Here is a 55701-nt window from a genome sequence, read left to right as displayed (position 1 = left end):
CCAGGCAGCATCAGGTCCAGGACCAGCGCATCCCAGGTCCCGCCCTCCAGCATGCGCATGCCCTGCTCGCCGTCGGCCGCATGCTCGACGGCATAGCCCTCGTCGCGCAGGTGCATGCGCAACAGTTCGGCGATATGGGCATCATCCTCGACGATCAGGACGCGCTTGACCCGTTCCATGAGCCTGCCTGTAGAAAACCGTAGACCGCATTCTCGCCAATCCCGGCGCGGGAAATCATCACATTTATTTTAAGTTTGCGTGAGGACTCCGGGATGGCGGGGGGCCAACAATGCGGCAAACCTCGAACGGAGAGCCCGCATGTCCCCGACGGCCACCCCGGCGATTCACCCCCCCGCTTCCCGCCTGCCCCCGGTCCATCCCGCGTGGGTGCGCATGTCGCATGCCCTGAATGCGCTGGCCGTGCTGGTCATGGTGGCGAGCGGATGGCGCATCTACAACGCCTCGCCGCTGTTCGGCTTCACGTTCCCGGAGGCGGTCACCCTGGGCGGATGGCTGGCCGGCGCATTGCAATGGCATTTTGCGGCCATGTGGCTGCTGGCCGGCAACGGCGCGGCCTATCTCGCGCTGAACCTGGCGACCGGGCGCCTGTTCCGTCGCTTCCTGCCGCTTTCGCCCCGCGGCGTGCTGCGCGACCTGGCGGCGGCGCTGCGCGGCCGCCTGGGCCACGACGATCCGCGCCGGTACAACCAGGTACAGCGCCTGGCCTACCTGTTCGTCATGGTCGATGTCGCGCTGCTGGTCGTGTCGGGCCTGGTGCTGTGGAAATCGGTGCAGTTCGGCATGCTGCGCGAGTTGATGGGCGGCTACGAGATGGCGCGCCGCGTGCATTTCGCCGCGATGGCCGCGTTGGTGGGATTCGTGGTCGTGCACCTGGCCATGGTGGCGCTGGTGCCGCGCACCCTGCGCGCCATGGTACTGGGCAGGTAGGGGACGGCCATGGAAAAACGTTCCCGCCTGTCCGCCTCCGATGCCGACCTGGCGTTGCGCGAAGCCCGGCGGCTGCTGGCCCCTCGGATCGAACGGCCCGAGCGGCGGGCCTTCCTGACCCGCACGCTGTCCCTGGGCGGGCTGGCCCTGCTGTCGGGCTGCGAGATCACCGGCCAGGCCGGTGTCGAGCAGGCGCTGTCGGCCGTTTCCCGTTTCAACGACAAGGTGCAGGGCTGGCTTTTCGATCCGGACGCCCTGGCGCCGACCTATCCCGCGTCCATGATCACGCGCCCCTTTCCCTTCAACGCCTATTACGGCGTGGAAGACGCCCCCGAGGTGAACGAGGCGGACTACCGGCTCGAGATTGCCGGCCGCGTGGCCGACCGCCGGCCATGGCGCCTGGCCGACTTGCGGGCCCTGCCCCAGGCCGAGCAGATCACCCGGCACATCTGCGTGGAGGGCTGGAGCGCCATCGGCCGCTGGGGCGGCGTGCGCTTCTCGGACTTCCTGGCCCGCATCGGCGCCGACACCGGCGCCCGATACGTGGGCTTCAAGTGCGCGGACGACTACTACACCAGCATCGACATGGCGACGGCCCTGCATCCGCAGACGCTGCTCACGTTGAGCTACGACGGGCGCACGCTGCCACGCGAATACGGTTTTCCCATGAAGCTGCGCATGCCGACCAAGCTTGGCTACAAGAATCCCAAGCACGTCCAGGCGATTTTCGTCACCAACGCCTATCCGGGCGGGTACTGGGAAGACCAGGGATACAACTGGTTCGGCGGCAGCTGAGCCGAGGTTCCATACGGCGCGGATTCCCCGCGCCCTCTTTCGACCCACGCTTCAAGGAGCGACGCATGAAGAAACTGACCCCTCTCGTTCTTTCCCTGGGCATGGCCCTGGCCGCCGTCACGGCCCACGCCGCCGATAGCATGGGCAAGGACAACATGGCCAAGGACGGCATGGGCAAGGACGCCATGTCCCAAACCGCGCCCGCCAAGGACGCGATGAAGAAGGACGACATGAAGAAAGATGCCATGGCCGGCGACAAGATGAAGCACGACGGCATGAAGAAGGACGACATGAAGAAGGACACCATGTCGAAGGACGGCATGAAGAAATAGGGTTCGGCGTCTATCTCCGCAGCTGTCCATAGTCCACGATCCGGCCCGCCAGCGCGCTGGCGGCCACCGAATACGGACTGGCCAGCCACACGCTCCCGGGCCCCGAGCGGCCCGGGAAATTGCGGTTGATCGCGCTGATCGTGACCTGCGAGGCCGAAGTCGACTGGCCCGGCCCGCAATTGGCGCACGAGCCGCAGCCCGGCATCACCAGTTCCACGCCGGCACGCTCGAAAACGTCCAGGTAGCCGCGCTGCTCGCAATAGCGCTTGACCTCCATCGTGCCGAACTGCAGGTAGAAGCGGGTGTGCGGCGCGATGCGCAGCCCCTGGTCCAGGCCCCATTTCAGGACCTCGTGGTAGGCGTCGAAATCGGCGCGCTTGCCGCCGGTACAGGAACCGCCGTAGGCAATGTCGACCGCCACGTCGCCGTCCAGCTCGGCGATGGCCACGCCGTTGCCAGGATCGCCCGGGCGGGCCGCCATGGGCCGCACGTCCGCGCCGTCGATGTGGATCACGCGGCGGTAGGCGGCGTCCGCATCGCTGGCCATCCAGTCCTCCAGCGCGAAGTCGATGCCGCGCCGTTCCTTCAGGAAGGCCACGGTACGTTCGTCGGGCTCGACGATGCCGGTGAACCCGCCCAGCTCGGCCACCATGTTGGTCAGCGTGGCGCGCTCGTCCACCGACATGGCGCGCACCGCCTCGCCTCCGTATTCGAACACCGCGCCGATGGCCTCGCCGTTGCGCACGGCCTCGGACCGCAGCAGCACCAGCACGATATCCTTGGCCGTGACGCCGGGCGCCAGCGTGCCCGAGACCTCCACGCGCAGGGTCTCCGGCACCTTGCAGCGAACGTAGCCGGTGGCCCAGCTGTTGGCCATGTCGGTCGAGCCCACGCCGAACGCCAGGCAGCCCAGCGCGCCGGCATGCGGCGTATGCGAATCGGTGCCGGCCACGACCTCGCCCGGCAGCGCGTGGCGCTCGGCCATCAACGCATGGCAGATGCCCTCCGACCCGCTGCCGTCGGGCAACTGGCCGTAGTGGCGCACCGGATAATCGTCGATGAAATCATGGTGTCCCTGCACCAGGGTCGCCACGCGCGGCAGGAGGCCACCCTTGACGTGCGGCACGCTTTGCGGCGCCAGGACCAGATGGTCGTGGAAGGCCACGATGCGGTCCGGATCGCGCAGCGGCGCCGGCTTGCCGTAGGCCAGGTGCATCAGGTGCGCGCTCATGCCGGTGAAATAGTCGTGGCTGAAGCGCCAGTCGGCGCGGATGAACACGCCGCTGCCGCGTCCGGCGTCCACGGTGTCCGGGTGCAGGTGCCGGTGGATGATCTTCTCGACCAGCGTCAGCCCCTTGCCCGGGGCGCGCGGCGTGGAAGCCGTGTCGGCCCGCAGCGCCTGCCGGCTGTAGGCCATCAGCCCGCCGCTGCGGATGATGGCCTGGGTCAGCGCGTCGCGGCCCTTCAGGAACAGTTCGATGGGAATGGACTCGCCGGCCTCGATCCGGCGCAGCACGTCGAAGTCCGTCGTGGTCAGGATGCCGATGTTGTCGCAGTTCTGCTGATAGATGCGCTCGAAACTCTCGGCCACGATCAGCCGTATGCCGGCCGACAGCTCGGCCAGCGGGCTGTGCTCGCGCGACGAACCCTTGCCGTAGCGCTTGCCCGCCACCGTGATGCCGAAGCCGCCCCGGCGCACGGCGTCCTCGCCTATGGGCAGCTCGTCGCCGGCCTTCAACCCCACGTAGGGATAGCGGCCCAGGCGCTCGTCGTACACCAGCATGGTCGTGACCGGCGTGATCTCGTCGGTCGACACGTCGTCGCGCAGCGGTCCGGCCTGGGCGAGCGAAACGGATTCGCCGGCCAGCTGGCGGCGGATACAGGACGGATCGCGCGACAGGTAAAGCACGCGGCCCTCGAAACGGATGCTGTCTTGCATGAACGACTCCTTTTCCGCACTGTAGAGAGGTTCGGAACGCTCATGAAGCATCAAATGGGCATGGCTGGCATCTCCATCGGCGAAATCGTTGCAAACCGGTTTCCGCCGCGACGGCAGCCATCTCGATTCATCATCTCTCGAACAACGCGCCACTCCTAGAATGAAGCGGTTCATGATGAAAAGGCTACACCGCATGCCGCGCACGCTCTACGATAAACTCTGGGACACGCACGCCTTCGCCGCCGAACCCGACGGCACCTGCCTCTTGTACATCGACCGGCACCTGATCAACGAGGTGTCGAGCCCGCAGGCCTTCGAGGGCCTGCGGCTGGCCGGCCGCGCGCCGTGGCGCGCCGATTCCTGTCTGGCGATCGCCGACCACAACGTTCCCACCACCGACCGCAGCCAGGGTATCGACGATCCGTTCTCGCGCGCGCAGGTGGGCGCGCTGGAGGACAACGCCCGCACCTTCGGCCTGACCTTCTTCGGCATGCAGGACCGCCGCCAGGGCATCGAGCACGTGGTCGGTCCCGAGCAGGGCGCGACGCTGCCCGGCATGACGGTGGTGTGCGGGGATTCCCACACGAGCACGCACGGGGCCTTCGCCTGCCTGGCGCACGGCATCGGCACCTCGGAAGTCGAGCACGTGCTGGCCACGCAGACGCTGATTGCGCGCAAGATGAAATCCATGCTGGTGCGCGTGGAAGGCATGCTGCAGTCCGGCGTGGTGGCCAAGGACATCGTGCTGGCGCTGATCGGCAGGATAGGCGCCGCGGGCGCCACCGGCCACGCCATCGAATACGCGGGCTCGACCATACGCGCGCTGTCCATGGAAGGCCGCATGACCATCTGCAACATGTCCATCGAGGCCGGCGCGCGGGCCGGCATGATCGCGGTGGACGACACCACCATCGACTACCTGCGCGGCCGGCCGTTCGCGCCGTCGGGCGCGCAGTGGGACCAGGCCGTGGCCTGGTGGCGCACGCTGCGTTCGGACGAGGACGCGGTGTTCGACACGGTGGTGGAGATCGATGCGGCGTCCATCGTGCCGCAGGTGACCTGGGGCACTTCTCCCGAGATGGTCGTGGCCGTGGATGGCAGGGTACCGGACCCCGACGCCGAAGCCGATCCGGTCCGGCGCGAAGGGATGCGCAAGGCGCTGGCCTACATGGGACTGGCGGCCAATACGCCCATCGCCGACATTCCCCTGGACAAGGTGTTCATCGGTTCGTGCACCAACTCGCGCATCGAGGACCTGCGCGCCGCCGCCGCCGTGGTCAAGGGCCGCAGCAAGGCGCCGAACATCCGGCTCGCGATGGTGGTGCCGGGTTCCGGACTGGTGAAGGCGCAGGCGGAACAGGAAGGCCTGGACCGCGTCTTCATCGACGCCGGCTTCGAATGGCGCGAGTCCGGCTGTTCCATGTGCATGGCGATGAACGCCGACCGGCTTTCGCCGGGGGAGCGCTGCGCCTCGACCTCCAACCGCAATTTCGAAGGCCGGCAGGGCGCCGGCGGACGCACGCACCTCGTCAGCCCCGCGATGGCGGCCGCCGCGGCCATCGCCGGCCGCTTCGTCGACGTGCGCGCCCTGTAAGGAGCCCATCATGGAAAAATTCGATCGTCTGCAAGGGCTCGTCGCACCGCTCGACCGCGCCAACGTCGACACCGACGCCATCATTCCCAAGCAGTTCCTGAAGTCCATCCGGCGCACCGGCTTCGGCCCCAATCTGTTCGACGAATGGCGCTACCTGGACCAGGGCGAGCCCGGCCAGGATTGCAGCGGCCGTCCGCTGAATCCGGACTTCGTGCTGAACGAGGCGCGCTACCAGGGCGCGACCATCCTGCTGGCCCGCGCCAACTTCGGCTGCGGTTCGTCGCGCGAACACGCGCCGTGGGCCTTGCAGCAATATGGCTTTCGCGCCGTGATCGCGCCCAGCTTCGGCGACATCTTCTACAACAACGCGATGCAGAACGGTCTCCTGCCCGTCGTGCTGCGCGAGGACGAAGTGGACGCGCTGTTCGCGCTGGCGACGCGGGAAAGGCCGGTTCAACTGCTGGTGGACCTCGAGGCGCAAACCGTGTCCGATCCGAACGGCACGCCGTCGTTCGCCTTCGACATCGCGCCCTTTCGCAAGTACTGCCTGCTGAACGGCCTGGACGACATCGGCCTGACGCTGCGCAAGGCCGACCAGATCCGCGCCTTCGAGGACGCACACCTGCGCGCGTACCCCTGGCTGTCGCCCGCGCGCCGGAGCGCCTGAGCGCGTTGCCCCCTGTCGCCCGCCGTGCCACAATCGGCGCAGCGACAGGAAGGCAAGACCATGAGCAATCTCGTCCGTAAACTCGACCTGACCTCGCTGCGCCTGTTCGTCGCCGTCTGCCAGGAACGCAACATCGCGCGCGCGGCCGAACGCGAGGCCATCGCGCCTTCGGCCGTCAGCCGCCGCATCGCCGAGATCGAAGGCGTGATCGGGCAGCCGGTCATCCACCGCGAATCGCGCGGCATCTCGGTCACGCCCATAGGCGAGGCCGTGTATCGCCACGCGCGGGAAGTCCTGGCCGACATCGAACGCATGGAAGCCGAGCTGTCCCAGTACGCCAGCGGCGCCAAGGGCACGATACGCATCGTCGGCAACATGTCGTCCATCGTGCAGTTCCTGCCCGAGGACATCGCCGCCTTCAAGCGCGTGTTCCCCGACGTGGACATCCAGATCGACGAGCAGACCAGCAGCCAGGTGCTGCGCAGCCTGACCGAAAGCGATTTCGACCTGGGCTTCTCGAACAAGGTCCCGGGCATAGAGCGGCTCGAGCACCTGCCCTACCGCAGCGACCGCCTGGTGCTGGCCGTGCCGCGCCGCCATCGCCTGGCCAAGGCGCCCGTGGTGCGCCTGCGCGACTTCATGGACGAGAACATCGTCGGCATGGGGCAGGGGACGTCGCTGACGCAATTGCTGGTCAAGGAAGCCGGACGTCTGGGCGCCACGCTGCACGTCAAGATCAGCGTCAGCAGCCTGGATGCCCTGTGCCGCATGGTCCACGTCGGCCTGGGCGTGGCGGTGGTGCCGCAGCACAGCGGCGAACTGTACGTGGGCACGCTGGACCTCGCGCTGATCCCCATCGACGAACCCTGGGCCGCGCGCGAACTCTTCGTGGTCTTCCGGCAGCGCGAGGGCCTCTCAGCCCCGGCCGCAGCATTAGTCAACTTCCTGATGAATAGGTAACCCCCCTACGCAGACCCAGGATGCGGTGGATCCGGCTTTGCCGGTCCACCCGCATCGCCCCCTGGGGGGCGCGCGAAGCGCGTAGGGGGGATCCTCTACTTGGCAATGGGCATGGCGAACTCCGCGCCCTTCTCGATGCTGCTCGGCCACCGCTGCATGATGCTCTTCTGCTTGGTGTAGAAGCGCACGCCTTCCTCGCCGTACGCATGCATGTCGCCGAACAGCGAACGCTTCCAGCCGCCGAAGCCGTGCCAGGCCATGGGCACCGGAATGGGCACGTTGATGCCCACCATGCCGACCTGGATGCGGCGGCCGAATTCGCGCGCCACGTTGCCGTCGCTGGTGAAGCAGCTCACGCCGTTGCCGAATTCGTGCGCGTTGATCAGCTCGACCGCCGAGGCGAAGTCGGGCACGCGCACGCAGGACAGCACGGGGCCGAAGATTTCCTCGCGATAGATGCGCATCTCGGGCGTGACATGGTCGAACAGCGTGCCGCCCATCCAGAAGCCGCGCTCGCAACCCGCGCCTGCCGACGCCGGATCGAAGCGGCGGCCGTCCACCAGCAGCTTCGCGCCTTCTTCCACGCCCAGGCCGATGTAGTCGCTGATGCGGCGGTGCGCGCCGGCATGCACGATGGGGCCCATCTCGGCGTCGAGCTCCATGCCGTTCTTGACCTTCAGCGCATGCGCGCGCTCGACCAGGCGCGGCACGATGCGGTCGGCCACCTCGCCCGCCAGCACCGCCACCGAGATGGCCATGCAGCGCTCGCCCGCCGAGCCGTAGCCCGCGCCGACCAGCGCGTCCACGGCCTGGTCCAGGTCGGCGTCGGGCATGACCACCATGTGGTTCTTCGCGCCGCCCAGCGCCTGCACGCGCTTGCCGTTGCGCGCGCCGGTCTCGTAGATGCTCTGCGCGATGGGTGTGGAGCCGACGAAGGACACCGCGGCCACGTCGGGGTGGGCCAGCAGGGCATCCACCGCTTCCTTGTCGCCCTGCACGACGTTGAACACGCCGTCCGGCAGGCCGGCTTCCTTGAGCAGCTCGGCCATCATCAGCGAAGGGGTGGGGTCGATGGGACTGGGCTTGAGCACGAAGCAGTTGCCCGCCGCGATGGCCACGGGGAACATCCACATCGGCACCATTACCGGGAAGTTGAACGGCGTGATGCCCGCCACCACGCCCAGCGGCTGGCGCAGGGTCCAGTTGTCCATGCCGGTGGAAACCTGGTCGGTGAACTGCGTCTTGAGCAGTTGCGGAATGCCGCAGGCGAACTCGACGATGTCGATGCCGCGCGCGACTTCGCCCTGCGCGTCGGTGAACACCTTGCCGTGCTCGGCGGTGATCGCGCGGGCCAGTTCGTCCTTGTGGCGGTTCAAGAGTTCGAGGAAGCGGAACATCACGCGCGCCCGGCGGATGGGCGGCACGTCGGCCCAGGCGGGAAAGGCGCGGCGGGCGCTGGCGACGGCGGCATCGACGTCGGTGGCGCCGGCCAGCGCCACCTGGCCGGAGACGGCGCCGGTGGCGGGATTGAAGACGTCGGCGACGCGCGATCCCTGCGAAGGCATCTTGCGGCCGTCCACCCAATGGACGATGGAAGCGGACATGGCGGTCATCCTGAGAAGAAGAGCAAGGCCTCCAGTCTAGGTCGGCCCGGTCGATTGGATAAGCCGGCCGAAGACGATTAAAGTGTTCAATAAATTGAACAATCTGAACGGAAAAACATGGCTGCCGATATCATCGGGCCCTGGGTGGCCGACATCCACCTGCTGACCGTGCTGGCCGAGACCCGCAGCTTCACCCAGGCGGCCCGGCGCCTGGGCCTGTCCAAGGCTTCGGTCAGCATGCGCATAGTCGCGCTGGAGCGCGCGGCCGGCGTGCCGCTGGTCCAGCGCACGACGCGCTCGGTCGTGCTGACCGACGCCGGCCGGGAACTGGTGGCCGACGCCGCGCCGGCGTTCGAGCGCATCGACGCCGGTTTCACGGCGGTAAAGGACCTGTCCGGCACGCCGCGCGGCACGGTGCGCGTCACCGCGCCGGTGGCGCTGGGCAGGCAACACGTCGCGCCGCGGCTGGCGGCGTTCTTCCGCGACTATCCCCAGGTGCGCATCCACCTCGACCTGACCGACCGCTTCGTCAACCTGGCGCAGGAAGGCTACGACCTGGCCATCCGCCACACGGCCGCCGCACCCGAAAGCTATGTTGCCTGGCCGCTGTGCGAAACCCGCTCGCTGCTGGTCGCCAGCCCCGCCTATCTGCGACGGCGCGGGGCGCCCCGGCACCCGCGCGACCTGGCGGACCACGATTGCGTGCTGTACCTCGGGCCGGGCGCCGATACCTGGACCTTCGTCGCGGCCGACGATGCGCGGGGCGAGACGATGTCGGTGCCCGTGCAGGGCCCCTTGAAGGCCAACAACAGCGAGGTGCTGCGCGACGCGGTGCTGGACGGACTGGGCATCGGCCTCTTGCCCGATTTCAGCGCGGCACCCGCCATGCGCCGGCTCAGGCCGGTACTGCCGGGCTGGCGCGTGCAAGGCTTCTTCGGCAACCAGCTGTATGCGCTGCGCCCCTGGGCGCCGCGCGTGCCGCGCGCGGTGCAATGCTTCGTCGAATACCTGCGCGAGTCGCTGGCGCAGGGCTTTCCCTTGCCGGACCGGTAGAACCAGAATACCTAGCGGTCCATGGGCAGGGCCAGGCTTTCCTTGACCTCTTCCATCACCACGTAGCTGTGCGACTCGGCCGCCACCGGCAGCTTCTTCAGGATGTCCCCCAGCAGCCGGCGGTACTCGCGCATGCCGCCCAGGCGCGCCTTGACCAGATAGTCGAAATTGCCCGACACCAGATGGCACTCCAGCACGTCGGGCACGTGCAGCAATTCCATGCGGACCTTGTCGAAGATCTCGCCCGATTTCGAGGCCAGCTTGATTTCGACGAAGACCAGCAGCGACTTGCCCAGCGCGGTGGGCGACAGGTGCGCGTGATAGCCGGTGATGACCTTCTCGCGCTCCATGCGCCGTACCCGTTCCGAGCAGGGCGAGGCCGACAGGCCGACGCGATCGGCCAGCTCGGTCATGGAAATGCGGCCCTCGCGCTGGAGGATGTCGAGGATTTTCCTGTCGGTGCGATCGAGCTCGTGCATGTCACTTCGTCCCCCCGGTTTGGACGGGGACCTTCCGGTTGAATTCATTGTCCAAGAAGTGAATTTCAGTGAAATTCACTGGATTATCGTTCCTATACTAGCTGAATACATATACGACGCGAGGATTTTTCCATGAAGGTGCTCGTTCTCGGTGGCGGCGTGATCGGGGTCGCCAGTGCCTATTACCTGGCCCGCGCGGGACTGGAAGTCACCGTGCTGGATCGACAGGGCGGTCCCGCGCAGGAAACCAGCTACGCCAACGCCGGCCAGGTCTCGCCGGGCTACTCCACGCCCTGGGCCGCGCCGGGCATCCCGCTGAAGGCGATCAAGTGGATGTTCCAGCGGCATGCCCCGCTTGCCATCCGCCTGGACGGCAGCCTGTTCCAGCTACGCTGGATGGCGCAAATGCTGCGCAACTGCTCGGCCGAACGCTACGCGGTCAACAAGGAGCGCATGATGCGGGTGGCCGAGTACAGCCGCAGCTGCCTGCAACAGCTGCGCGCGGAAACCGGCATCCAGTACGAACAGCGCACCGGCGGCACGCTGCAGCTCTTTCGCACCCAGGCCCAGCTCGACGCCGCCGGCCGCGACATCGCGGTGCTGGAACAATGCGGCGTGCCGTTCGAGCTGCTGGGCCGGGACGAACTGGCCCGCGTCGAACCCGGCCTGGCCGTATCCGCCGGCAAGCTGGCGGGCGGCCTGCGCCTGCCCAAGGACGAGACCGGCGACTGCCATCTGTTCACGCGGGCGCTGGCCGACATCGCCCGCACGCTGGGCGTGGATTTCCGCTACGGGCAGGCGGTGGACGGGCTCGTGGTCGAGGGCGGCCGCATCGCCGGCGTGCGCGCGGGTGGCCGGATCCTGACGGCCGACCGCTACGTGCTGGCCCTGGGCAGCTACTCGCGCGGCATGCTCGAACCGCTGGGCCTGGACCTGCCGGTCTATCCGGTCAAGGGCTATTCGCTGACGGTGCCGCTGGTCGATCCTTCCCGTGCGCCGCAATCCACGGTGCTGGACGAGACCTACAAGATCGCCATCACCCGCTTCGACCATCGCATCCGTGTCGGGGGCATGGCCGAGCTGGGCGGCTACGACCTGCGCCTGGACCCGCGGCGGCGGGCCACGCTCGAGCACGTGGTGAACGACCTGTTCCCCGGCGGCGACCTGGCGCGGGCGACCTTCTGGACCGGGCTGCGTCCCATGACGCCCGACAGCACGCCCATCGTGGGCGCCACGCGCTACCCCAACCTGTACCTCAATACGGGACACGGCACGCTGGGCTGGACCATGGCCTGCGGATCGGGCCGCCTCATCGCCGACCAGCTGAGCGGCCGGCGGCCGGAGATTAGCCTGGACGGGCTGGCCATCGACCGCTACGCCGGCCGCGTCCGCGGCGCGCGCATCGCCCGGCAGCAACCGCTGGCGGCCCGGCCATGACTCGTCCCGCGCGCGCACGCATCGACCTGGATGCGCTGCGACACAACTACGCGCTGGCACGGCGCCTGCACGGGGGCCGGGCACTGGCGGTGCTCAAGGCCAATGCCTACGGCCACGGCGCCATCCCCTGCGCGCGGGCGCTGGCCGATATGGCCGACGGGTTCGCGGTGGCCTTCACCGATGAAGCCCTGGCGCTGCGGGCGGCGGGCATCATCCGGCCCATCCTGGTGCTGGAAGGCGCCTTCGATGCCGACGAACTCCGGCTGGCGAACCGGCATGGTCTCTGGATGGTGGTGCATCACGAGCATCAGGTACGCATGATCGAATATCAACCGGACCTGCGCGGCCTGCACGCATGGCTCAAGGCCGACACCGGCATGCGCCGGGCCGGTTTTTCGACGCAGGCCGAACTGGCCGATGCCCATGCGCGCCTGTCGGCCAGCGGCAAGGTCGCGGACATCACCCTCATGACGCATCTGGCGCGCGCGGATGAACCGGACCAGACCGCCACCACCCGGCAGATTGCAGCCTTCAAGGCGCTGACGGGCGGGCTGCCCGGCGACCGCAGCCTGAGCAATTCCGCCGGCGTGCTGGGCTGGCCCGCGGCGCGCGGCGACTGGTCGCGGCCGGGCATCCTGCTGTACGGCGCCGATCCCATGCCCGGCGCCGGCCACGGACTGATCCCGGTCATGACGCTCGAGAGCCGCATTTTCGCGGTTCGCGGCGTGCAGCCGGGCGATGCCATCGGCTACGGCGGCCGCTACGTCGCGGACCGCCCCATGCGTGTGGGCCTGGTGGCCGTGGGCTATGCCGACGGCTACCCGCGATCGGCGCCATCCGGCACGCCGGTATCGGTCGATGGCCGGCCCAGCCGCCTGGTCGGCCGGATCTCCATGGACATGCTGACGGTGGACATCACCGACCTGGCCGGCGCCGGCGTGGGCAGCCGGGTCGAACTGTGGGGCAGGCAGGTGGACGTGAATGTCGTGGCCCGGGCGGCCGGCACCGTGGCCTACGAGCTGCTGTGCAACGTGAAACGGGTACCGCTGGACTACTCGGGCTGAGCCTGGCGCGGCCTCATGCCGCCGCCCGGTCCTCCAGCAGGAAGGCCAGCGCCTGGGCACAGGACTGCTCCACTTTCAGGGTCAGCAGGTCGTCGGCGCGCGTGCGCCCCAGGTTGACCGCGGCGACCGGCAGGCCGGCCTGCGCGCCGGCCCGCACGTAGCGGTAGCCGGAATGCACCATCAGCGACGAGCCCACCACCAGGATGGCGTCGGCCTCGTCCAGCGCGCGCAGCACCGTCGCCACGCGCGGCGCGGGCACCTGTTCGCCGAAGAAGACGACGTCCGGCTTCAGGATGCCGCCGCAGGCCGGGCAGGAGGGCACGGCGAAACGGGAGAAATCCACCGCCTCCAGGTCCGCGTCGCCATCGGGCGCATCGGCCGCGTCCAGCGCGACCCAGGCGGGATTCACGGCTTCCAGGCGCTGCTGGAACACGGCGCGCGGTTCGCGGTGCGCGCAATGCATGCACCGGACCTCGTCCAGCCTGCCATGCAGATCCACCACCTCGCGGCTGCCCGCCGCCTGATGCAGGCCATCCACATTCTGGGTGACCAGCAGCCGCACGCTTCCACCGGCCTCCAGCCGGGCCAGCGCGCGATGGGTGTCGTTGGGCCCGGCTTTCCCGAAGCGCCGCCACCCGATCATGCTGCGCGCCCAGTAGCGCGCCCGGGCCAGTCCGTCGCGCATGAATACCTGGAAGTCGATGGGCGGCGTGCGTTTCCATTGGCCATCGGCGTCGCGATAGTCCGGGATGCCCGAATCCGTGCTGCATCCGGCGCCGGTCAGGACGAACAGGCGTTCGTAGCGGCCCACGAACGCGGCCAGGGCGGAAGAAGAGGCGGATACATCCATAACGGCTCCAGGCAGGCGACCAGGATACCCGATGCGGCCATTCCAGGGCCTGTGGATAAGCTCTGGGAAGCGGGGTGTGCACACGATGTTGACCCTTTGTGGATAACTTCGCTTTCGCCGCCCGCCGAAAAACTTGTCCAATTTTCGGGTACACCCTGTGGACAAGCTTATCCACATGCCTAAAAATTAGGCATGCCGTTGAATCGAAAAGGTTTTTTCGTACACGCGAAGTTATCCACAGGCTCCTATTACTTACTACGAATTGGATAGATAGTTTTGGGATAAAAGCTCAAACATCTTTTTTCCTACCGCGACGAGGGGCCGCAAGCGGCCCGGGGCGCCGCTGCGCGGACGCGGTTGACCCCAACAGGGCGAACACCTAGCATCCAGGCGTCTCATTCCTATAAGTAAGTACGGAGCACCCGATACGCCATGCGCATCCTGTTGGTCGAGGACGAACCCGAACTGGCCCGGTGGCTGTCAGGCACGCTGGCCAGACATGCCGGCTTCGTCGTGGAATGGGCCGACGATGGGGTGGTCGCCGAAAAGCGCCTGCAGGTAGAGGACTTCGACGCCGTCGTCCTGGACCTGGGACTGCCGGGCCTGGATGGCCGCACATTGCTGGCCAGGCTGCGCGCCCGCGACGACCGCACTCCCGTCCTGATATTGACTGCGCGTGATTCACTGACGGAACGCGTGACCACCCTGCATGAAGGCGCGGACGATTTCCTGCCCAAGCCCTTCAACGTGGCCGAACTGGAAGCCAGGCTGCTCGCGCTGATACGGCGCAGCCGGGGCAGGGAACACCCCCGCCTGTCCTGCGGACCGCTGGTTTTCGACCTGGCCGCCCAGAAGTTCCTGCTCGACAACCAGCCATTGGCCCTGTCGCCGCGGGAACATGCGGTGCTGCGGGCCCTGATCCAGCGCAGCGGCGAACCCATGACCAAGCAGCAGATCCTGGACCGGGTATTCGACGACGACCGCGACGTCGGGCTGGATGCCATCGAAGTCATTGTCCACCGCCTGCGCAAGCGCCTGGGCGATACCGGCGTACACATCGTGACCTTGCGCGGACTGGGGTACAGCCTGGAGCCCGCGTGACGGCGCCTTCGTCCAAGGACGGCATCTCGCATGGCCCGGCGCGGCGCCCACGGCGGCGCAGCCTCAAGTCGACCCTGCTGTGGTGGCTGCTTCCCGTCCTGGCCGTGGTGGCAAGCGGTGGCCTGTGGCTGTCCGTCCGGCTGCTGGACGACCTGGCCAATGCGGCCTACGACCGTTCGCTGGCGGGAGCCCTGCGGGCCATAGACCTGAACATATCGACGGAAAGCGGCGGGTTGGCGGTGGAACTGCCCTACCGGCTGCTGCAATTCTTCGAGCTGACCGCCAGCGGCAACGTGTATTTCCGGGTGTCCACCGAGGACAACCTGACCGAGATCGGCAACCCGGCGCTTCCCATGCCCGAGCATCCGCTGGTATCGGGGCGGGCGGAATTCTTCAACGCCGAATATTTCGGCGAACCCGTGCGCGTGGGCGTGCTGGCGCGGCGGCTGGATCCGCCCCTGTACGGTGCCAAGGAACGCCAGCGGGTGGTCATCCAGGTCGCGGAAAGCATCGAATCGCGGGCGGGCTTCACGCGAACCGTGCTGATGCGCGCGATCGAGCGCGACACGCTGCAGATCCTGTTGAGTGCAATCCTGCTGACAGGCGGGGTGATCATCGCGTTGCGGCCGCTGGTGCGCCTGAGCGAGGAGATCGATGCGCGCGACCCGGACGACCTGCGGCCGGTGGACGACAGCCAGGTGCCGGCCGAAGTCCAGCCGCTGGTGTCCGCGATCAACCGGCACATCGCGCGGCACGATGCCCAGGCCCGCGCGCAGCGCCAGTTCCTGGACGATGCCTCGCACCAGTTGCGCACGCCGCTGACCGTGCTCAAGACCCAGGTGGATTTCGCGCTGCGCGAGACCGATCCGCAGGCGGTCCGCCAGGTCTTGCAGGCCATGCACGCCGGCGTGGACCGCTCCATACGCATGGCGAACCAGATGCTGGCGCTGGCCCGCGTACATGATGCTTCGCTGGCCGAGGGAGGGCTGCCTTTCGTGCAGACCGATCTGGCCGAACTGGCCGGGGAATGCGTGCGCAGCCTGTTGCCGGCCGCGCGCGCCAAGCGCCTGGACTACGGAATCGAGGCGCCCGGGGATGCTTTGTGGATGGCCGGTTCCCCGGTCCTGCTGCGCGAGGCCGTGCTCAATCTGCTGGACAACGCCATCCGCTACAGCCCGGAGGGGGGCATGGTGACCTTGACGCTGCTGCGCGAGCCAGGGCAGATCGTGCTGAAGGTGGAGGACAGCGGTCCGGGCATGCCGGTATCCGACATCGAGCGGGCCGGGGTGCGCTTCCGCCGGGGCGAGTCGGGCAAGGGCAAGCCCGGAGCCGGGCTGGGGCTGGCCATCGCGCAGCGGATCGCCGGCCTGCACAAGGGGCGGCTGGTATTGGAAAACCGGGAACCGGGTCCCGGCCTGCGTGCTGCCCTGATTTTCACCGGGGCCTGAATGCTGCTTCGCAGCACGAAAAGAGGGGGAATTGAAAGCCGGTTGAAAGCGACGCGTTCGTACAGTCGCCTCGGTGCGGCCCAGCCGCGACATCGACAACAACGACAAGGAGGTGACCGATGAAACCCACAGTCCGACTGCGGGCGGCGGCGTGTGCCGCGGCCATGGCATTGGCGGGACTGGCCGCGCAACCGGCCGCTGCCGCTCCCGAACGGCCCGAGTGCATCGCCCCGGCCAAGCCGGGGGGCGGTTTCGACCTGACCTGCAAGATCGCCCAGAGCGGCTTGCAGGAAGGCAAGTACCTGAACGCCGCGATGCGGTCCGTATACATGCCGGGCGGCATCGGCGCGGTGGCCTATAACACCATCATCGCCCAGCGGCCCGCCGAGGCCGGCACCATCGTGGCCTTCTCGGGAGGCTCGCTGCTGAACATCGCCCAGGGCAAGTTCGGGCGCTATACCGAATCCGACGTGCGCTGGGTGGCCGGCATCGGCACCGACTACGGCGCGGTCGTGGTGCGCAAGGACGCCCCCTGGAAGGATCTCAAGAGCCTGATGGCCGCCATCAAGGCCGATCCCACCAAGGTGGTGTTCGGCGCCGGCGGCACCATCGGCAGCCAGGACTGGATGAAGGCCGCGCTGACTGCGCGCGCCGCCGGCATCGACTACAAGACCATGCGCTTCGTGGCCTTCGAAGGCGGTGGCGAGACCCTGACCGCCTTGCAGGGTGGCCACGTGCAGGTGTATTCGGGCGATGCCGGCGAAGTCGCGTCCGTGCTGGATGCCGGCGTGCCCATCCGCATCCTGGCCGTGTTCTCGGAGCAGCGCCTGCCGGGCCGGCTGGCCGACGTGCCCACCGCCAAGGAGCAAGGCTTCGACATCCAGTGGCCCATCATCCGCGGTTTCTACGTGGGGCCGAAGGTCGCCGACGCCGACTACCAGTGGTGGGTGAGCACCTTCGACAAGATGATGGCCACGCCCGAATTCGCGAAGTTGCGCGAGGAACGCGGCCTGTTCCCCTTCAACAAGACCGGCAAGGACCTGGACGGCTACATCAAGCAGCAGGTTGCCGAGTACCGCAAGCTGGCCGACGAGTTCGGACTGGTGCGCAAATGAGCGGCGGCCGTGTCGTGTTGAACGACCGGCTGCTGGGAACGGCGGCGCTAGTGTTCGCCGCCGTGATGGTGTGGCAGGGCTACGGGCTCGAGGCGCCTTTCGCCTACGAGCCGGTGGGTCCGCGCGCCTTTCCCATGCTGCTGTCGCTGGTCATCGGCCTGTGCGGCCTGTGGCTGGCCGCCCGGGGTGGCAATCCGGTCGAACCGGTGGCGGCCGGCGTCAAGGGACGCGTCGTCGCCGTGTCGGTGGCGCTGGCCGCCTACGCCTTCCTGTTCCAGTGGCTGGGCATCGTCCTGGCCACCTTCCTGATGAGCCTGCCGGTGGGCCGCGCGTTCGGCGGATCGTGGCTCAAGACGGGCATCACCGGGCTGGCCCTGGGCGTGGCCGTGTTCCTGCTGTTCGACAAGGTGCTGGACGTGGTGCTGCCCACCGGCCTGCTGGGAGGCCTGCTGTGAACGATATCTTCGGCCACCTGGCCACCGGTTTCTCGGTCGCGCTGACGCCGCTCAACCTGCTCATCGCGGCCATCGGCTCCTTCATCGGCACCATCGTGGGCGTGCTGCCCGGCCTGGGGCCCATCAACGGCGTGGCCATCCTGATGCCGCTGGCCTTCGCGATGCAACTGCCGCCGGAAAGCTCGCTGATCCTGCTGGCCGCGGTCTATATCGGCTGCGAATACGGCGGGCGCATCAGTTCCATCCTGATCAACGTGCCGGGCGAGGCCTCGGCCATCATGACGGCGCTGGACGGCTACCCCATGGCCCGCCAGGGCAAGGCCGGCGTGGCCCTGTCGATCTCGGCCTGGAGCTCCTTCGTCGGATCGGCCGTGGCCACCATCGGCATCGCCATTGCGGCTCCACTGCTGGCCCGGTGGGCGCTGGCCTTCGGGCCGGCGGAGTACTTCGCGCTGATGGTGTTCGCCTTCTGCTGCCTGGCCGGCCTGATGGGCGAGCAACCCGTCAAGGCGCTGCTGGCGGCAGCGGTGGGCCTGGCCCTGTCCACGGTGGGCATAGACGAGAACTCGGGCATCTATCGCTATACCTTCGATTCGCTGCACCTGAGCGACGGCATCCAGTTCGTGGTGGTGGTGATCGGCCTGTTCTCCGTCAGCGAGATGCTGTTGCTGCTGGAACAGTCGGTCACGGGCAACGTCGCGGTCAAGCCGACCGGGCGCACGCTGTTCAACATGCGGGAACTGGCGATGACCTGGTGGGGCACGGTGCGCGGCTCGCTGATCGGCTTCGTGGTGGGCGTGCTGCCGGGCGCGGGCGCCACCGTGGCCTCGGCCATGGCCTACTCGACCGAGAAGCGCCTGGTCGAGCAGTCCGATCCGGAAGGCGCGCATTTCGGCAAGGGCGACATCCGCGGCCTGGCATCGCCCGAGGCGGCCAACAACGCGTCGGCCACGGGTTCGTTCGTGCCCATGCTGACGCTGGGCGTGCCGGGATCGGGCACCACGGCGGTGATGATGGGCGTGCTGGCGCTCTACAACATCACGCCCGGGCCCGCGCTGTTCGAGCAGCGTCCCGAGATCGTCTGGGGCCTGATCGCGTCGCTGTTCATCGGCAACGTCATGCTGTTGGCGATGAACATCCCCATGGTGGGCGTGTTCGCGCGCATGCTGTCGGTGCCGACCTGGGCGCTGGTGCCGTTCATCGTGACCGTGAGCGCGATCGGCGTGTACTCGGTGCACGCGACCACCTTCGACCTCGTGATGATGGTGGCGCTGGGCGTGGTGGGCTATCTGCTGCGCAAGATGTCGGTGCCGATGGCCCCGCTCATACTGGGACTGGTGCTGGGCAACATGATGGAGCAGAACCTGCGCCGGGCGCTTTCCATCACCAACGGCGACACGGCCATCCTGTGGGAAAGCCCCGTCAGCATCGGCCTGTGGCTGTGCGCGGCGGCCGTGCTGGTCGTGCCGGTCACCATGCGCATGCTGGCGCGGCGCCGCGCGGGCGCAACCGAACCCGCCGCGTCGGCCTAGGCGGCCCGAGCATGCGGGCCTTGCGCCCGCATGCCGCTTCAGACCCGCTTGAGGCGCTCCAGCGCCGCGTCCAGCGTGCTGTCCTTCTTGGCGAAGCAGAAGCGCACCAGTTGCCGGTTCGAGGCCGGCGCGTCCGGATCGGCATGGAAGGCCGCGATGGGGATGACCGCCACGCCGTGCTCGGTGGTCAGCCAGCGCGCGAATTCGCTTTCGGGCGCGTCCGATATCGCGCTGTAGTCGGCCAGCAGGAAATAAGTGCCCGGGCAGGGCAGGGTGCGAAAGCGCGTCTGCTTCAGGCCCGCTTCCAGGCGATCGCGCTTGGCCTGGTAGAAGGCGGGCAGCTCGAGGTAATGCCGGGGGTCTTCCAGGAACGTGGACAGCGCGTACTGCATGGGGGTCGAGACCGCGAACACCATGAACTGGTGGATCTTGCGGAATTCCGCGGACAGGGCGGCGGGCGCGCAGCAATAGCCTATCTTCCAGCCGGTGGTGTGGAAGGTCTTGCCGAACGACGAGACCAGGAAGCTGCGGGCCGCCAGCGCCGGCCGGCGCGCGATGGACGCATGCCGGCGGTCGTCGAACACGATGTGCTCGTAGACCTCGTCCGAGATCAGCACGACGCCCGTGTCGGCCAGGATGCGCTCCAGCTCGTCCAGGTCGCTCTCGTCCAGCACGGCGCCGGTGGGGTTGTGCGGGAAATTGATCACGAGGGCGCGGGTGCGCGGCGTGATGGCGCGCCGGACCGCGTCCCAGTCAGGCCGGTAGCCGGGGACCTCGGGCGTGGGCGCGAGCAACTGCACCGCCACCGGTACGGCCCCCGCCAGGCGTATGGCCGGCACGTAGGAGTCGTAGTTGGGCTCCAGCACGATGACCTCGTCGCCCGCGCCGGCCACCGCCAGGATGGCGGTCATCAGGGCCTGGGTGGCACCGCTGGTGACGGTGATTTCCGTTTCGGGATCGTAGGCCGCGCCGTACAGCGCCCGCGTCTTGGCGGCGATGGCGGCGCGCAGCGCCGGGATTCCCGGCATGGGGGCGTACTGGTTGTGGCCCGCGGCCATGGCGGCGTCGACCTGCGCCAGCAGGCCCGCGTCGGGATCGAAATCGGGAAAGCCCTGGCCCAGGTTGATGGCGCGGGTTTCCGTTGCCAGCCGGCTCATGACCGTAAAGATGGTGACGCCGACGTCCGGCAGTTTGGAATTAATCATCAGCTTGCTTGGGCCTTGGATGTACCATTCGTCTTCATCGAAGCAGTCTACCTCCACGCGTCCATCGGCGGCCACGCCCGCCTTGCTTCCTTCCCCATGCCTGCCCGTCTACTGCTAGGTTTCGCCATCGCGCTTTGCGGCTCGCTGATAGCGGTCGCGCTTCACACTCCGCTGCCCTGGATGCTGGGCGCGCTGATCGCCACGGCGGCGACCAAGATCGCCGGAGTGCGGTCCCGGAGCCGCACCGAGCTGCGCTACGCCGGACAATGGGTGATAGGCGTGGGCCTGGGCCTGTATTTCACGCCCATGGTGGTCGACGAGATCGCGAGCAATCTGCTGCCGCTGCTGCTGGGAGCCGTATTCTCGGTCGCCGCGGGGTTGGCCGGCGCATGGTTCCTGCAGCGTGCCGGCGGCGTGGAATTCAGCACGGCCTATTTTTCTTCCACCATAGGCGGCGCGGCGGAAATGGCCAACCTGTCCGACCGCTACGGCGGCAAGGTGGCGCTGGTCGCGTCGGCGCACAGCCTGCGCATCCTGCTGGTCGTCGTCCTGGTGCCGCTGGCTTTCCGCATGTCGGGCGTGACCGGCAGCGGTCTGTTCGCGCCCGCCATGACCGCGGTGGATCCCGCCGGACTGGCGGCGATGTTCGCGCTGGGCGCCGGCGGTGCGCTGCTGGCCCAGCGGCTTCACGTACCCAATGCCTGGGTGCTGGGACCCATGGCGGTCACCATCCTGCTGACGGCCAACGACATGGCCCTGTCGGCAATGCCCACGTTCATGCTGAACGCCGCGCAACTGCTCATAGGGTGGTCGCTGGGCGACCGCTATACCCCCGATTTCTTCCGTACCGCCCCGCGCTTCATGGGATTGATCCTGGCCTATACCCTGGTCGTGATCGTGCTTTCGGTAGGCCTGAGCCTGCTCCTGGCCCCACCCAGCGGCATCGCGCTGCCCACCCTGATCCTCGGGCTGGCGCCCGGCGGCATCGCCGAGATGTGCATCACCGCCAAGGTGCTGCAATTGGGGGTGCCGCTGGTGACGGCATTCCAGGTGTTCCGGCTGGCCTTCGTGCTGCTGATCACGCCGCCGCTCTACCGTGGTTTGCTCATGCGTTTTCCGGCGTTGCGCGACTGATTTTGGCGTCCGTTCCCGGGCCGTTCGAGCCTGTTGCGTGGCGTGTACATCGCATTTGCGATATGCCTGCTAAATGTTATTGATTCGCAAAGTACACGCGGGTATGCTGCCATTCGCAGTTGAATTCAAGCAGCACGCAAGTCCCGTCTGCCATTTGCGGATGTCCGCCATTACCGCATATCAGTTCGTGTCGGCGTTCTTGGTTCCATTGCATTGTTTATTGATTAGAGGACGCCGAACATGGCACAGAAGGGCAAGGTCAAATGGTTTAACGCGGACAAGGGTTTCGGCTTCATCACGCCGGATGCCGGTGGTCCCGATGTGTTCGCTCACTTTTCCGCCATCGTCGGCCGCGGCTACCGCAGCCTGGCCGAAGGGCAGGAAGTCGAGTACGAAGTCAAGGACGGCCCCAAGGGTCCCCAGGCTTCCGACATCAAGCCGCTGTAATCAGCCGCTCATGCGCGGGGCGGCCGCGCCGCCCCGCTTACCCATCCCGCTCCCCAGCGGGGTGGGCTTATTTTTTCTAAAGTATTTGATCCCCCCTACGCCCTTCGGGCGCCCCCCAGGGGGCGATGCGGGTGGACCGGCGGAGCCGGATCCACCGCATCCTGGGTCTTCGTGAGGTATCTCGGTGCGGAGCACCGAGTGCTTGCTTTTACCTTGGGCGCCGCGGATCCGGCTTTGCCGGTCCGCCAGCGCCGCCCCCTTGAGGGGGCCCGCGCAAGCGGGTAGGGGGTGGGCTTTCCTGGCCCGCGCAAGCGGGCAGGGGTGGGCTTTCCTACGGGGTGACCAGATTAGCGGGTTTCCCCGCCGCCCAAGCCAATATGTTCTCGAACGCAACCTTGAAATACAGGTTGTAGCTGTTGATCTCCACGAAACCGATATGCGGCGTGCAGATGACGTTCTCCATCCGTAGCAGCGGATGTCCCTGCAGGATGGGTTCGCTTTCGAAGACGTCGATGGCTGCCAGCCCCGGCCGGCCCCGGTTCAGGGCCAGGACCAGCGCGTCGGGTTCCACCAGCTCCGCCCGCGAGGTGTTCACGAACAGCGCCTCGGGTCCCATGCGCTGCAGGTCGGCCAACGTGACGATGCCGCGGGTTTCCTCGCTCAGTTTCAGCAGCATGCACAGCACGTCGCTGCCTTCGAACAGCGCTTCCTTGCTGTCCGCCGTTTCCAGGCCATCGGCCCGCGCCCGCTCCAGGGTCGATTCCCGGCCCCATACCGTGACCTTCATGCCGAAGGCCTTGCCGTAGCCGGCGACGATCTTGCCGATCTTGCCGTAGCCGAACAGGCCCAATCGGCCTCCGTGCAAGGTCCGGCCCAGGCCGAAATTGGCCGGCATCGACGACGCTTTCATGCCGGATTGCTGCCAAGCCCCATGCTTGAGGTTTGCCGCATATTGAGGAATTCGCCTCATCGCGCTCATAATGAGCGCCCACGTCAGTTCTGCCGGTGCGACAGGCGAGCCGATTCCCTGGGCGACGGCGATCCCGCGCTCGGCGCAGGCTTCCACGTCGATGTGCGACCCGACGCGCCCCGTCTGGGAAATCAGCTTCAACTGAGGCAGTTTGTCCAGCAGGGCACGGGTGATGGGCGTACGTTCACGGATCAATACCAGTGTTTCCGTGTCGCGCAGCCGGACGGCCAATTGGCCCAGCCCCTTGACCGTGTTGTTGTAGACCTTGACTTCGTGGCCATCGAGCAGACTGAAGCAGTCCAGCTTGCGTACCGCGTCTTGATAGTCGTCCAGAATCGTTATGCGCATGGGCTTTCCTTCGATCAGTCGCGATGGTAGTCCAATTGGTCTTGTGAGCGATAGCTGCCAACGGTAACGGACCCTTTCTTCCTGGAAACTTTTGGTGGAAAGGGGTGGGGTATATTAAGTTAAAGTCCAGCCGGGCCAATCGATGCCCGGCTCATTATTTACATCATGATCAGGCGCCCCAGCGTCGAGGAGAATGTCACCAATGAACGCCGTGCCCAAAACATCGGTTCCCAAACAACTTTCGGCGGTGGATGCTCCTGACTGGGTACGTCACGAACGATTGAAGGCCTGGGTGGCCGAAGTCGCGGCGCTGGCGCAGCCCGATCGCATCGAATGGTGCGACGGTTCGCAGGAAGAATACGACCGCCTGTGCGAACAGATGGTCCAGGCCGGCACGCTGCGCCGCTTGAACCCCGCCAAGCGTCCCAATTCCTATCTGGCCTGGTCCGATCCGTCCGACGTCGCCCGTGTCGAAGACCGCACCTTCATCTGTTCCGAGCGCAAGGAAGATGCCGGTCCCACCAACAACTGGGTGGATCCGGCGGAAATGCGCGCCACGCTGGACGGGCTGTTCGCCGGTTCCATGCGCGGCCGCACCATGTACGTCATTCCGTTCTCGATGGGGCCGCTGGGCTCGCCCATCGCGCAGATCGGCGTCGAACTGTCCGACTCGCCCTACGTCGTGGCCAACATGCGCATCATGACCCGCATGGGCCGCAAGGTCTATGACGTGCTGGGCACCGACGGCGTGTTCGTGCCCTGCGTCCATACCGTGGGCAAGCCGCTTGCCCAGGGCGAGGCCGACGTGGCCTGGCCGTGCAACGAAACCAAGTACATCGTGCACTATCCCGAGACCCGCGAGATCTGGTCCTTCGGTTCGGGCTACGGCGGCAATGCGCTGCTGGGCAAGAAGTGCCTGGCGCTGCGCATCGCCTCCAAGATGGGGCGCGACCAGGGCTGGCTGGCCGAGCACATGCTCATCCTGGGCGTCACCTCGCCCGAGGGCAAGAAGATGCACGTCGGCGCGGCCTTCCCCTCGGCCTGCGGCAAGACCAACTTCGCGATGCTGATCCCCCCGGCGTCGCTGCCGGGCTGGAAGGTCACCACCATCGGCGACGACATCGCCTGGATCAAGCCCGGTCCCGATGGCAAGCTGCGCGCCATCAACCCCGAAGCCGGCTACTTCGGCGTCGCGCCGGGCACGAACGAGAAGACCAACTTCAACTGCATGGCGACGCTGCGCGAGAACGTCATCTTCACCAATGTCGCGCTGACCGACGACGGCGACATCTGGTGGGAAGGCATGAGCGAGCCGCCTGCCCACTGCATCGACTGGCAGGGCCAGGACTGGACCCCGGAGATCGGCAAGACCACGGGCCGCAAGGCGGCGCATCCGAATGCCCGCTTCACCGTCGCCGCCGACCAGAACCCGGCCATCGACTCCGAGTGGGACAACCCCGCGGGCGTGACCATCGACGCCTTCGTGTTCGGCGGCCGCCGCTCCACCACGGTGCCGCTGGTGACCGAGGCCCGCAACTGGGTCGAAGGCGTGTACATGGCCGCCACCATGGGTTCGGAAACCACCGCCGCCGCCACCGGCAAGCAGGGCGTGGTGCGCCGCGACCCCTTCGCCATGCTGCCGTTCTGCGGCTACAACATGAGCGATTACTTCAGCCACTGGCTGCAGCTGGGTGCCAAGCTCGAATCGGCCGGCGTACGCCTGCCTGCCATCTTCTGCGTCAACTGGTTCCGTACGGACGAGAACGGCAAATTCGTCTGGCCCGGCTTCGGCGAGAACATGCGCGTGCTGAAGTGGATGCTCGAGCGCATCGATGGCAAGGCGCAGGGCGTGGACCACGTGTTCGGCGTGACGCCTTCCTACGGCGATCTGACCTGGGACGGCCTGAACTTCACCCGCGAACAGTTCGATCGCATCACCGCCATCGACACGCAAGCGTGGAAGGAGGAATTGCGCCTGCATGATGAATTGTTCGAACTGCTCAAGCATGGGCTGCCGAACGAACTGGTGGAAGTCAAGGAGCGCCTGAGCAAGCGCCTGCAAGGCTGATCCGGCGCTTGCCGCGTGGCGCGCGAGCGCCCCGGCCGGCGATGAAAATGGCCCCCACGCTTGCCGCTACGCGGAAGCGTGGGGGCCATTTTTCATGATCTTTCCGCTTCCTGTTGCGGTCCCTTGCGAAGCGACGGCCCTGGTTACAGCGCGGCGGGGGATCATGGAAAACGGCTCGTAGACCGGCCATGTCCCAAGGAGAAACTCGTCGCTCGGGAGAAGCGCATGCCTATCAGGTACACCCTTAGATTGATCGCCATGGCCTTGGCCCTGGGCTTGATGAGCCCGGCGGGTGCCTTGGCGCGCAACATCATCGATACGGCCCAGACGGCCGGGATGTTCAGTTCGTGGATCAACGCGGTACGCGAGGCGGGATTGGAGCAGACCTTGAAAGGGCAGCCCTATACCGTGTTCGCGCCGTCCGACGAAGCCTTCGCCAAGCTGCCCTCCGCGCAGCGCGAGGCGCTGCGGAACAAGGATACGCTGGTGCAAATGGTCAAGCTGCACATGGTGGCCGGCAAGGTCCGCCTGAAGGATGCCAAGGAAGGCACGCAGATCAAGACCGAAGGCGGCAAGACCTTGACGGTCCATCGCAAGGATCGCCGCCTGCTGTTGTCGGACGCGGAGGTGCTGGAGCCGGACGTCGAGGTCGACAACGGCTATATCAATGTGCTGGATGCCGTCTTGCTTCCCTGATTCCGCGTAGTGGCCGTTGGCCGGATTCGTCGTGCTATTAAGATACATGATTGAATCTTGTAAATGATCGTCTATCGTGGCAAATAGCATGACTTGTCCTGTATTTGTGCATGGATAGTCCTTGCGAGGATAATGGCGCCTCTTCCATAACAAGCGCCTTGCCGCAGGCTGCCACCCATGACTATCCAGCCCTCGCCCGAGGAAGAAGAAGCCGCCGCGTCCGTCGACGACATGGAAATTCACCGGCAGGACGGCCTGCTCGCGCCCAAGGTCGCTGCGCTCAGCAAGTCGCTTTCGCGCGCCTCCCAGCTGCAGGCTCGCATGCAGTTCGGGTTTTCTCAGGTGGAGTGGCAGGTGGTCACGCTGCTTGCCACGACCCAGCCTGCCTCGATACGCAAGCTGGCCTACATCGCCATGGTCGATGCGGCACAGATCAGCCGGGCCATCGGGGTCCTGACCCGTCAGGGATTGATTGAAAGGGGAGTCTCTGAACGGGACAGCCGGCAGGCCGAACTGAGGCTGAGCCCGCGGGGAATGGAGGTGGCCGTGACCTTGCGGCGCCTGGCTCGCCAGCGCAATGATCGGCTCTTGGGTGGGTACTCGCCCGAGCGGATAGCGGGTTTGTTCGAGATGCTGGATGTGTTGATCGCTCGGGCCATGCGTGAAGAGACGGACAGCGGCGACGGCACCGGCAGAGAAGAATGAGAGAAAGGATTCACGTGGTGTACTGCCGCCGGAAAAGAAGTCGCAATCACTAGCGGCATTGAGTCAGCATCGCTGCGATTCCCTCAGTCGTTTTGCCCTGTCACGTATTGCCTCCTTGTAGCCATGACAGCACGCGTGGCTAGATCCGCATAGGACTTTTCCCGAGGAGGGTAGGGAGATACATCGGTATCGGCCTGGGATTGGAGAAACATCGACAGCCGGGCAGCCTGCAATATCGGCGCGGTCGCAGGCAACGACCTACCCGTACCACTGCTGTTTTCCGCCGGCGCCGTATTCCCCCGAGCCAAAGAATGCACAAGCAACCGCTGCAATGTTTCACGTGGAACATCGGCACGCTGCTCGGGTGGGTTCACACCCAATCCGTCGAGCTGCTCATCGCGAGCATCCCGCTCGCCATAACTTCACATCAGTTGCCACGCCGAGCTGCCACAATGTACGTCATGAACGGCTTGCCTCGTAGCCAGTGTTTCACGTGAAACACTATGGAGCGGCTTGTCCAGGGTAATGCTCGCGTTGGCAGGGCGGGAATCCTATAATCCCAAGTTACCGTGGCGTTTTCTCTCCAGACCCGGACATCTCCCTGGCCACGAAGGCTGCCAGGTCGCCAGGCCAAGCTTGGCTTTTTGCGGATCCCACCATGCTGTATCCAACCGAATTTGATGTGATTGTTGTAGGCGGCGGCCATGCCGGTACGGAGGCCGCCTTGGCGGCCGCACGCGCTGGCTGCAAGACGCTGCTGCTCACGCATAACATCGAGACCCTGGGGCAGATGTCCTGCAACCCCTCCATAGGCGGGATAGGCAAGGGCCATCTGGTAAAGGAAGTCGATGCGCTGGGCGGGGCCATGGCCCTGGCTACCGACGAAGCAGGGATCCAATTCCGCATCCTGAATGCGTCCAAAGGGCCTGCGGTGCGGGCCACGCGGGCCCAGGCGGACCGTGTGCTCTACCGTAAAGCCATCCGCCATCGCCTGGAAAATCAGCCCAATCTCTGGCTGTTTCAGCAGGCAGTCGATGACTTGATGCTGGAAGGGGATAAGGTAGTTGGCGCGGTCACCCAGATCGGCCTGCGCTTCCGTGCGCGGGCGGTGGTGTTGACCGCTGGCACCTTCCTGAATGGGTTGGTTCACGTGGGACTGCAAAACTACTCGGCAGGCCGGGCGGGTGATCCGCCCGCCATTTTGCTGGGCAAACGCCTGCAGGAACTCAAGCTGGGACAAGGCCGCCTGAAGACCGGTACGCCGCCCCGTATCGACGGCCGTTCCATCGACTTCAGCGTGCTGGAGGAACAGCCCGGCGACCTGGATCCGGTACCGGTGTTCTCCTATCTGGGCGATGCCTCCATGCATCCGCGCCAACTGCCGTGCTGGATCACGCACACGAATGCGCGCACGCACGAGATCATTCGCGGCGGCCTGGACCGTTCGCCCATGTACACCGGCGTTATCGAAGGGGTGGGGCCGCGCTATTGCCCGTCCATCGAAGACAAGATCCACCGCTTCGCCGACAAGACCTCGCACCAGGTTTTCCTGGAACCGGAAGGGCTGACGACCCACGAGTTCTACCCGAACGGGGTGTCGACCAGCCTGCCTTTCGATGTGCAGCTGGACCTGATCCATTCGCTGCCCGGGCTGGAAAATGCCCATATCCTGCGGCCCGGCTACGCCATCGAGTATGACTATTTCGATCCACGTGGACTGAAAACGTCGCTGGAGACCCGCGCCATATCGGGGCTGTTCTTCGCCGGACAGATCAACGGCACGACGGGCTACGAGGAAGCAGCAGCGCAAGGACTGCTGGCGGGCATCAATGCCGCCCTGAAGGTGAAGGGCGAGGAAGCCTGGGTGCCGCGCCGCGACCAGGCCTACTTGGGCGTGCTGGCCGACGACCTGGTGACGCGCGGGGTGACCGAGCCCTATCGCATGTTTACGTCGCGAGCCGAATATCGCCTGAGCCTGCGCGAGGACAACGCCGATTGGCGCCTGACGGAAACCGGCCGCCGGCTCGGACTGGTGGACGATGTGCGGTGGGATGCTTTCAACCGCAAGCGGGACGCGGTGGCGAGCGAGGTCGAGCGCCTGCGTTCCACGTGGATCAATCCCCGGATTTTCCCGGCCCACGCGGCCGAGCCGCTATTGGGCAAGGCGATCGAGCGTGAGTACACACTATTCGACTTGCTCAAGCGCCCCAACGTTTCCTATGATGCGCTTATGCAAGCGAAGAACGCGGACGAGGAATTGCTGGCGGGTCCGGGCGTAACCGACCAGATCGTTGCCGAACAGGTCGAGATCCAGGTCAAATACGCGGGTTACATCGCGCGCCAGCAGAACGAGATCGACAAGCAGGCCGGGCACGAGAACCAGCGTATACCCGACGACATCGACTACGACTCGGTACGCAGCCTGTCCTTCGAAGTCCGCCAGAAGCTCAAGACTCATCGGCCGCAAACCATCGGCCAGGCTGCCCGTATCTCGGGCATCACGCCTGCCGCCATCTCGCTCCTGCTGATACACCTGAAGCGCCGGCAATACGGACGGCTGGATGCCGATTCCGCCGCCGACGCCAACCGGGCGGCATGAGCGTGTCCCACGGCCATTCGACAACCATACGCCTTCTCCTGGGAGAAAAGCCGCGCCACGACGAGACGGGAGGCTCGTCGGCATCGATGCGCGGCTTGCGGCGAAGCGCGTCCGCTTCCCCGGCAAGGGGAGCTCCCGGCCGCCGGAGGGTCGTCCCATGAACATGTCCCGGAAACCGATCCCGATGCAGGAACCTTTCAATGGCGCGGTATTCGCCGCCCAGCTCGAGTCGGACTGCGCGGCGTTGCGCCTGCCGCTCGATCACGCGCGCATCGACCTGCTGCTGAACTACCTGGCGCAGATGCTGCGCTGGAATCGCACCTACAACCTCACGGCCATACGAGAGCCGGAGCAGATGCTTTTGCATCACATCACGGACAGCCTGGCGGTGGTGCCGGAGCTGGCCCAGCGGCTTGCGGGCCAGCCGGCCAGCATCCTGGATGTGGGCTCGGGCGGAGGATTGCCCGGCGTGGTCCTGGCCATCTGCCGTCCGGAGTGGCAGGTGCGCTGCGTGGACGCGGTGGAAAAGAAGACCGCGTTCATCAAGCACGTGGCCGGGGTGCTGCGGCTGTCCAACCTGGAGGCGACGCACGCCCGGGTCGAGGAGCTGGAACCCGCCGAGTGCGACATCGTCGTCTCGCGCGCGTTCGCGTCGCTGCACGATTTCGCCGCGCTGGCCGGGCGCCACGTCAAGCCTGGAGGACGGTTGGCCGCCATGAAGGGCCATCCGCCCGAAGACGAGATGCAGGCGCTGAAGGACCAGGGAGCATGGCAGGTGGAAGGCGTCACGACGCTTTATGTGCCAAGATTGTCCGCTCGCCGCTGCCTGGTCTGGATGGACCGCGTCGAGGGCGGGGCAAACGAGGGTTAGCAGAACGCGGCGCCGGCCACCGGCGCGTCAGATTCACCCATAATCAGGTTGTATTCGATGTCTTCCAATTCCAGCATGGTCAACGAGGCGGCACCGTCCGGAGAAGAAGCCGGCGAGCTGGAGGCGATCAGCGGCGCCGAGCCGCTGGCCGCCAAGCGCACCGCCCGCATCTTCTGCATCGCGAACCAGAAGGGCGGGGTCGGCAAGACCACCACCGCGGTCAATCTGGCGGCGGCCCTGGTGGCCCAGGAGCAGCGCGTGCTGCTGGTCGATCTCGATCCGCAGGGCAACGCCACCATGGGCAGCGGCATCGACAAGCGCGAGCTGCAGGCGACGCTCTACCAGGTCCTGATCGGCGAAGCCGGCATCGCCGAAGCCGCGAAGGCATCCGAGAGCGGCTATGACGTCCTGCCCTCCAACCGCGAGCTGGCGGGCGCCGAGATCGACCTGGTGGAACTCGAGGAGCGCGAGCGCCAGTTGAAGCACGCCATCGCGGCCGTGGCCGACCGCTACGATTTCGTGCTGATCGATTGCCCGCCCACCTTGTCGCTGCTGACGCTCAACGGCCTGGCCGCCGCGCATGGCGTGATCATTCCCATGCAGTGCGAGTACTTCGCGCTGGAGGGACTGTCGGACCTGGTCAACACCATCAAGCGGGTCCATGCCAACCTGAATCCCGACCTGCGCGTGATCGGCCTCTTGCGCGTGATGTTCGATCCGCGCGTGACGCTGCAGCAGCAGGTGTCGGCGCAGCTCGAGAGCCACTTCGGCGACAAGGTATTCAAGAGCATCATCCCGCGCAACGTCAGGCTGGCCGAGGCGCCCAGCTATGGCCTGCCGGGCGTGGTGTTCGACCCCGCGTCCAAGGGGGCGCAGGCCTACGTGGCCTTCGGGGCGGAAATGATAGAGCGTATGAAGACGCTATAGCTTTGGGGAAGCACATCATGGAAATGAAAGCAGGATCTAAGGGTGTGAAGAAACCCAAAGGACTCGGACGCGGACTGGACGCGCTGCTGGGCGCCGACATGCCGGCGGTCAGCACGTTGGGCACCAAGTCCACGGCCCAGCCGGAACAGAAGGAAGGCCCGCCCAATACGCTGCCGGTGTCCAGCATGCAGGCCGGCCGCTACCAGCCGCGCTCGCGCATGGATGAAGGCGCGCTGGGCGAACTGGCCGAATCGATACGCACCCAGGGGGTGATGCAGCCCATCCTGGTCCGCGCGATCGAAGGCGGCCGCTACGAGATCATCGCCGGCGAACGCCGCTTCCGTGCCGCACAACTGGCCGGCCTGACCGAGGTACCGGTGCTGGTGCGCGAGGTCAGCGACGAGAACGCCGCGGTCATGGCGCTGATCGAGAACATCCAGCGCGAAGACCTGAACCCGCTGGAAGAAGCGCAGGGCGTGCAGCGATTGATCGGCGAATTCGGCATGACGCACGAGCAGGCGGCCCAGGCCATTGGCCGCTCGCGTTCGGCCACGAGCAACCTGCTGCGCCTGTTGAACCTGGCTGCTCCGGTGCAGACCATGCTGTTGGCCGGCGACCTCGACATGGGCCATGCGCGCGCGCTGCTGGCGGTGGATGCCGCCACGCAGATCCAGCTCGCCACGCAGATCGTGGCCAAGCGGCTGTCGGTGCGCGAGGCCGAAAAGCTCGTCGCTCAGACACTGCAGGAAGCCGCGCAGAAGTCCAGCCGCAAGCCCGCGGCCAAGTCACGCGACGTGCTGCGCCTGGAAGAAGCGCTGTCCGATCGCCTGGGCACGCAGGTGGCGTTCAAGATCGGCGCGAAGGAACGCGGCCAGATCATCATCGATTTCCACGGCTGGGAACACCTGTCGTCGCTGCTGGAAAAGCAGGGCCTGGCGGACGTGCTGGAAAACAGCTGAACGGCGGCGGCGCGCGTCCGCTATGCCGACGCGCCTCCGAAGAAGGCTGCCGCGATGCGCGCGACACTCGCATGCGCGGCGATGACGGTCAAGCCGGCCGTGGGCGTGGCGGCATCGGCCGCCACGGGCAGGGGGCGCACGTCGAAGCGCCTGTCGTCGGGCGCGAACTGCACCACTCGCCGCTGGCCGTCGGCCAGCATCACGATGCCCTTGAGGCGCAGCAGGTCGTCACCCAGCGCATCGGCCAGCGCGTGCAGACGGACCAGCAGCGCATCGCGCGCGATGGCCTCGGGCAACGGAAGAAAATACGCCTGCGCGTCATGATGATGATGAGCGTGTTCATCATCGTGTTCGTGGGCATGCGCGGGATCATGAGGGTCGTGCGCCACGCCGGTCGCCGACTGTCGATCCGCGTCATCGCCTGCCTGCGCGGCCCGGGGCGCGACGGCCTGACATACGTGCTCCCATGACAGGTCGGCCTGGTTGGAGACCAGCACGGGCGCCGCGGGATTCAAGGCCGCCAGGCGACAGGCCAGCGCTTGCGTCGATTCCTCCGGCGCATCCGATGTCTTGGTCATGATCAGCGCCTGCGCCGCGCGTACCTGCGCCCGCGCTTCCGGATGGCGATCGAGCAATGCCGCGCCGGCCGGCGCGCCCGCTACCGTCACGACGGCCCGCAGGCGATAGCGTTCGCGCAGCAGCGGGTGATCGTGCAAGGCCTGGAGAATGGGCGCGGGATCGGCCATGCCCGTGGTCTCGATCGCCACGGCGGGAAACGCCGGCATGCGGCGTTGCAGCCGTGCCCAGAACAAGTCCTCCAGCGCCTGTTCCAGGCCCGGCAGGCCCATGCAGCACACGCACGAACCCGATACCAGCGAGGCCTGTTCGGTCACGCCCAGCAAGGCGCCGTCGAGCCCGACCTCGCCCAGCTCGTTGACGATCACCGCCGCGCCTTGCAGGCCCGGTTGTTCCAGCCAGGCCGAAAGCAGCGTCGTCTTGCCGCTGCCCAGGAAGCCAGTCAGCAGATAGACGGGGATGGGGGACGAGGCAGCCATGGACGAACTCAGCTCATGATTGGTAGCCTAGCCGCGCCGACACGCCGTCGGCGGCCTGGAGCACGGGCGCGACGAACCCGCGCATCGCTTTCTTGGTCAGTCGCTGGGTGGGACCGGCGATGCCGATCGCGGCGATGACCTGCCCGGTGTGGTCGCGCACCGGCGCCGCAAGGCCCCGCATGCCGACCTCGCTTTCCTCGTCGTCCTGCGCATAGCCGTCGCGGCGCACCTGTTCCAGCGTGCCGCGCAACAGGGCAGGATCGGTCTGTGTGTTCGGCGTGCGCGGCGCCAGGCCGTCCTTGACCACGCGCGCCAGTACCTCGGCGCTCTGGAAGGCCAGCAGGGCACGGCCCTCGCTGGTGCAAAAGGCGGGCTTGCGCGCGCCCACGTACGAACGCATGCGGATCGCCTGATGGCTTTCGAGGTTGAAGAGATAGATGATGTTGCTCTGCTCGAGCGTGGCCAGATGCACGGTCTCGCCGGTGATCTCGCGCAACTCGTGCAGGTAGGGCAGGGCCTGCGTCGAAATATCCATGCGTCGCCGCACCAGCGCGCCCAGCGCGAACAGCCCCAGCCCCAGCCGATACCGGCCATTCTCCGGATTCTGCTCCAACAGCCCCTCGGCCGTCAGCGTGCTGGCCAGCCGGTGCACCGTGCTCTTGGCCAGCCCCAGCCGCTTGGCAAGCGTGCTGATCCCGATCTCGACTTCCGTCTCGGAAAACGCCTTGAGCACACGAATGGCCGAAGCGACCGAGGACAGCCGCCCTTCGCCTCCGTCCTGAGTGTCTTGCATGATGATGGACAATGTTTGTGTCAACCCACCTTTATAACAAGTGCTGGCAGCCAGCAAAGCACGGAAGCGACAAACCAGGAAAGTCCCACCGGTCCCAGGAAACCGCGGATCTGGCTTTGCCAGTCCGCCGGTTTCGCCCCCTTGAGGGGGCGCCCGAAGGGCGTAGGGGGTGGGCTTTCCTTGCGCGCGTCAGCGCGTAGGGGGGGGCTCTATATATTGCTTCCAGTGCACGATTTCCTTCTTCACGAAATCGTTGAACGTGGGCGCATCCCAGTCGAAGGTTTCCATGTTCTGGGCCCGCAGTTCGGCCTGCCCTTCCGACGATTGCAGGGCCTTGCGCACCGCGAGGTTGAGCTTGGTGACCAGCTCGGGCGCCATGCCGGCGGGGCCCGACAGCGAGAACCAGGTGGTGCCGGTCAGCTGCGGATAGCCCAGTTCCTTGAAGGTCGGGATATCGGGGAAGTCGGCCACGCGCTGCGCCGAGGTCACGGCCAGCGGGCGCAGCTTGCCGGCCTTGATGTTGCCAGCGGCGGTGCTGAGCGTGATGAAGGCGGCCGGTACCTGGTTGGCCGCGACGTCGGCCACGGCCGGACCCGCGCCCTTGTAGCTGATGTGCACCAGGTTCAGCTTGGTGATCTGGCGGAAGGCTTCGCCGATCAGGGCGCCATGCGTGCCCTGCCCGGGCGAGGCCCAGCTCAGGCCCTGGGGCATGGACTTGACCTGTTTGATGAAGCCGGGCACGTCCTTGATGGGCTGCGCCACGTTGACCGCCAGCACGGTGGGCGGTCCGCCCAGCAGCGCGATGTGGGTGAAGTCCTTGATCGGGTCGAAGCTGGTCGCGTTGGTCAACGGGGCGACGACGTGCGAGCCGATGCCCGACACCACCAGCGTGTAGCCGTCGGGCTCGGCGCGCGCGACCATTTGCGAACCGATGACGCCGCCCGCGCCGCCGCGGTTGTCCACCACGAAGCTCTGCTTGAACGTCTCGGCAAGATGGCGCGCGATCAGCCGGCCCAGCGTGTCGGCGCTGCCGCCGGGCGCGTAGGGCACCACGATCTTGACCGGCCGGTTGGGCCACGGATCCTGCGCACAGGCAGGCGCCGCAAGGGCGCCGGCTGCAAGGCTCGCGCACAGAAGGCGCGCGAGGAAATGGCGATGAATCGTCATCGGCGTGTCTCCTTTCTTGAAGTTCCGATGGTCGCCGCGGCACGGGCCGCATTGACATCGGGATCGAGCGAATGATAACTTTGTTTCCTATCGAGGAACAGTGTTCCTTTATACGGAACGTATCTCAAGCGAGGGGACTCAAGATGTTGAAGAAGGAACAGAACGACCTGCTTACCCAGACGGGGCCGGGAACGCCCCTGGGCGAGCTGTTCCGCCGCTACTGGCTGCCGGTGATGCTGAGCCGCGAGCTGCCCGGGCCCGGCTGCGAGCCGGTGCGCGTCAAGCTGCTGTCCGAGCGGCTGCTGGCCATACGCGACGAGGAAGACAACATCGGCCTCATCGACGAGTTCTGTGCGCATCGCGGCGTGTCGCTTTGGTTCGGCCGCTACGACGAGAAGGGCCAGGGCGGCGGCATCCGCTGTCCGTACCATGGCTGGAAATACGCCGCCGACGGCCAATGCCTGGACGTGCCGTCCGAAGCGGAAGACAGCGGTTTTCGCAGCCGTATCAAGCTCACCTCGTATCCGCTGGTCGAGCGCGGCGGCATCCTGTGGACCTACATGGGCCCGCCCGAGCACCAGCCACCGCTGCCCGAGTACGAGTTCGCGATGGTGCCCGCCGAGCAGCGCTTCGTGTCCAAGCGCATCCAGGAAAACAACTGGCTGCAGGCGCTGGAGGGCGGCATCGATTCCAGCCACGTCTCGTGGCTGCATCGCGACAGCCTCAAGTCCGATCCGCTGTTCAAGGGTGCGGCGGGCAACCAGTACAACCTCAAGGACCTGCGCCCGGTGTTCGAGGTGGTCGACACCGATACCGGCCTGCTGGTGGGCGTGCGCCGCAACGCCGATGACGATTCCTACTACTGGCGCATCACCCCGTGGCTGATGCCCTGCTTCACCATGGTTCCTCCGCGCGGCGATCATCCGGTGCACGGGCACTTCTGGGTTCCCATCGACGACGAGAATTGCTGGGCGTGGAGCTTCGACTACCATGCCGGCCGCGCGCTGACCGAGGCCGAGGTGCAGGCGATGGAAGACGGCAAGGGCATCCACGTGCGCTACGTGCCGGGCACGTTCCGCCCGCTGCAGAACAAGGACAACGACTACCTGATGGACCGCGAGGCCCAGAAGGCGGGCAGAACGTTCAGCGGCATCGAAGGCATCGGCATGCAGGATGCATCGCTGCAGGAAAGCATGGGCCCGATCCAGGACCGTACCAAGGAGCACCTGACGTCCACCGACAACGGCATCGTCAAGATGCGCCGCGCGTTGATGAAGGCCGTGAAGGCGCTGGCCGAGGAAGGCGCGGCGCCTCCGGGAACGCATCCGTCGGCGCACCACGTCCGCTCGGCGGCGGTGATCCTGCCGCGCGACCAGCACTTCAAGGACGCCGCCGCCGAGGCGCTCACGGCGCAGCCCGGCCGGCCGCACGCGTCGGTGTAGCGGCCATGGCGCTTAACGTACGAGCCGCGGTCGCCGTCGAGGCCGGCAGGACCGAACTGCGCGAACTGGCCGCGCCGGCCACCTCCGCCACCAGCGGCCTGCTCAAGGTCGCCGTCACCGGCGTGTGCGGCAGCGACTGGCCCTACTACCAGCAACTGCCGGCCAGCCGCGGCCCGCTCGTGCTCGGCCACGAAACCGTGGGCCACGTGGCCGAACTGGGCGACGTGGCGCGCGCCAGGTGGGGGGTGAAGGAAGGCGACCTGGTCGCGCTGGAGGAATACCTGCCCTGCGGCCATTGCGAGTTCTGCCGCAGCGGCGAATTCCGGCTGTGCGACGCCACCGACTGGCGCCTGGGCGGACTGCGCTACGGCGCCACCGGGCTGTCGGTGGAACCGGGGCTGTGGGGCGGGTTCAGCCAGTACCAGTTCCTGCACCTGAACACGGTGTTCCATCGCGTGCCCGCCGGCGTCTCGCCCCGCCATGCGGCGCTGGCGCTGCCCCTGGCCAACGGCATCGAATGGACCTACCTGCAAGGCGGCGCGGGGCCGGGCCAGACCGTGGTGATACAAGGGCCCGGCCAACAGGGCCTGGCATGCGTCGTGGCCGCGCGCGAAGCGGGGGCCGAACGCATCATCATCACCGGGCTCTCGAACGAGACGGATGCGCGCCGCCTGGCACTGGCGCGCGAACTGGGCGCGCACCACACCATCGACATCGAGTCGCAGGACCTGCTCGAGACCGTCGCCGACCTGACCGGTGGCCTGATGGCGGACCTGGTCATCGACTGCGCCGCGGGCGGCACCGATTCGGTCGTCACCGCGGTCCAGCTTGCGCGCAAGCGCGGACGGGTCATCCTGGGCGGGCAGAAGCGCCGCCGCATTCCCGAATTCGACAGCGATCGCATCATCGCGCGCTTCCTGACCGTCAAGGGCATGCGCGGCCACAGCTACGAATCGGTCGAGCTGGCGCTGCAACTGATCGCGGGCGATCGCCATGGGGTGAAGAAGATGAGCACGCATGCCTTCGGGCTCGAGGATACCGACCTCGCGCTGCGCAGCCTGGCGGGCCAGGGCGTGCAGGGGGCCATCCACATGACCATCGATCCCTGGAGCTGAACCTACCCGGCCGGTCGTTTCCGGTCCTTTCTTATCGGGCAGCCATGGCCCTTTGACGCGGTCGCGCCGCGCCAGAGGGCCATGGCTGTTGCCGTTTTCTCCTTCTTGACACCCGGCCATGCGAATCCTATACTGATCAAATGCTAGCGATTCGCTAGTATTTGATCAGTGCAGGGCCGCGACCATCCGCGAGGGCGGAGCGCAGTCATGGAACAGGAGACAGGAGGATCGATGCTCAGCCCCGAAATGAATCGCATGCTTACCCGGGTGGAGAACGGCGCGCCCATGGGAAATCTCATTGGTCGATTCTGGATACCGGCATTGTTGTCGGAAGAAATCGCCGAGCCGGACTGCCCGCCAGTGCGTGTCGGCCTGCTCGGCCACCGCCTGGTGGCGTTTCGCGACTCGGAGGGCAGGGTCGGACTGCTGGACGCGCGCTGCCCGCATCGCTCGGTCGACCTGTTCTTCGGCCGCAATGAACAGGGTGGATTACGCTGCGTCTACCACGGTTGGAAGTTTGGCGTGGACGGCGCCTGCGTCGACATGCCCAGCGAACCTTCGACCAGCCCGATGAAGGCCAAGGTGCGCGCGCGGGCATACCCCGTGCATGAATCCGGTGGCATCGTCTGGGCCTATCTGGGCCCTGGCCAGGCCCCCGCCGCGCCCGACATCGAATTCATGTCGCTGCCGGAAAGCCACGTTTACGCGTCGAAGCGGCTGATGCGTTGCAACTTCATGCAGGCGCTGGAAGGCAGCCTGGATACGTCTCATCTGACCTTTCTGCACCAGATGAACCTCATGTCCAAGGACGTGTTCGGCGTGGGGGACTTTCAGCGCTTCTCCGACGCCGATGGCGCTCCGCGGTTCTTCTGTGCGGATACCCCTTACGGCATGTCCATTTCCGCGCGCCGAGACGGCGACGACGATACCTACTACTGGCGCGTCACGCAGTGGCTGATGCCGGTCGGCGTGCTGGTCCCGACCGCGCCGGGAAGCGTGTGCCGGGCCAATTTCTTCGTCCCGATCGACGACCGGAACTGCTGGTGGTACAGGATCCGCTACCAGCCGGAGCGGCCGCTGGAACAGGAGGAAATCGAGGAGTACGACACCGGCGATCTGGATTATTCGCGCCGCGTGCCGGGCACCTATGAATCGATAGGCAACAAGGAGAACGACTATCTGATCGATCGCGGCAAGCAGCGCGCCGAATCCTTTACCGGCATCCCCAGCGCCCAATTGCAGGACATCGCCGTGCAGGAAAGCCAGGGCGAAATCGCGGACCGCAGCATCGAGCACCTCGGGACGTCCGATACCGCCATCGCCCAGACCCGGCGCAGGCTGATCAATGCCGCCCAGGCACTCGAGGAAGGGCGGATGCCACCGGAAGCGCTCGCTGCCTCGCAATACCGCATCCGTGCCATCGCCATCACGCTGAACCGAACCCGAACTTTCGACGAAGCAGCGGCGCTGGCGCAGTTGCCGCCAGTCCAGGGGACCCGGGAGAAGATGAAATGAGGCTTACGATGACAAATATCATGAGACATCTCGCCCTGGCAGCCGCCCTCGGCGCCACCAGCCTGTTCCCGCATGGGGTTTTCGCGCAGGGAGCTTCCTGGCCCACTCGTTCCGTCCGGGTGATTGTGCCTTTCCTGGCTGGAGGATCGATCGACGTCGTCGCCCGCACGCTGGCGGCCGAGCTTTCGGCCCGCTATCACCAACAGTTCGTGGTGGAAAACAAGGCAGGCGCCGGTGGCACCATCGGCACGGATCTCGTGGCCAAGAGCGCGGCGGATGGCTACACGCTGCTGCTTACGGCCCAGGGACCGCTGGTGATCAACCCGTTCATCATGTCCAAGCTGCCCTACGATGCGCAGCATGCGTTTGCTCCGGTGTCGCGGGTTGTCGATGCGCCCAACGTGCTGGTGGCCTCGCCCAAGGCAGGACTGCCGACGTTCGAGGCTTTCCTGCAGCGGGCTCGGTCGGGCGGCGCGCCGCTGACTTACGCCACCCAGGGCGTGGGCACCACGGGCCACGTCACCGGCGCGCTGCTGGACCAGGCGCTGGGCATTTCGCTAACGCATGTGCCCTACAACGGTTTTCCTCCCATATTGACCGATGTCATGCAGGGTCGCGTCGATCTGATGATCGCGGACACCGTGAATGTGGGTGAGCGAGTCCGGACGGGCCAGTTGGCTGCCGTTGCAGTGGCCTCGCCTCGACGCAGTTCGGTGCTGCCCGAGGTTCCGACCTTCGCGGAAAAAGGCTATCCCGAGATCGTGGCGGGTCCGTGGTTCGCCTTGCTGGCCCCAACGGGCACGTCCAAGTCGGTGCGAGACAAGCTCTCGGCCACGGTCAAGGAGATCCTGGCCAAGCCCGACATCGCCACGCGCTTCCACGACATGGGCCTGGACATCGTAGGCTCGACGCCGGACGATCTGCAAAGCTACATGGACAAGGAATATGCGCGCTGGGGCACGATCATCCGTAAGGCCGGCATACAGTCGGCTTCCTGACCTGCGGTAAGGTCAATCGGCGAAGTCTTTCCAGGTCCGGGGAGACTTCAGCCGATCCGAAGCCGTGGCCGCCAGCTTGCTCAGCGTCTCCCGGATGTGGCGCTCTTCTCCCTGGCCCATCGCACCCAGCACGTCATGTTCCAGTGCGCTCATCACGCGCTCCACGTCCATGCGCGCCCGCTCGCCTGCCTCGGTCAACTGCAGCACGGAACGCCGGCGATCGCGCGGATCGACGCCCTTGGTCATATAGCCCTGCCTGGTCAGCTGCACGATGGCGCGCGAGACGAAGAAAGCGTCCGTGCTCGTATGTTCAGCTACTTCCTTGGCCGACAGTGGGCCGAAGCGTCCGACCACTGCCATTACGCGCCACGTGATGGTCGTCAGGCCGTACTTTTCTTCCCACATGGGGGCCAGGAACTGCGAGATGCGTGTCGCGATCATCAGCGCCTGATAGGCGATGCGGTGCTCGAGCGGGACGGTCGGGTCGGGCGGAGTCTTCTTCGGCATGGTCGATTGAGGCGCCGCGGCGATGGTAGCCGGGCGCACGGCGGAGGTGGATATATTATGCAGTGTGTCACCGCTCGTCGATGATCAAAGGAGACAGCCATGCCCTACCGCTTCGACCGCATCGATCCCCGCCAGACCGCCATGGTCGTGGTGGACATGCAGAACGACTTCGTCGCCGACGGCGCCAAGCTCCAGTCCCGGCAGGCCAGGGACATGGTCGGCAAGCTGGCCGAGACCCTGCGCTTTTGCCGCGAGCAGGGGATACGCGTGCTCTATACCGCGCACGTGCATCGTGACGACGGCTGCGACATGGGGCTGTTTCGCGACCTGTACGGACCCATCGCCGACCACTCGTCCCTGGTGGACGGCACCAAGGGCGCCGACATCTATCCCGAACTCGCTCCGGCCCCGGGCGAGCATGTCATCAAAAAGCACCGCTACAGCGGTTTCTACGGCACCGACCTGGACATCATCCTGCGCGAATGGGGCATACGGAACGTCGTGATCTCGGGCACCACCACCGAGAACTGCTGCCACGCCACGGCGCGCGACGCGATGTTCCACAACTACAAGGTGGCGTTCCTGGCCGATGCCACCGGCACCTTCGACTATCCCGACGTGGGCTGGGGCGCGATGAGCGCGGCCGAGGTGCACAAGGCGACGCTGACCATCCTCGCGTTCTCGACCGCGCACGTGATGAACGTGGACGAGTTCAGGTCGCTGGTGGCCAAGGGCAGGGGCTGAACTAGCTCAGCACGAGCCAGGTCCCGGCCAGGCTCGTGATGGCCACCAACGCGGTGATGCCAGCCATCCACGCCGACGAGGCGGCGTGGATCTTGTCCAGGGCCAGGGCCGACCGGCGCCATGACGCGGTCGCGAAGAACAGGATGGCGCACAGCATGTCCAGCGCGCCCACGATCAGGAACATCGGCTGGTGTTCCTGCACGCCCGCGCGCAGCACCAGCAGCGCAACGGCCGTCATCGACAGGCCGGTCCGGCCCCAGGACAGCGCGGTGCGCTGGGGTTGCAGCCCCGGGTCAAGCTGCGAACTCATCGGAATAGCACGAACAGGCCGGCCACCACGGCGACCAGCAGGGTCACGCCCGCGGCCAGCGGAATCAAGGTCGAACGCGGCAGGGGCCGCGAGTGCCGCATGGCCTGCTGGTTGGCCTTCCACTGGAAATAGGCGCCGCAGCAGAAGACCAGGCCGGCGACGGTCATCGCCACGCTCAGCGCCAGCAGCGGCCAATGCGGCTGGACCACGCCGCCGAACTGGTGCAGCAGGATGGCGCCGGCCAGCACGGCAAGCGCGGTGCGTATCCAGGCGAGGAAGGTGCGTTCGTTGGCCAGCGTGAAGCGATAGTCGGGTTCGCGGCCGTCATCCTCTTGCATGCGGGGGCTCTCCTGCGGGGTTTGGTTCGGGTGCCGCTATTTTAGGCTGTCGCGCAGGGCTTTCATGCAGTCGACAGCGGCCATGCAGTAACCTTGGACGGACCAACCCGCAACCGGAGCACAGACGTGGAATACCGCAAACTGGGACGCACCGATCTCGAAGTCAGCGTGATCGGGCTGGGAACCATGACCTGGGGGGAGCAGAACAGCGAAGCCGAGGCCCACGAGCAACTGGATTACGCGCTGGCGCAGGGCGTGAACCTGGTGGATGCCGCCGAGATGTATCCGGTGCCGCCCAAGGCCGAGACCCAGGGCCGCACCGAGGCCTACATCGGCACCTGGCTGGCCCGCACCGGCCGCCGCCAGGACATCGTGCTGACCAGCAAGGTCGCCGGCCCCTTGCGCGATGCCAAGCGTCCCGGCCACATCCGCGACGGCAAGCCCTTCCTGGACCGCAAGAACCTGACTGCCGCGCTGCACGACAGCCTCAAGCGCCTGCAGACGGACTACCTCGATCTCTACCAGCTGCACTGGCCCGACCGCACCACGGCCACCTTCGGCCAGCTCGCCTATCCCTGGGTGAAGGACGACTACACCGTGCCCATCGAGGAAACGCTGTCGGTGCTGCAGGACTTCGTGCGCGAGGGCAAGGTGCGGCACATCGGCGTCTCGAATGAAACGCCGTGGGGCGTGGCGCAGTTCCTGAAACTGTCCGAGACGCGCGGCCTGCCGCGCATCGCGTCCATCCAGAATCCCTACAGCCTGCTCAACCGCGTGTACGAAATCGGCCTGTCCGAGTTCACGCAGTTCGAGCAGGTCAGCTTGCTGGCCTATTCGCCGCTGGGCATGGGCGTGCTGTCGGGCAAGTACCTGGGCGGCGCGCGGCCCGAGGGCGCGCGCCTGACGCTGTTCTCGCGCTTCACCCGCTATGACGGGCCCCAGGCCGAATCGGCCGCGCGCCAGTACGTGGAGCTCGCGCGCGACCATGGCCTCGTGCCGGCGCAGATGGCGCTGGCCTGGGTGAACAGCAGGCCGTTCGTGGCCAGCAACCTGATCGGCGCGACCACCATGGCGCAACTGCAGGAGAACATCGCCAGCGCGCAGGTCACGCTTGCCCCCGAAGTGCTGGAGGGCATCGAGCGCATCCATCGCAGCCAGCCCAATCCCTGCCCCTGAGCCGGCGGGCAGGCCGCGTGCGCGCGGCCTGCCCGGCTACGGCGTTCAGATCTTGAACGCCTCGAAGGTCTCCGGCGCGAACAGGTCTTCCGGCGTCAGCAGCTTCTTCGACAGCCCACCCTGGTGGTGGTAGCGCAGGAAGGTCTCCAGCGTCTTGCGGTTGTTCTCGAAGCCGTAGGCCCAGAAGTCTTCGCCCATTTCCTTGATCACGGCTTCCATGTTGCCCAGCAGCCAGGGATGCATGATCTTGAGCGCGGCGGTCTCGCGCAGGTTCTGGTAGGCCACCTGCTGCGCCTGCACGAAGGCCTTGTACAGCGACTGCGCGACCCAGCGGTTGGCCTCGTAGATTTCGCGGCGGATGACCAGCGTATGCATGATGGGGAAGATCCCCGTGTTGCGGAAGTACTCGCGCTCGACCGCTTCGAAATCGGGGAACAGCCGCGTGACCTTGCCCTTGCCGGTCAGGAAGGTGGACGGCATGCGCGCGGTGTGCAGGGCGTCGATCTCGCCGTCCAGCAGCATCTGCGACAGGGTCTGCGTGGGGCCGATCTGCTCGACCTTGATGTTGGGGGGCAGGTCGATCTTGAGCTTCTCGGGACGGCCTGGCTCTTCTTCGCCGCCGGTGACGTAGGTCACGCTGTCGACGGGCACGCCGTAGTGTTCGTCCAGGATGCCGCGGATCCACACCGGCGCGGTCATCTGGTACTCGGGCGTGCCGATGCGCTTGCCGATCAGGTCCTTGGGCTCGCGGATGCCCGCATCCGCGTTCACGTAGATGCACGAGTGGCGGAAGAAGCGCGAGGGGAAGATCGGGATCGCGATGAAGGGCCGCTCGGGCTTGAACAGCGACACGGTGTAGGACGACAGCGACATCTCGGCCACGTCGAACTCGCGATGCCGCAGCATGCGGAAGAAGGTTTCCTCGACCGGCATGTTCAGGTAGTTCAGGTCGATGCCGTCGGGAACGACGGTACCGTCCATCAGCGCGCGGGTGCGGTCGTAGTCCCAGCAGCCCAGGGAAAGTCTCAGTTTGGACATAAGCGGCCTCGATAAAGAGAAAGTTGGACGGTCATTCGATGCGGATGTTGGCCTTCCGGATGACGGCGCCGTAGCGGTCGATGTCGGAACGGATCTTCTGCCCGAACTGTTCGGGCGTGCCGCCCACCGGCGTCAGGTAGCTGGTGGCCAGCGTCGATTGCACTTCGGGCTTCTTCAGGATGGCGTTCACGGCCGAATTCAGCCTGGCGACGATCTCGCGCGGCGTGCCCGCGGGGGCCAGCATGCCATACCAGATGTCGATGTTGAAACCGGGGAAGCCTTGTTCGGCGCCGGTGGGCAGGTCGGGCGCATAGGGCGTGCGCTGGTCCGCCGCGACGGCGTAGACGCGCATGCGGCCGTCCTTGAGGTAGCCCGCGATGTTGGTCAGCGTGATGAAGATCAGGTCCACCTGCCCACCCAGCACGTTGGGCACCGAGTCCGAGCAGCCCTTGTACGGCACGTGCGTGATGTCCACGTTGGCCTGCTGCTTGAACATCTCGCCGGCCAGGTGCAGCGCCGAGCCGGTGTCGCAACCGGCGTAGGACAGCTTGCCCGGGTTGCCCTTGGCGTAGGCCACGAGGTCCTTGAGCGACTTGGGCGCGAGATCGGCGCGCGCGCCCAGCACCGCCGGCGTGGTGCCGATCTGCACCACCGGCGCGAAGCTCTTGAGCGTGTCGAAGGGCAGCTTGTTCATCAACGTGTGGTTGATGGTCATCGTGTTGGGAATGATGGCCAGCGTGTAGCCGTCGGCCGGCGCCTTGGCCAGCAGGTCCAGCCCGATGTTGCCGCCGGCCCCGGGCTTGTTCTCGACCACGAAGGTCTGGCCCAGCTCGGCGCGCAGGTGCGTGGCGATCAGGCGCGCGGCCGTGTCCACGCCGCCGCCGGCGGTCACGGGCACGATGACGCGCACGGGCTTGGAGGGGTAGTTGTCCGCCATCGCCAGGGGCGAGGCGGCGGCCGCGGCCACCGCCAGGGCGGCGAACAGGGCGCGTGCCGAGGTTTTCATGCAGTTCTCCATCTTGTGCTTTTTCAATGATTCGTACCGATCCCCATGCCACGCCGGACACGGTCGCTTGCGGGATGGGGAATGTGCGCGCCGGCGCGTGGGTCACCACGCCCGGTGCGTCCTGGAGGCGCCGGGTGTTGCTAGCGGCCCCGCCGGGGCGGCTCGCGGCGCTGCGGAAATTCTAAGTCGGGAAGGGCGGCGGGAACCGGTTGCGGGCCATGATTAATACTGATCGCAGCCATCATCGATCGGTATCGGCGGCAGGCGGGGCGCCGTCCGTCAGCCCGCGTATGTGCGTGCGCAGCACGTCCAGGAACAGCGCGGAGGCGGTGGTCAACGGCCGGCGCGGATGCGTGACGCAGATGATCTGCCGCGCCATGGCGGGCGACTCGATGGTGCGTACGCGCAGCGGCGAGCGGCGCGCATGGCGGCGCACCACGGTGCGGGGCAGGATGGCGTAGAGGGCCGCGTCCTCGGCCAGGCTCAGCAGCGCGGTCATCGAATAGATCTCGAACACGGGCTTGAACACCACGTTTTCCTGGCGCGCGTAGTCTTCCAGGATTTCGCGCAGGTTGTGCTCGCGCGGGGTGAACAGCAGCGGCAGGGCGGCCGCGGCCGACAGCGGCAGGGACGCGGGTACCGTGCTGTCGTCGGGGCCGACCAGCACGAGTTCGTCGTCGATGATGGGTTCGACGTTGAGCGAGAATGGCCGGCGCGGCTTGTCCACGATCGCGGCGTCGATCTTGCCGGACGCCACCCAGTCGAGCAGCGGTCCGTTGGTGACGGTAACGTTCACCTTGGGATAGGCGCGGGCGAAATCGGTCAGCGCCTCGCTCAGCACGCTTTCGGCCAGCGACGAGATCATGCCGACCACCACCTCGCCGCCGACTTCGCCGCTGCGCAGCGTCATCTGCTCGCGTGCCTGCGACAGGTCCCGCAGGATGGGCAGGTACAGCTGGTACATGCGCCGCCCCGCCTCGGTAGGCTCCATGCCCCGCGCGCTGCGGATGAACAGCTTCTGGCCCAGTTCCTCTTCCAGCTTGACGATCTGCGCGCTCAGGGCCGGCTGCACGACGTTCACCCGGCGCGCCGCGCCCGTGACGGTGCCTTCCTCGAAAAGGCAGATGAAGTACTGGATCTGGCGAAGTTCCAAGGCGGTGGTCCCGGGCTGCGGTATGTCCGATTTTATCGGTACCGGCGCCCCGGAAGGGCCGCCCGCGTCAGGCCAGCAGCGCGGCCAGCGCCTGCGCGCTCCGGACGGCGATGCGCCGGCTCGCGGCGCTGTCGGCCACCCAGCGCAGGAACCCGTGCGGCATGCCGGCCGCGCGCACCAGTTCGCAGGCCGCGCCGGCTTCCCGCAGGCGGTCGGCCAGGATCTCGGCGTCGCTGCGCAGCGGGTCCAGTTCGGCGGCCACCGCCACCGCCGGCGGCAGGCCGGCGAAGTCCGGCGCCAGCAGCGGCGCCACCCGGCTGTCGTCCGGGCCCGGTTCGCGCCCCAGGTAGTCGCGCAGGATCCGCCGGCAGCGGGCGCGGGTCAGCAGCGGGGCGTTGGCGTTCTCGCGGTACGAGGGGGTGTCGAAATCGATGCCGATGATGGGGTAGGCCAGCCACATGGCCCGCAGCGGGACCTGGCCGCGCGTCTCCAGCGCCGCCGCCAGGGCCAGGTTCGCGCCGGAGCTGTCGCCGCCCACGGCCAGGCGCGCGGGGTCGGCGCCCAGCGCCGCGGCCCGTTCATGCAGCCATCGCAGCGCGCCCACGGTGTCATTGAACGCGGCGGGGAAGCGATGCTCGGGCAGCACGCGATAGTCGACGCTGGCCACCATCACGCCGGCTTCCATCGCCAGCAGGCAGCAGGTGGCGTCGTGGCTGTCGAGGTCGCCGTTGGTGAAGGCGCCGCCGTGCAGGTAAAGCAGGGCGGGCGGCCGCGGCCGGCGCGGGCGGTACAGGCGCAGCGCCAGCGGCGCCCCGTCGACGGCGATGCCGGCGTCCTCGATGTCCAGCGGCACCGGCGGGCGCCGCAGCGGCTGGCGCGCGCGCAGGAAGGCGGCGCGCACCTGGGCCGGCTCCAGCAGGTGCGAGGGCGTGGTCTCGGCCTCGACCAGGCGCAGCACGCGGGGCGCGATGTCGGGGTCCAGCCGGGCAAGCAGGGCGTTGTCGGGCTTCATGGGCAAGGCGGCGGTGACGGGGGTGGGCAGCGTAGCTATGATAGGGCCGGTCTCGCTCGGCCGCGCCATATTTCCGCGGTCCAGGGGCCATGCCGCCAGGGTATGGCGCACGACAGGGGGGAACGGCGGGGCCATGGACATTCGTCAACTGAAGTACTTCGTGACCGTCGCCGCGCACGAGAATTTCTCCAAGGCGGCGCAGCAGCTCTTCATCGCCCAGCCGGCCCTGAGCCGGCGCATACGCATGCTGGAGGACGAACTGGGCGTGCGGCTGTTCGAGCGCCACCTGCGCGGCGCCACGCTTACGCCCGAGGGACGCCGCCTGCTGGACCGCGCGCAATACCTGCTGCGCAGCTTCGACCAGCTCAAGAGCGACGTGCACGACACGCAGGGGCCGCCGTCCGGCCCGGTCATCATCGGCATGACGCCCAACTACGTGACCGTGATCGGCGCCGCGCTCACGATCGCGATCAAGCAGCGCTTTCCCGATGCGCAGCCGCACATCGTGCAGGCCTTCAGCCCGGCCATGCACGACATGCTGCGCGACAACGCGGTCGACATCGCGCTGCTGAGCGGCGCCACGCCGGCCCCGCCGCCGGCGCACATGCTGGCGGTCGAGCCCCTGTTCGAGGACCGCCTGTGCCTGGTGGGGCGCGCGGGGGACCCGCTGCTCGCGCGCAGCGAGATCCCGGTGCGCCAGTTGCGCGGCCTGCCGCTGATCCTGACGGGCGTGTCGCGCGCCGGCATACGCAACGAGATCGAGGCGCTGGCCGCGCGCCAGCGCGTGCCGCTGCGCATCGAGGCGGAAGTCGGCGCGTTCGCGCTGGCCGCGCAACTGGTGCGCCGCGGCATGGGCTACACCGTCTACCTGCCCTCCAGCGTCGCGCTCGAGTCCGGCCTGGCGGCGGTGCCCATCGCCGGGCTATGGCTGCAGCGCAGCCTGGCCTGGCCGGTCTCGCGCCCGTTGTCGCGCGTGGCCAGCGAAGTGCTGCCCATGGTGCGCGAGCTGATCATGGCGCAAGTCGAACAAGGGCAATGGCAGGGCGCCCGGGCCGTGGGCCGCAGGCGGCCGCGCGGCTGAACCGGATCCGCCATGCCGCGCCGGCATGGCGGGCATAGCAAATCGATAATTTATCGCCGCCGCGGGCGCGGCCATGATGTGTGCATCGCGGCCTTCCGGCCACGACCGTGAAGGAGCATCCATGGCCAGCCCATTGTTAGAAACCATTGCCCGCACGCGAGTCGCGCGCTTCTCCGAGCTCAAGCCTTTCAGCCTGGCGTTCGTCGATTCGCTGCTGCCCGAAGGGCGCAAGAAGAATCTCAAGGTGATCGGCCGCGGCGTGGTCGAGAACGCCGACATGCAGCCGCCCATCACCGAGGACCACGGCTTCACCATCTCCTACATCGTCGTGCCGCCCGGCGGCGGCGCGGGCCTGCACGCGCACAAGACCGCCGAGGTATTCATCCCCATCTCCGGTCCCGTGCACGTGCTGATCGGCGACGACAAGGAAGAGCTGGTGCTGCAGCCGCTGGACGTGATCTCGGTGCCGACCGGCGTGATGCGCGGCTTTCGCAACTACGGCGAGCGCGAACTGACCATGCTCGCGCTGGTGGGCGGCCATACCGGCGGCGGTTCGGTCACCTGGCACGACGAGGTGCTGAGCCGGGCCGCGGCCGAGTCGGGCCTGGCGGTGGACGAGCAAGGCAACCTGAAGCGGCTGCCCAATTTCAAGATGCCCGAGGACGTGGAAGGCTCCGTCCTCTGACATCGCCGCCATGTCCGCCGCGCGGCGGAGAGGGGAGACGATCATGAAAAAGAAAGCGCTGTTCGTTGCGGCCGCGACCTGGCCTGCCGCCGTCCTGCTGGCCTGTGCCTCGATGGCCGCCGGCGCGGCGGAAAGCTATCCGTCCAAGCCGGTGCGCGTCATCGTGCCGTTCCCGGCCGGCAGTTCGCCCGACATCGTGGCGCGCTACCTGTCGGGCAAGCTGGCCGAGCGCATGGGCCAGCCCTTCGTGGTGGACAACCGCGCGGGCGCGGGCGGCATGCTGGGCGCCGAGGCCGTGGCCAAGGCCGCGCCCGACGGCCACACCATTTTCTTCATGGTCAATTCCATCGTGACCATGAACCAGTTCATCTACAAGAAACTGCCCTACGAACCGGTCAAGGATTTCGCGCCGGTCAGCATCGTCGCGGCCGTGCCCTACGTGCTCATCGCCAACAAGGATTTCCCGCAGCGCACGCTGGCCGACCTGATCGCGGCGGCGCGCGCCAGGCCGGCGTCCATCAACTACGCCTCGATGGGCGTGGGCGGCGCCGGCCACGTCATCATGGAACTGATGACCTCGCTGGCGGGGGTGCGGCTGACGCACGTGCCCTACAAGAGCGGCGCGCTGGTCGACGTGATCGGCGGGCAGGTGCCGCTGATCTTCCAGCCCACCACCACCGCGATCGAGCAGGTCAAGGCCGGGACGGTGATCCCGCTGGGCACGACCGGCAAGAAGCGCCTGCCGGCGCTGCCCGACACGCCGGCCATCGCCGAGGTCGTGCCCGGATTCGAGGCCGACGGCTGGCAGGGCGTGGAGGCGCCGGCGGGCACGCCGCCCGCGGTGATCGAGCGCCTGAACAAGGAGATCGCGGCGGTGCTGGCGCTGCCCGAGACCGCGGGCCGGTTCGACGCGCTGGGCATCCAGGCCTGGCCCACCACGCCGGCGGAGATGGGGCGGATCATCGCCGCCGATATCGACAAGTGGGGCGGCGTCATCCGCCGCGCCGGCATCGATTGACCCTCTGCGCGCAGGGGATTTTTCACCAGGATGGAGCGGATATGGCGAAGGCGGCGGGACGTGCCGGCATGGACGAGGCCGAATGGGCGACGCGGGTGGACCTGGCCGCGTGCTACCGGCTGGTGGCGCACTTCAGGATGGACGACCTGATCTACAACCACATCTCGGCCCGCGTGCCGGGCGCGCACGGGCATTTCCTGATCAATCCCTATGGCATGGCCTACGAGGAGATCACGGCATCCAGCCTGATCAAGATCGACCTGGACGGCAACGTGGTGGACGACGGCGGCCAGGGCTACGGCGTGAACCATGCCGGCTTCGTGATCCATTCGGCCGTGCACCGCGCCCGGCCCGAGGTCGATTGCGTGATCCATACCCACACGCCCGCCGGCATGGCCGTCTCGGCGCTGGAATGCGGCCTCCTGCCGCTGTCCCAGACCGCGATGTTCTTCGGCAAGGTGGCCATGCACGAGTACGAGGGCGTGGTGGTGGACCTGGGCGAACAGCAGCGCCTGGTCGCCGACCTGGGCGACAGCCAGGCAATGATCCTGCGCAACCACGGCCTCCTGACCGTCGGACCGTCCATCGCCGAGGCCTTCACCGCCATGTACTGGCTGGAACGCGCCTGCCAGGCCCAGGCGATGGCCATGGCCTGCAACGCCCCGCTGCACCTGCCCGCCCCGGCCGTGGTCGAGCTGACCAACCACCTCTACAAACCCACCACCCGCCGCCCCTTCGGCCTGCTCGAATGGCCCGCCCTGCTGCGCCTGTTGGACCGCCGCGACGATTCCTATCGGTTGTAGACCCCCTTAAGTCCTTACGGGCGCCCCAGGGGGCGGCCTGGCGGACCGGCGAAGCCGGATCCGCGGTGCCCTGGATCAAGGCAAGTTTGAACCTTTCGGGTAAACCCGCTATACTCGTATGGTTTGTCGGAAAGCAGGTCTTGAAAAGGTGCAAGTCGTCCGATGAAGACGGTCGAAGACGATCCGCGCCCTTCAGATGCATACGGAAAAGCGGCCAGCAAAAGCGGAGCCAAGGGGACTGCGCAGCAGGAGACATCCAGCGCGCGCGACCACAGGGAGGCCGGCGAACCCGATCCATGGGGTTGGGAAGCCCGCGACGCCGAGCGCCTGCGTTCCAATGAACAGGTAGAACCGCTTCGGCTTACCGAGGCAGAACGGACGATATTGCGTCGGCAGGCCGTGCGGGACTTGCTGCATGCGATAATTGTTCAGGTTGCTGTCAGCATCGTGGTCGCCGTGCTGGCCTATGTGGTGTCAGGGAGCGCCGCAGGGCTGTCGGCGCTGGCCGGTGCCGCGGCATACGTCATTCCCAACGCCTTGTTCGCATTCAGGCTGATTCTGAGTGTGCAGAAGCCGGGGGGAGCAAACCCCGCAACGTTTTTCTTCGGCGAGTTCTTCAAGATCGCCGTCGCTGTCGTGTTCATCGTCGCAGCGGCGAAGTTCGGTCGTGAATGGCTCGTGTGGCCCGCCTTCCTGGCGGGCTTGGTGTGTGCGCTCAAAAGCCAGTGGCTGGTACTGGCTTTCGGCAAGAAAATGGATTGAAGATGGCGGCGCGTGCGGGAAACCCCGGCCGGCATCGCGAGAATTTCAAAATCAGGTCGTAGGATAGAAACCCCCGATATGGCTTCCACCACAGCGCCGACCGCGTCCGAGTACATCGTCCATCACCTGGGACACCTGAACAACACCGGACACAAGCAGTCTCTTATCGCCGACTTCTCGGTCGTCAACTACGACACGCTTTTCTGGTCCATCTCCATGGGCCTCGTGGTCGTGTTCCTGATGTGGCTGGGCGCCCGCCGCGCCACCGCCGGCGTGCCGGGCAAGATGCAGGCCTTCGTCGAGATCCTGGTCGAGTGGGTGGACGAGGAAGCCAAGGGCATCGTCCACAACGCCAAGTCCCGCCTGTTCGTCGCGCCGCTGGCGCTGACCGTGTTCATGTGGATCGTCTTCATGAACGCCCTCGACCTGCTGCCGGTCGACCTGCCCCATTACCTGTTCAGCCTGGTCGGGCTGGACGACGTCATCCACTACCACCGCATCGTGCCCACGGCCGACCTGAACGCGCCTATCGGCATGTCCATGGGCGTGCTGCTGCTGATGTTCTACTACGGCATCAAGATCAAGTCGCCCGGCGGTTTCGTCAAGGAACTGTTCACCGCGCCTTTCCATGCCCATGGTATCGGCGCGCTGCTGCTGGCTCCCTTCAACTTCCTGCTGAACATCATCGAATACGCCGCCAAGATGGTTTCGCTGGGCATGCGGCTGTTCGGCAACATGTTCGCCGGCGAACTGATCTTCATGCTGATCGCCATGCTGGGCGGCGCGTGGGCCGGCCTGAACGCCACCAGCGTGGCGCTGGGTGTCGGCCACATCCTCGCCGGATCGGTCTGGGCCATCTTCCACATCCTGATCGTCGTGCTCCAGGCTTTCATCTTCATGATGCTGACCCTGGTGTACATCGGCCAGGCCCACGAAGGCCACTGATCTCGAGGGTTCTTGGGAATACCGGGCGCGGTCGGTACTGCCGCGATCCGTAGCAGGTTTGCAGTATCCGTCGTTCAATTATCAACATAACTAGTCGTTTTACGATTCATATCAAGGAGTTGTCATGACCAACGTCGCTCTCGTCGCTCTCGCTTGCGGTCTGATCATCGGTCTGGGTGCCATCGGCGCTTGCCTGGGAATCGCGATCGTCGGTGGCAAGTACATCGAAGCCTCGGCTCGCCAGCCCGAGCTGATGAACCCCCTGCAAACCAAGCTGTTCCTGCTGGCCGGCCTGATCGACGCGGCCTTCCTGATCGGCGTGGGTATCGCCATGCTGTTCGCCTTCGCGAACCCGTTCGTCGGCTAAGACCTCTATTCGACATGACCGCTCCGTGACGCGGCCACAGCCCTCGTCACGGATGATGTTCTTTTCCGAATAAGGAAACACCGTGAATCTGAACGCGACACTCGTCTTCCAGATGCTCGTGTTCTTCATTCTGGCGTGGTTCACGATGAAGTTCGTGTGGCCGCCTCTGATGAAGTCCATCGAAGAGCGCCGTCTGAAGATCGCCGAAGGCCTTGCCTCGGCCGAGAAAGGCAAGGCAGAACTGGTGCAGGCCGAGGCCCGCATCGGTCAGATCGAAGCCGCTGCCAAGTCCGAGAACCAGGCTCGCCTGGCTCAGGCCGAGAAGCAGGCCGCTGCCTTGATCGAGCAAGCCCGCAAGGACGCCGAGGCCGAACGCGCCCGCATTCTCGAGCAAGCCCGCCAGGAAGCGCAGCAGGAAGCCCAGCGCGCCCGTGAAGGTTTGCGCGACGCCGTGGCGCAACTGGCCGTGAAGGGCGCCGAGGAAATCCTCAAGCGCGAAGTCAACGCCCAGGTGCATGCCGAGCTGCTCGGCCAGCTGAAGGCGCAGTTGTAATGAAGAACCCGCGCGGGTGGCACGAGCAACGCGTGCCGCTCACGCGTTTGCGAATCACCTCGCCAACCGTATCAGGCATCGAGAGCCACCATGGCTGAACTGTCCACCATCGCCCGGCCATACGCTGAAGCGCTGTTCGGCGTCGCCCGTGCAGATAGCGCAGGCCTTGCCGCCTGGGCCGAGCTTGTCGCCGAAATGGCGCAGGCGGCCGCGCACCCCGAGGTGCGCAGCGCCATCGCCGATCCCAAGCTCGACAACGCACAGCGAGTCGAATTGTTCACGGCCACGCTGAAGACGCCGCTTTCGTCCGCCGCGCGCAATTTCGTGACGCTGTTGGTCGAAAACGGCCGTCTGCTGCTGCTGCCCGAGATCGCATCGCAATTCCTGTGGCTCAAGAACCGCCACGAAGGTAGCGCCGATGCCGATATCGCCAGCGCCTTCGCGTTGACCGATGCCCAGGTTGCCGACCTGGTCGCCGGGCTGGAAAAGAAATTCGGCGTGAAGATCAAGCCCACCGTCCGGGTCGACGCTTCGCTGATCGGCGGCGTGCGAGTGGCCGTCGGGGATCAGGTGCTCGATACCTCCGTGCGTGCGCAGCTTGATCGCATGCGCGACGCGCTCGTCGCATAGTTCGGTCGCTGCGCACACATCGGCACCGAGAGAAAGGATTCCAGGAGTCAACCATGCAACTCAATCCGTCTGAGATCAGCGAATTGCTCAAGAGCCGCATCGAAGGCCTGAGCAACTCTGCTGACATCCGTACCCAAGGCACGGTCGTGTCCGTGACCGACGGTATCACCCGCATCCACGGCCTGTCGGACGTGATGCAGGGCGAAATGCTCGAGTTTCCCAACAACACCTTCGGCATGGCGCTCAACCTCGAGCGCGACTCCGTCGGCGCCGTGATTCTCGGCGACTACACCCACATCTCGGAAGGCGATACGGTCAAGTCGACCGGCCGCATCCTGGAAGTGCCGGTCGGTCCGGAACTGAAGGGCCGCGTGGTCGACGCGCTGGGCCAGCCGATCGACGGCAAGGGTCCGGTCAACGCCAAGGCCACCGACGTGATCGAGAAGGTCGCCCCGGGCGTGATCGCGCGCAAGTCGGTGTCGCAGCCGGTGCAGACCGGCCTGAAGGCTATCGACGCCATGGTGCCCATCGGCCGCGGCCAGCGCGAGCTGATCATCGGCGACCGCCAGACCGGCAAGACCGCCGTGGCCGTCGATACCATCATCAGCCAGAAGGGCAAGGGCCTGACCTGCGTGTACGTGGCGATCGGCCAGAAGGCCTCGACCATCAACAACGTGGTCCGCAAGCTCGAAGAGCACGGCGCGCTGGAGTACACCATCGTCGTGGCCGCCTCGGCCTCGGAATCGGCCGCGATGCAGTACATCGCCGCCTACTCCGGCTGCACGATGGGCGAATACTTCCGTGATCGCGGCGAAGACGCCCTGATCATCTATGACGACCTGACCAAGCAAGCCTGGGCCTATCGCCAGGTCTCGCTGCTGCTGCGCCGCCCGCCCGGCCGCGAAGCCTACCCCGGCGACGTGTTCTACCTGCACTCGCGCCTGCTGGAACGTGCCGCTCGCGTCAACGAAGAGTACGTCGAGAAGTTCACCAACGGCGCCGTGAAGGGCAAGACCGGTTCGCTGACCGCGCTGCCCATCATCGAAACGCAGGCCGGCGACGTGTCCGCCTTCGTTCCGACCAACGTGATCTCGATCACCGACGGCCAGATCTTCCTGGAATCGGACCTGTTCAACGCCGGTATCCGCCCCGCCATCAACGCCGGTATCTCGGTGTCGCGCGTGGG

General features: G+C 66.6%; 56 protein-coding genes (2 of these 56 running past the window's edge). 39 read left to right on the top strand and 17 right to left on the bottom strand.

Annotated elements, in window-relative coordinates; genetic code table 11:
• Window positions 1-179, bottom strand: the 5' end (the start) of a protein-coding gene (locus CDO46_RS20800; RefSeq protein WP_087840447.1) for a response regulator transcription factor. Its footprint begins 550 nt before the window's first position; only the first 179 of its 729 coding nucleotides appear in the window; the start codon lies at window positions 177-179; its stop codon lies beyond the left edge, outside the window.
• A gap of 139 nt (window positions 180-318) precedes the next feature.
• Between CDO46_RS20800 and CDO46_RS20795 the strand changes: the two genes are divergently transcribed.
• From CDO46_RS20795 to CDO46_RS20785, 3 genes are all read left to right on the top strand, one after another.
• The gene (locus CDO46_RS20795; protein ID WP_087840445.1) at window positions 319-948 is read left to right on the top strand and encodes a cytochrome b/b6 domain-containing protein; all 630 of its coding nucleotides are present in this window, start codon (window positions 319-321) and stop codon (window positions 946-948) included.
• A 9-nt stretch (window positions 949-957) separates the two neighbouring features.
• A complete protein-coding gene (locus CDO46_RS20790; protein WP_087840443.1) occupies window positions 958-1743 on the top strand; it encodes a molybdopterin-dependent oxidoreductase in 786 nt (261 codons plus the stop codon).
• Window positions 1744-1808: 65 nt separating this feature from the next.
• The gene (locus tag CDO46_RS20785) at window positions 1809-2075 is read left to right on the top strand and encodes a pentapeptide MXKDX repeat protein (RefSeq protein ID WP_087840442.1); all 267 of its coding nucleotides are present in this window, start codon (window positions 1809-1811) and stop codon (window positions 2073-2075) included.
• A 10-nt stretch (window positions 2076-2085) separates the two neighbouring features.
• Here the strand turns inward: CDO46_RS20785 and CDO46_RS20780 are convergent, their stop codons facing one another.
• Window positions 2086-4014 (bottom strand): aconitase family protein, encoded by a 1929-nt coding sequence (locus CDO46_RS20780; RefSeq protein WP_087840440.1) that lies wholly within the window; start codon window positions 4012-4014, stop codon window positions 2086-2088.
• A 193-nt stretch (window positions 4015-4207) separates the two neighbouring features.
• Between CDO46_RS20780 and leuC the strand changes: the two genes are divergently transcribed.
• The 3 genes from leuC to CDO46_RS20765 are packed head-to-tail and all read left to right on the top strand — an operon-like array spanning window position 4208 to window position 7235.
• Window positions 4208-5608, top strand: coding sequence for a 3-isopropylmalate dehydratase large subunit (leuC, locus tag CDO46_RS20775; protein WP_087840439.1), 1401 nt, complete (start codon window positions 4208-4210; stop codon window positions 5606-5608).
• A gap of 10 nt (window positions 5609-5618) precedes the next feature.
• Window positions 5619-6275 (top strand): 3-isopropylmalate dehydratase small subunit, encoded by a 657-nt coding sequence (leuD, locus tag CDO46_RS20770; RefSeq protein ID WP_087840438.1) that lies wholly within the window; start codon window positions 5619-5621, stop codon window positions 6273-6275.
• A gap of 60 nt (window positions 6276-6335) precedes the next feature.
• Window positions 6336-7235, top strand: coding sequence for a LysR substrate-binding domain-containing protein (locus CDO46_RS20765; protein WP_087840437.1), 900 nt, complete (start codon window positions 6336-6338; stop codon window positions 7233-7235).
• Window positions 7236-7330: 95 nt separating this feature from the next.
• Here CDO46_RS20765 and CDO46_RS20760 read toward each other — a convergent pair whose 3' ends face one another.
• Window positions 7331-8839, bottom strand: coding sequence for a CoA-acylating methylmalonate-semialdehyde dehydrogenase (locus CDO46_RS20760; protein WP_087840490.1), 1509 nt, complete (start codon window positions 8837-8839; stop codon window positions 7331-7333).
• Between the two features lie 117 nt (window positions 8840-8956).
• Here CDO46_RS20760 and CDO46_RS20755 point away from each other — a divergent pair, with 117 nt between their 5' ends.
• On the top strand, window positions 8957-9892 hold the full coding sequence (locus CDO46_RS20755; RefSeq protein WP_087840435.1) for a LysR family transcriptional regulator: 936 nt from the start codon (window positions 8957-8959) through the stop codon (window positions 9890-9892).
• A gap of 11 nt (window positions 9893-9903) precedes the next feature.
• Here CDO46_RS20755 and CDO46_RS20750 read toward each other — a convergent pair whose 3' ends face one another.
• The gene (locus tag CDO46_RS20750) at window positions 9904-10371 is read right to left on the bottom strand and encodes a winged helix-turn-helix transcriptional regulator (RefSeq protein ID WP_087840433.1); all 468 of its coding nucleotides are present in this window, start codon (window positions 10369-10371) and stop codon (window positions 9904-9906) included.
• A 132-nt stretch (window positions 10372-10503) separates the two neighbouring features.
• On the opposite strand from CDO46_RS20750, the gene CDO46_RS20745 reads away from it, so the two are divergent.
• Both CDO46_RS20745 and alr read left to right on the top strand, forming a co-directional pair.
• On the top strand, window positions 10504-11808 hold the full coding sequence (locus tag CDO46_RS20745) for a D-amino acid dehydrogenase (protein ID WP_087840432.1): 1305 nt from the start codon (window positions 10504-10506) through the stop codon (window positions 11806-11808).
• On the top strand, window positions 11805-12872 hold the full coding sequence (alr, locus tag CDO46_RS20740; RefSeq protein WP_087840431.1) for an alanine racemase: 1068 nt from the start codon (window positions 11805-11807) through the stop codon (window positions 12870-12872). Before CDO46_RS20745 ends, alr begins: the two co-directional genes overlap by 4 nt.
• 13 nt (window positions 12873-12885) lie before the next feature.
• Here the strand turns inward: alr and CDO46_RS20735 are convergent, their stop codons facing one another.
• On the bottom strand, window positions 12886-13722 hold the full coding sequence (locus CDO46_RS20735; protein WP_087840429.1) for an NAD-dependent protein deacetylase: 837 nt from the start codon (window positions 13720-13722) through the stop codon (window positions 12886-12888).
• Window positions 13723-14154: 432 nt separating this feature from the next.
• Between CDO46_RS20735 and CDO46_RS20730 the strand changes: the two genes are divergently transcribed.
• From CDO46_RS20730 to CDO46_RS20710, 5 genes are all read left to right on the top strand, one after another.
• Window positions 14155-14823, top strand: a complete 669-nt coding sequence (locus tag CDO46_RS20730) for a response regulator (RefSeq protein WP_087840427.1) — start codon at window positions 14155-14157, stop codon at window positions 14821-14823.
• A 74-nt stretch (window positions 14824-14897) separates the two neighbouring features.
• A complete protein-coding gene (locus CDO46_RS20725) occupies window positions 14898-16271 on the top strand; it encodes a sensor histidine kinase (RefSeq protein ID WP_243724607.1) in 1374 nt (457 codons plus the stop codon).
• Window positions 16272-16390: 119 nt separating this feature from the next.
• Window positions 16391-17386, top strand: a complete 996-nt coding sequence (locus CDO46_RS20720) for a tripartite tricarboxylate transporter substrate binding protein (protein WP_087840425.1) — start codon at window positions 16391-16393, stop codon at window positions 17384-17386.
• 17 nt (window positions 17387-17403) lie between these two features.
• A complete protein-coding gene (locus CDO46_RS20715) occupies window positions 17404-17841 on the top strand; it encodes a tripartite tricarboxylate transporter TctB family protein (protein ID WP_087840488.1) in 438 nt (145 codons plus the stop codon).
• The gene (locus CDO46_RS20710; protein ID WP_087840423.1) at window positions 17838-19373 is read left to right on the top strand and encodes a tripartite tricarboxylate transporter permease; all 1536 of its coding nucleotides are present in this window, start codon (window positions 17838-17840) and stop codon (window positions 19371-19373) included. The genes CDO46_RS20715 and CDO46_RS20710 overlap by 4 nt, the downstream gene beginning before the upstream one ends.
• A gap of 38 nt (window positions 19374-19411) precedes the next feature.
• Here the strand turns inward: CDO46_RS20710 and CDO46_RS20705 are convergent, their stop codons facing one another.
• Window positions 19412-20578: a methionine aminotransferase gene (locus CDO46_RS20705; protein WP_087840486.1), complete on the bottom strand. Its 1167-nt coding sequence runs from the start codon at window positions 20576-20578 to the stop codon at window positions 19412-19414.
• Between the two features lie 96 nt (window positions 20579-20674).
• Here CDO46_RS20705 and CDO46_RS20700 point away from each other — a divergent pair, with 96 nt between their 5' ends.
• A complete protein-coding gene (locus CDO46_RS20700; protein WP_087840421.1) occupies window positions 20675-21712 on the top strand; it encodes an AbrB family transcriptional regulator in 1038 nt (345 codons plus the stop codon).
• Between the two features lie 240 nt (window positions 21713-21952).
• Window positions 21953-22159, top strand: a complete 207-nt coding sequence (locus tag CDO46_RS20695; RefSeq protein ID WP_087840420.1) for a cold-shock protein — start codon at window positions 21953-21955, stop codon at window positions 22157-22159.
• Window positions 22160-22490: 331 nt separating this feature from the next.
• Here the strand turns inward: CDO46_RS20695 and CDO46_RS20690 are convergent, their stop codons facing one another.
• Window positions 22491-23477, bottom strand: a complete 987-nt coding sequence (locus CDO46_RS20690) for a D-2-hydroxyacid dehydrogenase family protein (RefSeq protein ID WP_087840416.1) — start codon at window positions 23475-23477, stop codon at window positions 22491-22493.
• A 202-nt stretch (window positions 23478-23679) separates the two neighbouring features.
• Here CDO46_RS20690 and CDO46_RS20685 point away from each other — a divergent pair, with 202 nt between their 5' ends.
• The 7 genes from CDO46_RS20685 to CDO46_RS20655 all read left to right on the top strand — a co-directional run bounded on the left by CDO46_RS20685 (window position 23680) and on the right by CDO46_RS20655 (window position 32302).
• Window positions 23680-25545 (top strand): phosphoenolpyruvate carboxykinase (GTP), encoded by a 1866-nt coding sequence (locus CDO46_RS20685; protein WP_087840414.1) that lies wholly within the window; start codon window positions 23680-23682, stop codon window positions 25543-25545.
• Window positions 25546-25770: 225 nt separating this feature from the next.
• On the top strand, window positions 25771-26241 hold the full coding sequence (locus tag CDO46_RS20680) for a fasciclin domain-containing protein (RefSeq protein WP_087840412.1): 471 nt from the start codon (window positions 25771-25773) through the stop codon (window positions 26239-26241).
• A 177-nt stretch (window positions 26242-26418) separates the two neighbouring features.
• A complete protein-coding gene (locus CDO46_RS20675; RefSeq protein WP_087840410.1) occupies window positions 26419-26946 on the top strand; it encodes a MarR family winged helix-turn-helix transcriptional regulator in 528 nt (175 codons plus the stop codon).
• A gap of 658 nt (window positions 26947-27604) precedes the next feature.
• Window positions 27605-29545, top strand: coding sequence for a tRNA uridine-5-carboxymethylaminomethyl(34) synthesis enzyme MnmG (gene mnmG, locus CDO46_RS20670; RefSeq protein ID WP_087840409.1), 1941 nt, complete (start codon window positions 27605-27607; stop codon window positions 29543-29545).
• Between the two features lie 184 nt (window positions 29546-29729).
• Window positions 29730-30416 carry a 16S rRNA (guanine(527)-N(7))-methyltransferase RsmG gene (gene rsmG, locus CDO46_RS20665; RefSeq protein ID WP_087840407.1) on the top strand — a complete coding sequence of 229 codons (687 nt, stop codon included), beginning with the start codon at window positions 29730-29732 and terminating at the stop codon, window positions 30414-30416.
• A 57-nt stretch (window positions 30417-30473) separates the two neighbouring features.
• A complete protein-coding gene (locus tag CDO46_RS20660; protein WP_243724594.1) occupies window positions 30474-31343 on the top strand; it encodes a ParA family protein in 870 nt (289 codons plus the stop codon).
• A 98-nt stretch (window positions 31344-31441) separates the two neighbouring features.
• On the top strand, window positions 31442-32302 hold the full coding sequence (locus CDO46_RS20655) for a ParB/RepB/Spo0J family partition protein (RefSeq protein WP_254914648.1): 861 nt from the start codon (window positions 31442-31444) through the stop codon (window positions 32300-32302).
• A 20-nt stretch (window positions 32303-32322) separates the two neighbouring features.
• On the opposite strand, the gene CDO46_RS20650 is transcribed toward CDO46_RS20655, so the two are convergent.
• From CDO46_RS20650 to CDO46_RS20640, 3 genes are all read right to left on the bottom strand, one after another.
• Window positions 32323-33357 (bottom strand): GTP-binding protein, encoded by a 1035-nt coding sequence (locus tag CDO46_RS20650; protein ID WP_087840403.1) that lies wholly within the window; start codon window positions 33355-33357, stop codon window positions 32323-32325.
• A gap of 13 nt (window positions 33358-33370) precedes the next feature.
• Window positions 33371-34150 (bottom strand): IclR family transcriptional regulator, encoded by a 780-nt coding sequence (locus tag CDO46_RS20645; protein ID WP_087840482.1) that lies wholly within the window; start codon window positions 34148-34150, stop codon window positions 33371-33373.
• 189 nt (window positions 34151-34339) lie between these two features.
• Entirely contained in the window at window positions 34340-35317 is a 978-nt protein-coding gene (locus CDO46_RS20640; protein ID WP_087840401.1) for a tripartite tricarboxylate transporter substrate binding protein, read from the bottom strand.
• Window positions 35318-35460: 143 nt separating this feature from the next.
• Here CDO46_RS20640 and CDO46_RS20635 point away from each other — a divergent pair, with 143 nt between their 5' ends.
• The 4 genes from CDO46_RS20635 (at window position 35461) to CDO46_RS20620 (ending at window position 40387) form a co-directional block, all read left to right on the top strand.
• The gene (locus CDO46_RS20635; RefSeq protein ID WP_087840399.1) at window positions 35461-36759 is read left to right on the top strand and encodes a Rieske 2Fe-2S domain-containing protein; all 1299 of its coding nucleotides are present in this window, start codon (window positions 35461-35463) and stop codon (window positions 36757-36759) included.
• A 5-nt stretch (window positions 36760-36764) separates the two neighbouring features.
• Window positions 36765-37874, top strand: coding sequence for a zinc-binding dehydrogenase (locus CDO46_RS20630; RefSeq protein ID WP_087840397.1), 1110 nt, complete (start codon window positions 36765-36767; stop codon window positions 37872-37874).
• A 168-nt stretch (window positions 37875-38042) separates the two neighbouring features.
• Window positions 38043-39389, top strand: coding sequence for a Rieske 2Fe-2S domain-containing protein (locus CDO46_RS20625; RefSeq protein ID WP_140416892.1), 1347 nt, complete (start codon window positions 38043-38045; stop codon window positions 39387-39389).
• Between the two features lie 20 nt (window positions 39390-39409).
• Window positions 39410-40387, top strand: coding sequence for a tripartite tricarboxylate transporter substrate binding protein (locus tag CDO46_RS20620; protein ID WP_176400809.1), 978 nt, complete (start codon window positions 39410-39412; stop codon window positions 40385-40387).
• A 12-nt stretch (window positions 40388-40399) separates the two neighbouring features.
• Here CDO46_RS20620 and CDO46_RS20615 read toward each other — a convergent pair whose 3' ends face one another.
• Window positions 40400-40894 carry a MarR family winged helix-turn-helix transcriptional regulator gene (locus CDO46_RS20615; protein ID WP_087840391.1) on the bottom strand — a complete coding sequence of 165 codons (495 nt, stop codon included), beginning with the start codon at window positions 40892-40894 and terminating at the stop codon, window positions 40400-40402.
• A 99-nt stretch (window positions 40895-40993) separates the two neighbouring features.
• Between CDO46_RS20615 and CDO46_RS20610 the strand changes: the two genes are divergently transcribed.
• A complete protein-coding gene (locus tag CDO46_RS20610; RefSeq protein WP_087840389.1) occupies window positions 40994-41638 on the top strand; it encodes a cysteine hydrolase family protein in 645 nt (214 codons plus the stop codon).
• A 1-nt stretch (window position 41639) separates the two neighbouring features.
• On the opposite strand, the gene CDO46_RS20605 is transcribed toward CDO46_RS20610, so the two are convergent.
• Window positions 41640-41948, bottom strand: coding sequence for a DUF202 domain-containing protein (locus tag CDO46_RS20605; RefSeq protein ID WP_087840388.1), 309 nt, complete (start codon window positions 41946-41948; stop codon window positions 41640-41642).
• A complete protein-coding gene (locus tag CDO46_RS20600) occupies window positions 41945-42286 on the bottom strand; it encodes a YidH family protein (RefSeq protein ID WP_087840387.1) in 342 nt (113 codons plus the stop codon). Before CDO46_RS20600 ends, CDO46_RS20605 begins: the two co-directional genes overlap by 4 nt.
• A gap of 126 nt (window positions 42287-42412) precedes the next feature.
• Between CDO46_RS20600 and CDO46_RS20595 the strand changes: the two genes are divergently transcribed.
• Window positions 42413-43462: an NADP(H)-dependent aldo-keto reductase gene (locus CDO46_RS20595; RefSeq protein WP_087840386.1), complete on the top strand. Its 1050-nt coding sequence runs from the start codon at window positions 42413-42415 to the stop codon at window positions 43460-43462.
• 45 nt (window positions 43463-43507) lie between these two features.
• Here the strand turns inward: CDO46_RS20595 and CDO46_RS20590 are convergent, their stop codons facing one another.
• The 4 genes from CDO46_RS20590 to CDO46_RS20575 all read right to left on the bottom strand — a co-directional run bounded on the left by CDO46_RS20590 (window position 43508) and on the right by CDO46_RS20575 (window position 47806).
• Entirely contained in the window at window positions 43508-44500 is a 993-nt protein-coding gene (locus tag CDO46_RS20590) for a 4,5-dihydroxyphthalate decarboxylase (protein ID WP_087840384.1), read from the bottom strand.
• Between the two features lie 31 nt (window positions 44501-44531).
• On the bottom strand, window positions 44532-45506 hold the full coding sequence (locus CDO46_RS20585) for a tripartite tricarboxylate transporter substrate binding protein (protein WP_176400808.1): 975 nt from the start codon (window positions 45504-45506) through the stop codon (window positions 44532-44534).
• A 241-nt stretch (window positions 45507-45747) separates the two neighbouring features.
• Window positions 45748-46659 (bottom strand): LysR family transcriptional regulator, encoded by a 912-nt coding sequence (locus CDO46_RS20580; RefSeq protein WP_087840382.1) that lies wholly within the window; start codon window positions 46657-46659, stop codon window positions 45748-45750.
• A gap of 67 nt (window positions 46660-46726) precedes the next feature.
• Window positions 46727-47806 (bottom strand): alpha/beta hydrolase, encoded by a 1080-nt coding sequence (locus CDO46_RS20575; protein WP_176400807.1) that lies wholly within the window; start codon window positions 47804-47806, stop codon window positions 46727-46729.
• On the opposite strand from CDO46_RS20575, the gene CDO46_RS28095 reads away from it, so the two are divergent.
• The 10 genes from CDO46_RS28095 to atpA form a co-directional block, all read left to right on the top strand.
• Entirely contained in the window at window positions 47805-48752 is a 948-nt protein-coding gene (locus tag CDO46_RS28095) for a LysR family transcriptional regulator (RefSeq protein WP_130356200.1), read from the top strand. The two genes, CDO46_RS20575 and CDO46_RS28095, sit on opposite strands and share 2 nt — an antisense overlap.
• 121 nt (window positions 48753-48873) lie before the next feature.
• Window positions 48874-49437 (top strand): cupin domain-containing protein, encoded by a 564-nt coding sequence (locus CDO46_RS20560; RefSeq protein WP_165963239.1) that lies wholly within the window; start codon window positions 48874-48876, stop codon window positions 49435-49437.
• A gap of 43 nt (window positions 49438-49480) precedes the next feature.
• Window positions 49481-50455 carry a tripartite tricarboxylate transporter substrate binding protein gene (locus tag CDO46_RS20555; protein ID WP_165963238.1) on the top strand — a complete coding sequence of 325 codons (975 nt, stop codon included), beginning with the start codon at window positions 49481-49483 and terminating at the stop codon, window positions 50453-50455.
• 41 nt (window positions 50456-50496) lie between these two features.
• A complete protein-coding gene (locus CDO46_RS20550) occupies window positions 50497-51258 on the top strand; it encodes a class II aldolase/adducin family protein (RefSeq protein WP_087840377.1) in 762 nt (253 codons plus the stop codon).
• A gap of 162 nt (window positions 51259-51420) precedes the next feature.
• Window positions 51421-52020, top strand: a complete 600-nt coding sequence (locus tag CDO46_RS20545) for an ATP synthase subunit I (protein ID WP_087840375.1) — start codon at window positions 51421-51423, stop codon at window positions 52018-52020.
• Between the two features lie 78 nt (window positions 52021-52098).
• Window positions 52099-52965: a F0F1 ATP synthase subunit A gene (gene atpB, locus CDO46_RS20540; protein ID WP_087840373.1), complete on the top strand. Its 867-nt coding sequence runs from the start codon at window positions 52099-52101 to the stop codon at window positions 52963-52965.
• A gap of 124 nt (window positions 52966-53089) precedes the next feature.
• Window positions 53090-53332 carry a F0F1 ATP synthase subunit C gene (gene atpE / locus CDO46_RS20535; RefSeq protein ID WP_087782618.1) on the top strand — a complete coding sequence of 81 codons (243 nt, stop codon included), beginning with the start codon at window positions 53090-53092 and terminating at the stop codon, window positions 53330-53332.
• Window positions 53333-53414: 82 nt separating this feature from the next.
• A complete protein-coding gene (locus CDO46_RS20530) occupies window positions 53415-53885 on the top strand; it encodes a F0F1 ATP synthase subunit B (protein ID WP_087840371.1) in 471 nt (156 codons plus the stop codon).
• 90 nt (window positions 53886-53975) lie between these two features.
• Window positions 53976-54515 (top strand): F0F1 ATP synthase subunit delta, encoded by a 540-nt coding sequence (locus CDO46_RS20525; RefSeq protein WP_087840369.1) that lies wholly within the window; start codon window positions 53976-53978, stop codon window positions 54513-54515.
• Between the two features lie 53 nt (window positions 54516-54568).
• Window positions 54569-55701 carry the 5' portion of a F0F1 ATP synthase subunit alpha gene (gene atpA, locus CDO46_RS20520; RefSeq protein WP_087840367.1) on the top strand. The gene runs 409 nt beyond the window's last position, so only the first 1133 of its 1542 coding nucleotides appear in the window; it begins with the start codon at window positions 54569-54571; the stop codon falls past the right edge of the window.

Origin of the sequence: Pigmentiphaga sp. NML030171 (assembly GCF_002188635.1) — a bacterium.
Lineage (GTDB): Bacteria > Pseudomonadota > Gammaproteobacteria > Burkholderiales > Burkholderiaceae_B > Pigmentiphaga > Pigmentiphaga daeguensis.
This window is presented reverse-complemented; position numbering and strand designations above follow the sequence as displayed.

What these genes read in the sequence shown, in the direction of transcription:
- CDO46_RS20795 (WP_087840445.1), top strand. Translation starts at nt 319, where the DNA reads ATGTCCCCGACGGCCACCCCGGCGATTCACCCCCCCGCTTCCCGCCTG.
- CDO46_RS20790 (WP_087840443.1), top strand. Translation starts at nt 958, where the DNA reads ATGGAAAAACGTTCCCGCCTGTCCGCCTCCGATGCCGACCTGGCGTTG.
- CDO46_RS20785 (WP_087840442.1), top strand. Translation starts at nt 1,809, where the DNA reads ATGAAGAAACTGACCCCTCTCGTTCTTTCCCTGGGCATGGCCCTGGCC.
- CDO46_RS20780 (WP_087840440.1), bottom strand. Translation starts at nt 4,014, where the DNA reads ATGCAAGACAGCATCCGTTTCGAGGGCCGCGTGCTTTACCTGTCGCGC.
- leuC (WP_087840439.1), top strand. Translation starts at nt 4,208, where the DNA reads ATGCCGCGCACGCTCTACGATAAACTCTGGGACACGCACGCCTTCGCC.
- leuD (WP_087840438.1), top strand. Translation starts at nt 5,619, where the DNA reads ATGGAAAAATTCGATCGTCTGCAAGGGCTCGTCGCACCGCTCGACCGC.
- CDO46_RS20765 (WP_087840437.1), top strand. Translation starts at nt 6,336, where the DNA reads ATGAGCAATCTCGTCCGTAAACTCGACCTGACCTCGCTGCGCCTGTTC.
- CDO46_RS20760 (WP_087840490.1), bottom strand. Translation starts at nt 8,839, where the DNA reads ATGTCCGCTTCCATCGTCCATTGGGTGGACGGCCGCAAGATGCCTTCG.
- CDO46_RS20755 (WP_087840435.1), top strand. Translation starts at nt 8,957, where the DNA reads ATGGCTGCCGATATCATCGGGCCCTGGGTGGCCGACATCCACCTGCTG.
- CDO46_RS20750 (WP_087840433.1), bottom strand. Translation starts at nt 10,371, where the DNA reads ATGCACGAGCTCGATCGCACCGACAGGAAAATCCTCGACATCCTCCAG.
- CDO46_RS20745 (WP_087840432.1), top strand. Translation starts at nt 10,504, where the DNA reads ATGAAGGTGCTCGTTCTCGGTGGCGGCGTGATCGGGGTCGCCAGTGCC.
- alr (WP_087840431.1), top strand. Translation starts at nt 11,805, where the DNA reads ATGACTCGTCCCGCGCGCGCACGCATCGACCTGGATGCGCTGCGACAC.
- CDO46_RS20735 (WP_087840429.1), bottom strand. Translation starts at nt 13,722, where the DNA reads ATGGATGTATCCGCCTCTTCTTCCGCCCTGGCCGCGTTCGTGGGCCGC.
- CDO46_RS20730 (WP_087840427.1), top strand. Translation starts at nt 14,155, where the DNA reads ATGCGCATCCTGTTGGTCGAGGACGAACCCGAACTGGCCCGGTGGCTG.
- CDO46_RS20720 (WP_087840425.1), top strand. Translation starts at nt 16,391, where the DNA reads ATGAAACCCACAGTCCGACTGCGGGCGGCGGCGTGTGCCGCGGCCATG.
- CDO46_RS20705 (WP_087840486.1), bottom strand. Translation starts at nt 20,578, where the DNA reads ATGATTAATTCCAAACTGCCGGACGTCGGCGTCACCATCTTTACGGTC.
- CDO46_RS20700 (WP_087840421.1), top strand. Translation starts at nt 20,675, where the DNA reads ATGCCTGCCCGTCTACTGCTAGGTTTCGCCATCGCGCTTTGCGGCTCG.
- CDO46_RS20695 (WP_087840420.1), top strand. Translation starts at nt 21,953, where the DNA reads ATGGCACAGAAGGGCAAGGTCAAATGGTTTAACGCGGACAAGGGTTTC.
- CDO46_RS20690 (WP_087840416.1), bottom strand. Translation starts at nt 23,477, where the DNA reads ATGCGCATAACGATTCTGGACGACTATCAAGACGCGGTACGCAAGCTG.
- CDO46_RS20685 (WP_087840414.1), top strand. Translation starts at nt 23,680, where the DNA reads ATGAACGCCGTGCCCAAAACATCGGTTCCCAAACAACTTTCGGCGGTG.
- CDO46_RS20680 (WP_087840412.1), top strand. Translation starts at nt 25,771, where the DNA reads ATGCCTATCAGGTACACCCTTAGATTGATCGCCATGGCCTTGGCCCTG.
- CDO46_RS20675 (WP_087840410.1), top strand. Translation starts at nt 26,419, where the DNA reads ATGACTATCCAGCCCTCGCCCGAGGAAGAAGAAGCCGCCGCGTCCGTC.
- mnmG (WP_087840409.1), top strand. Translation starts at nt 27,605, where the DNA reads ATGCTGTATCCAACCGAATTTGATGTGATTGTTGTAGGCGGCGGCCAT.
- rsmG (WP_087840407.1), top strand. Translation starts at nt 29,730, where the DNA reads ATGCAGGAACCTTTCAATGGCGCGGTATTCGCCGCCCAGCTCGAGTCG.
- CDO46_RS20660 (WP_243724594.1), top strand. Translation starts at nt 30,474, where the DNA reads ATGTCTTCCAATTCCAGCATGGTCAACGAGGCGGCACCGTCCGGAGAA.
- CDO46_RS20655 (WP_254914648.1), top strand. Translation starts at nt 31,442, where the DNA reads ATGCCGGCGGTCAGCACGTTGGGCACCAAGTCCACGGCCCAGCCGGAA.
- CDO46_RS20650 (WP_087840403.1), bottom strand. Translation starts at nt 33,357, where the DNA reads ATGGCTGCCTCGTCCCCCATCCCCGTCTATCTGCTGACTGGCTTCCTG.
- CDO46_RS20645 (WP_087840482.1), bottom strand. Translation starts at nt 34,150, where the DNA reads ATGCAAGACACTCAGGACGGAGGCGAAGGGCGGCTGTCCTCGGTCGCT.
- CDO46_RS20640 (WP_087840401.1), bottom strand. Translation starts at nt 35,317, where the DNA reads ATGACGATTCATCGCCATTTCCTCGCGCGCCTTCTGTGCGCGAGCCTT.
- CDO46_RS20635 (WP_087840399.1), top strand. Translation starts at nt 35,461, where the DNA reads ATGTTGAAGAAGGAACAGAACGACCTGCTTACCCAGACGGGGCCGGGA.
- CDO46_RS20630 (WP_087840397.1), top strand. Translation starts at nt 36,765, where the DNA reads ATGGCGCTTAACGTACGAGCCGCGGTCGCCGTCGAGGCCGGCAGGACC.
- CDO46_RS20620 (WP_176400809.1), top strand. Translation starts at nt 39,410, where the DNA reads ATGAGACATCTCGCCCTGGCAGCCGCCCTCGGCGCCACCAGCCTGTTC.
- CDO46_RS20615 (WP_087840391.1), bottom strand. Translation starts at nt 40,894, where the DNA reads ATGCCGAAGAAGACTCCGCCCGACCCGACCGTCCCGCTCGAGCACCGC.
- CDO46_RS20610 (WP_087840389.1), top strand. Translation starts at nt 40,994, where the DNA reads ATGCCCTACCGCTTCGACCGCATCGATCCCCGCCAGACCGCCATGGTC.
- CDO46_RS20605 (WP_087840388.1), bottom strand. Translation starts at nt 41,948, where the DNA reads ATGAGTTCGCAGCTTGACCCGGGGCTGCAACCCCAGCGCACCGCGCTG.
- CDO46_RS20600 (WP_087840387.1), bottom strand. Translation starts at nt 42,286, where the DNA reads ATGCAAGAGGATGACGGCCGCGAACCCGACTATCGCTTCACGCTGGCC.
- CDO46_RS20590 (WP_087840384.1), bottom strand. Translation starts at nt 44,500, where the DNA reads ATGTCCAAACTGAGACTTTCCCTGGGCTGCTGGGACTACGACCGCACC.
- CDO46_RS20585 (WP_176400808.1), bottom strand. Translation starts at nt 45,506, where the DNA reads ATGAAAACCTCGGCACGCGCCCTGTTCGCCGCCCTGGCGGTGGCCGCG.
- CDO46_RS28095 (WP_130356200.1), top strand. Translation starts at nt 47,805, where the DNA reads ATGGACATTCGTCAACTGAAGTACTTCGTGACCGTCGCCGCGCACGAG.
- CDO46_RS20575 (WP_176400807.1), bottom strand. Translation starts at nt 47,806, where the DNA reads ATGGCCCCGCCGTTCCCCCCTGTCGTGCGCCATACCCTGGCGGCATGG.
- CDO46_RS20560 (WP_165963239.1), top strand. Translation starts at nt 48,874, where the DNA reads ATGGCCAGCCCATTGTTAGAAACCATTGCCCGCACGCGAGTCGCGCGC.
- CDO46_RS20555 (WP_165963238.1), top strand. Translation starts at nt 49,481, where the DNA reads ATGAAAAAGAAAGCGCTGTTCGTTGCGGCCGCGACCTGGCCTGCCGCC.
- CDO46_RS20550 (WP_087840377.1), top strand. Translation starts at nt 50,497, where the DNA reads ATGGCGAAGGCGGCGGGACGTGCCGGCATGGACGAGGCCGAATGGGCG.
- CDO46_RS20545 (WP_087840375.1), top strand. Translation starts at nt 51,421, where the DNA reads ATGAAGACGGTCGAAGACGATCCGCGCCCTTCAGATGCATACGGAAAA.
- atpB (WP_087840373.1), top strand. Translation starts at nt 52,099, where the DNA reads ATGGCTTCCACCACAGCGCCGACCGCGTCCGAGTACATCGTCCATCAC.
- atpE (WP_087782618.1), top strand. Translation starts at nt 53,090, where the DNA reads ATGACCAACGTCGCTCTCGTCGCTCTCGCTTGCGGTCTGATCATCGGT.
- CDO46_RS20525 (WP_087840369.1), top strand. Translation starts at nt 53,976, where the DNA reads ATGGCTGAACTGTCCACCATCGCCCGGCCATACGCTGAAGCGCTGTTC.